Here is a 41,538-nt window from a genome sequence, read left to right on the forward strand (position 1 = left end):
AGCTGAAATGAAATTTACCCAGCACAAATACAACCAACTACCGGCTACCTGAAAACTACTTGCACAAAAAATAGCCGGGCAATACCCGGCCATGAATTCTTTCACGCTAAAACTATTCAGAACAATCCGCTAATTACCCCATCGTCATCCACATCAATTCGCTCTGCAGCCGGCACTTTTGGCAAACCTGGCATTTTCATCATATTACCGCACAGCACTACAACAAACCCTGCTCCAGCAGACAACGTCAACCCACGCACAATGATGCGGAAACCTTGTGGCGCGCCCAACAACTTAGCATTATCACTGAATGAATATTGCGTTTTTGCCATACAAACGGGCAACTTGTCCCACCCCAATCTTTCCAAATTAGCGATATCGGCCAGCGCCTCCGCACTGAAATCCACGTCGTCTGCACCATAAATCTTCTGTGCAACCATGCGGATTTTCTCCGGGATACTTTGCTCTACTTCATAAGAGAAGCTGAATTGTGCAGATGATTGTTCGACAGCAGCAGCTACTTTACGCGCCAAACCCTCACCACCAGCACCACCCTTATTCCACACTTCAGTAAATGATATTTCCGCACCACGCTGCCGACAGGCTTCTGCCACCAAATTCAATTCAGCCTGAGTATCAGCACTGAATCGGTTGAGCGCCACCACCACCGGCAAGCCAAATACATTTTTCAGATTATCAATATGGCGCAACAGATTGGGTAACCCTTTTTCCAATGCAGCCAGATTTTCACCGGACAACTCATCTTTTAATAAGCCTCCGTTATATTTCAATGCCCGCACGGTAGCCACTACCACTGCAACATCCGGCCGCAAACCGGACAATCGGCACTTGATGTCGCAAAATTTCTCGGCGCCCAAATCTGCACCAAAACCAGCTTCGGTAACGGCATAATCGGCCAAATGACAAGCCAAGCGCGTAGCGATAACTGAATTACATCCATGGGCAATATTAGCGAACGGGCCGCCATGCACAAAAGCAGGTGTTCCTTCAATGGTTTGAACAAGATTTGGCTTAATGGCATCTTTTAACAGCACTGTCATTGCGCCTTGTGCTTTCAAATCGCGTGCATACACCGGACTACCGTCTTTGGTATACGCCACCAATATATTACCCAACCTCTGTTTGAGGTCAGCAATATCTTTAGCCAAACAGAATACCGCCATCACTTCGGAGGCAACAGTTATATCAAAACCATCATCACGCATCACACCATCGGCGGTTTTACCTAACCCACCGATAATATTGCGCAAATGGCGATCATTCATATCCACTGCACGCCGCCACAGAATCCGTTTTGGATCAATATTGAGCGCATTACCATGATGGATATGATTGTCGATAAGGGCAGCCAAAAGGTTGTTTGCTACACCAATAGCATGGAAATCGCCAGTAAAGTGTAGGTTGATGTCTTCCATTGGCAGCACTTGGGCATAGCCGCCACCGGCTGCCCCACCCTTGATGCCGAACACCGGGCCGAGTGAGGGCTCACGCAAGGCGATAACAGCATTTTTACCAATACGGTTGAGCGCATCAGCCAAGCCAATGGTGACTGTCGTTTTCCCTTCCCCGGCAGGCGTAGGGCTGATAGCAGTTACCAAAATAAGCTTACCTCGTTTTTCAGGTAGCCTGTATGCATCAGCCGGATTAATCTTGGCTTTATATTTGCCGTAATGCTCCAGTTGTTCCGGTTTCAAGCCGAGCTTGGCGGCGATTTCATCGATGTGTCGGATGTTGGCGGCTTGGGCAATTTGCACGTCAGACAATTGGGGCATAACAGTCTCCAAATATAAAGAGTCAGAAAAGAAGAGTGTAGCACTCGGGATTGTACCCTAAATCTGTTACTAGAAAGCGAACATCCATCATTAGATACAACATATCGTCACATAACTAAAATTGACACAAGGTAGTGGAGTGACAATTTAAACACAAAGAGCGGGCACACCACCCGCTCTTCATTGCTACCATCAAACTTAACCCATAATCTTCAAAGCCGGGAATAAGCTTCGCAAACCAGCCAATACAATCTCCACCGCAATGGCTGCCAGCAGCAAGCCGGACACGCGGTTGATGATCTTGATGCCAACATTGCCAAGAATTTTGCTTAGTCTGGCCGAGCCGGCCAAAATCAAATAGCAGGTTACCCCCACCATAAAGCAGGCAATCAACAGCTCCAATGCGCCCTGCCACGTCCCCACATGGCTGCTGTAAATAATCACGATAGAAAAGCCACCGGGGCCAACAATAATCGGCGTAGCCATTGGCACCACGGCAAAAGCGAATTGCTTCTCCGGCGGTAGGCTTGAATGCTCCTTATTCAAATTGGGTTTCACCGGATTGTCCTCCCCCCCCATCATGCTCATCGCAATCACAAACACCAAAATACCACCGGCAATTTGGAAGGCCGGAATACCAATGCCCAAAACTTTCAACAACGGGGTGCCAATCACTCCGGCTACCACCATGCAAATAAACGCACTAATCGACACCAGGCGTGCAGTTTTGCGCTGTTCCTTCAGCGTGAAGCCTGCCGTCTTATCCACAAAATAACCAAGCGCAATCAATGGATTATTTAAAACAATCAAACCAGTAAACAAATATAAGATATGAGTAATCATCACTTCTCTCGTTAAACATCAAATCAATCAGACAACAGCGCCACGGCTTCATCTACGCTCGGCATGGCTGCGAAACGGCCGCGCATAATATCGAAATTATGGTGTTCATACAGATCTTTAGCCGACCAGCGGCCATTATCCAGCGTACTGTTGGCACCTTCTGGCAAAATCACTTCAAAGCCCAAATCGCTGGCAGCCCGTACCGTAGCTTCCACGCAATATTCAGTCATCATGCCAACCACCACTAAACGCTCAACTCCGTTGCCACGCAGGTAATCCAGCAAATCCGTACCGCGAAAAGCGCTGTTATACCATTTATCCACTACTTTCTCACCGGCCTGCGGTGCAACGGCGGCAGCAATCTGCCAACCGTGCGAGTTCGGTGCAAAGGGCGAATCCGCCTCATTGTGCCGAACATAGATGACTTCGCGCCCGTGCGTGCGGGCTGCAAGCAACATTCGACCGATGGCATCCAACATTTCTGCCCCGCGATAAGCACCCCTATCCAGTAATGCCTGCTGGGTATCGATAACCAATAAAACCGTTTTCTTCATTATGCTCTTTCTGTGGCCAAGGCTACCTGAAAACGCTTGCTTCCATGAAGCTGGAATACTTATTTCCAAACAACCAAAAAGAATAACCCCGGCATCGGCCGGAGAACTGCCGACATTCTATACGGGTGGCAAAAGCTTTACCATGGCTAGATGCCGTATCAGGTCAAATATATTGCAAATTCAACACATATATCATCATTTTTCTCGGCAAGCATCCCATCCATAACAAAGGCTACCTGAAATTTCAGGTAGCCTTTTTCAGGTAGCCTCCAACTTTACATCTTACTCTGCTGGTTACTGATGCCCATCAGCATAGCCACAATAATCATGATAGAAAGCGTGGCCGTACCGCCGTAGCTTACCAACGGCAGCGGCACGCCCACCACCGGCAGAATGCCGCTCACCATGCCCATATTCACAAACACATAGCAAAACAGCGTCATGGTCAGCGCGCCGGCCAAGGTTCGGCTGTAGAGCGTGGGGGCTTTGGCGGCAATATAAAGGCCACGCCCCAGCATAATGGTGTACACCGCCAGCAGTAAGAGATTGCCAATAAGGCCGAACTCCTCGCCATATACAGCGAAGATGAAGTCAGTAGTAGATTCCGGGATGTAATCAAGATGCGTTTGTGTGCCGTTAAGCCAGCCCTTGCCCCACACGCCGCCGGAGCCAATGGCGGTCATCGACTGCAAGATATGGTAGCCCGCGCCCAGCGGGTCTTTAGTCGGGTCGAGCAGGGTCAGCACACGGGTACGCTGGTAGTCGTGCATACCGTATTGCCACAGCAGCGGCAGTGAAGCAAAAAAGCCGACCACGGCCACCGCAATCACCCGCCACGGCAACCCAGCAAAAAATATCACAAACAGTCCAGACGCCATAATCAACACTGCTGTACCTAGATCAGGTTGTTTCAAAATCAAGAAGCCCGGCGCGGCTATCAGCACCAATGCAGCCAAATAATGCCGCCAGCCCAGATCCGTTTCGTGCTGTTGCAGATACCACGCCACCGTCATTGGCAGCGCAATTTTCATCAATTCAGAGGGTTGCAAGCGAATAATGCCCAAATTCAGCCAGCGTTGCGAGCCGTTCACAATCACCCCGAAAAAGTGCACCCCCACCAGCATCAGCAGACTCACCCCATACAGCACAATAGCAAAGTTGCTCAGCACCTGCGGCCGCGTACGGGCAATACACCACAGCAGCACAAAGCCTACTATCGTGTGCAGAGTTTTATTTTCCAGCTGACCAATATTCTGACCGTCGGCCGAATACAGCAAAAACAGGCTCATCACATAGATGGCCAGCATGCTGTAGAACAGCCACATATCCATCGGATCCCAGATTTTCCGCCAGTAGCGGCGGATAGCGTGTTCAGACGGGTGTTGCATATTATCGAACCTCGGATGCGGCAGCCGGCTGGCTACCTGAAACCGCCCGATAGGCAGACAGGGTGCGTGCTGCTTGAGCATGAATCAGCGGATACTCAGCCTGGCTCATCGCGCCATCTCCCGGCACAGAGGGTTTAGGCAACGGCAGGTTTTTGCCATTTTCGCCCTGCAGCTGCAACAGGTAGAAATCAGCCAACTGGCGCGCCACCGGTGCGGCATTCGCGCCCCAGCCGCCGTTTTCTAACAGCACCGCAATAGCTATTTTTGGATTCTGTGCCGGCGCAAAGGCGATGAACCAGGCATGGTCCCGATGGCGTTCGGCCAGCGCAGCGGCGTTATACGATGCGCCCTGCCGAATCTGCACCACCTGCGCCGTACCGGTTTTACCACCCATACTGTATTTCAGCCCCACACCCACGCGCCAGGCTGTGCCGCCCGGACGCAACACGCGCTCCATGCTCTGTTTCACGAAAGTGAAATATTCTGGCTTGAATGGCAGAGTAGCGCTGGGTTGGATACCAACCAAGATGCGGGTTTGCTTTTGATGGTCGATAAGCTCGCGCACTAAGTGCGGTCGGTACATCACACCGTTGTTGGCCAGCGTGGCGGTGGCATGTGCCATCTGCAGCGGTGTGTAGGCGTTATAGCCTTGGCCGATGCTGATGGTTACCATATCCGCAGCCTTCCATTGCCGAGCCGCCTCGCTGCGCGAATTAGCAAAACGGCGTGCCTTCCATTCCGGGCTGGGCAGAATACCTTTGTATTCATTAGGCAAATCAATACCGGTAGGCTGACCAAAACCAAAGTGCGCCAAATAGGGATAAGCCTTTTCTATGCCCATTTCGTAGCCTAGGCGATAGAAGAAGGTGTCGGATGACACTTGGATGGCCTTACCCAAATTGGCCGAACCGTGCCCGCTGCGCACTGAATCACGGAACTGGTGGCGGCTACCGGGAATGCTCCATGCGCCGGGCGCAGGCAGCACAGTGTTGGGGGTAATCTGCCCGCTTTGCAGCGCGGCCATACCCATAAATGGTTTGAAAGTAGAACCGGGCGGATACAGCCCTTGGGTAACGCGGTTGATAAGCGGACGCTGCCAGTCGTCGTTCAGGCTTTTCCACGTATCGCTGTCGATGCCATCAATAAACAGGTTGGCATCGTAAGTCGGCTTCGACACCAATGCCAACACCCCGCCGGTTTGCGGGTCGATAGCCACCACCGCACCACGCCGGTTGCCCAACAATTCGCTGGCCTTCTGCTGCATACGGATATCAAGCGACAGACGCAGGGTTTGCCCACTTATTGCCGGTGCGGTTTTTAGAGTGCGCACAATATTGCCTTGCGCGTCTTTTTCCACCTCCTGATAGCCGGGCATGCCGTGCAGCTGCTGCTCGTAATAGTTTTCCAAGCCCATTTTGCCGATATGGGTGGTACCGCGATAAAGCTCATAGCGGTCTTCGCTTTCCAGTTGGTCGCGGTCTTTGTCGCTGATGCGGCCAATATAACCGATGATATGAGTGGTAAGCTCGCCGTAGGGATATTCGCGGAAAGTGCGTGCGTTCACTTCCACACCTTTGAAACGGAATAGCACCGCAGCCAGCCGAGCGGCTTCTTCGGTGCTCAGTTTTAATTTCAGGGGGATACGTTCGTAGGAGCGGGATTCGGCACGGAAACGCTGGAAGCGCTTCATATCGGCCTCACTGATTTCCACATATGGGCGCAAAGCAGGTATCAAATCCTCAATTTTCATTTCCAACTCGTTGGGGATCACTTCCAACGAATAGGCCGGATAGTTGTGCGCCAGCACCACGCCGTTCACATCAGTAATTTCGCCGCGAATCGGCGGAGTGGGAATGAGGGAAACCCGGTTGGCAACGGCTTTGTCTACAAATTCCTCGTGCCGGGCTACCTGAAGCCGCACGAACTGCCATACCAACACGCCAAAGAACATTAAAACCATAGCAAACGCCACTACCAAGCGCAGCAGATAATCCTTCCGCTGGCTACGGGGTGGTGCTTTGACGGGCGTATAATGACGTCTCGACTTCATTTGCGGGAACGGCGGTAATGGGCGATGGCGAGCATCACATTGTTCAACTGCGGCCACAACAGGCCGGTAACGATTGAAGGCAGCCACAGTCTCCATAGGGGAAACGGCTGCTGTTGAAACAGACTAACCAAGAAAACCACCAATTGGCTAACCAACATGGCGCCGGCCACCGCTACAGCCTGCCAGCCAAAAGAATTGAGCACAATCTGCCGCCGGTTACGTTCAATCAGAAACGCAGCCACGCTATAAGCCAAACCATGCTGCCCCAATAGCGAGTTGGTACCGATATCCACCAACAGGCCAAGACAAAACGCCACGCCGATGCCGACAAGCTGCGGCCTATGCAGCAACCAATACGCCAGCATAATCAGCGTGAAATCAGGCAAGGGGTACACCCATGGTGAAGCAACCGGGATGAAATCGATGAGCAGCACCAGTAAAAAACTGAATGCTACCCAGCGTTTGGGTGTTGACTCTTTAAGCGGGTAGATTGGAGACATGCTTACTCCTGCGCCTCCTGTTCGATTGGCGGCTCGGAAGCAGTTTCAGGTAACCTAGCTGGCGACTGCGACTTTTGCGGAATCACCAGCACATAACTGCTGCTACTCAGATTGGCCGCCGGTGTTAGCACCGTACGGTAATACGGCGTGCCGGAGTTGCGGTCGGCATGCGTTACTTTGGCAATTGGGATGCCAGCCGGGTAGATACTGTCGATGCCGGAAGTAACCAGCAAATCGCCCTCTTTCAACTCGGCTGACACGGGGAAATAACGCAAATCCAGCGTCTCCCCACGTCCATACACCAAGGTGCGTACGCCACTTTCGGCCACCATCGCCGGAATCACCGACTGACGGTTGTTAATCAGCGTAACCTCTGCCGTGGCTGGCTGCACGCCGGTTACCTGCCCGATTAAGCCTTTTTCATCACTTACCGGATCCCCGACCTGAATCCCGCTACTGCTGCCTTTGGTAATCAGCAGGCGATCGGCACGTGGAATGCGGCCGTTAGACACAATCTCCGCCAGCACCGTCTTGGGCGCGAGCAGTGGCTGCAAATGGTTCAGTGTTTTCAGCTCGCTCAATTCTCGTGCCGCTGGTGCTTGCAGCTGCAGTTGCATATTCAGGCGAGCGTTTTCTTCTTTCAGATGAGTGTTTTCAGCAAGTAGTTGCCGTTTGTCACGCATAAATACCATGCTGCCGCTTGCCCATTCGGCCGGCTGGCGTGCCACCCATTGCAAGGGATAGAGCCCGGTGGCCACATAAGATTTAGCCTGCTGCAATGCCGCATAACGGTTGTCCAACACCATCAGTGCCATTGAGGCTATCCCCAGCAGCACCAGCTTGCCGGCAGAGCTGATAATCGGGCTGACAAAATTGATTTCTTGCGACATAAGGGAATACAGGCTACCTGAAAACTGAAGACACCGCGCAGGCAGGTCTGATACAAAATAAACCGATCGGCATCCCGCGCCAGTTTTGCAGCGCACGGGATGCCGGAATAAAGATTACGGATTGGGCACAAACACAGAGTTCATCTTGCCGATTAAATCCAGTGCCTTACCAGAACCGCGCACCACGCAGGTGAGCGGGTCTTCAGCAATGCTCACCGGCAGGCCGGTTTCCTCGGCCAGCAAACGATCCAAACCATTAAGCAGCGCACCACCGCCGGTGAGCACCAAGCCGCGGTCGGCAATATCCGCACCCAATTCCGGCGGGGTTTGCTCCAATGCATTTTTCACTGCCTGCACGATTTGATTCAACGGCTCGGCCAAGGCCTCCAGCACCTCATTGGAGCTGATAGTGAAAGCACGCGGAATACCTTCGGCCAGATTGCGACCTTTGGCTTCAATTTCACGCACAGCATTGCCCGGGAAGGCTGTACCGATGGCTTTTTTAATTTCTTCAGCCGTAGCCTCACCAATCAACATACCGTAGTTGCGGCGCACATAATTGATGATGGCTTCATCAAACGCATCACCAGCCACGCGAACGGAATGGGAATACACCACACCCGACAAAGAAATAATACCCACTTCGGTGGTACCACCGCCGATATCCACTACCATGGAGCCGGTCGGTTCTTCAATCGGCAGACCTGCACCGATAGCCGCGGCCATCGGCTCTTCAATCAAATTCACCGAAGCCGCGCCAGCCTGCTGTGCCGAATCGTGAATCGCCTTGCGCTCCACTTGGGTTGAGCCGCAGGGCACACAAATCACGATGCGCGGTGCAGAGGCAAAGCGGCTGTTATTCGCCTTACGGATGAAGTGTTTGAGCATTTTTTCGGTAACATTAAAGTCGGCAATCACCCCGTCTTTCATTGGGCGCACCGCCTGAATGCCGCCGGGCGTACGCCCCAGCATACGCTTGGCTTCCGCACCCACCGCTACAGTAGCATTTTTATTATTTATGTCACTGGGCAGTGCCACCACCGAAGGTTCGTCCAAAACGATACCGCGGCCTTTGATGTAAATTAGAGTGTTGGCCGTACCTAAATCGATGGCCAGATCATTAGAGAAATATCGGGTAAGAAAGCGGAACATTGCTTTAAATCCTAGCGTTTGAATACTGATGAATACTTTAAAGAAACCAAGCCTATGGAGAGACCAGCACTACTTTGCGCAACCTTATTCTTATGCCGTGCCGAGAGGCAAGCTTTTAGGCTATAATTCTAACTTTGCAAGCCAGTCTCAAAAGAAACGCGTAATGATACCTGAGATTGGGCTGTTTGCTAAACATAATTTAAGGAATTTTTATGTCGCTTACACTTTCCGACGTTGAAAAAATCGCCCGCCTCTCGCGTTTGAGCCTAACCGAAGCCGAGAAAGCCTCCACCCTCGACGAGCTCAACGGCATTTTCGCCATGGTAGAGCAGATGCAGAGCGTAAATACCGACGGCATCGAACCAATGACCCACCCGCACGAACTCGCCCTGCGCCTGCGTGCCGACCAAGTAACAGAAACCGACCACGCCGCTGAATACCAAGCCGTTGCTCCTGAAGTGCACAACCGCCTATATATCGTGCCGCAAGTGATTGAGGAATAATTTTCAGGTAGCCACAAGCCCTTTAAGGCTACCTGAAAACACAAACTGGATATCCTACGCGACCATGGCAAACACCAATTCATGATAAGCCTACTCCGCCTCCGCTCTAAGCTTACCAAACCGAGCAAATGTGCCATCCGCAAACCCAATTCTGCGGGTATTTTGAGCAACACACTGCGAAAATGATACCAGCCGTGTGCGGCCACATTAGCGCAGCCAAATAAACCTGCCCGCAAAATTTTCAGGTAGCCTCAAAACAGCAAAGGCTACCTGAAAACTAAAGGAACCCCATGTCCACCGAGCAACAACACCTGCACACCGCCGCCGTTAGCCACATCCGCCAATGTTTCAACCGTATCAATCAACAGGTCGAACAGGCAGGTAAAGAAGTTGCCGCGTATTATTTCTATCTGGTAGACGACTTTTTTGCCGCAGGCAACGCCGCGATTACCCATCAGGATTTAGAAGCCTTTGCTGCCAAGCACAGGAAAAAATACAAAAACTGCACCATCCTGCAGGCGATTTGGGATGGCAGATGTACACTTTATGAAGGCCAAACCGAAATCCAGAATGCTTCAGATAACTGGCTGGCAAACCAAAGCGAGCTCTACCAAGTTGCATACCGCAGCATAGAAAATCTAGATGATGACGACACCTATCAGCAAAAACGCACCGAATACGAAACAACCCTGATAGCCGCACTACAACAATGCGACCAAGAAGGCCTGTTTGGCAATCGTGCTGAAAAAGACATATTGCTGTTTGCGTTTTATATTGATGATTATGATGAAAATGACGAACAATCGCTGCTGTACCGTTCCGCCACGCAGCTCAACCAACCGGATACTTACCAAAAATTGATAGGCTGATATTTTCAGACGGCCTCAAAAGCAGCCTGCACTATTAACCCTTTAAAACTCCAATTATTTTCAACCGAAAGACCCGAAAATGACCCAATACACCCTCAAACAAGCCAGCCAGCTGCTGCAATCCAAACAAATCTCCGCCGTCGAACTGGCAACCGAATACCTCGCCGCCATTGCTGCGCAGAACCCGGCTATCAACGGCTACATTACCCTCGACCAAGACAAAACCCTCGAAGAAGCCCGTGCCGCCGACGCGCGTATCGCGCAAGGTACCGCCGCCGCGCTTACCGGCGTACCCATCGCCTACAAAGATATTTTCTGTCAAACAGGTTGGCGCAGTGCGTGCGGTTCCAAAATGCTGGACAACTTTGTCTCCCCCTACACTGCCACCGTCGTTCAAAATCTGCTTGACGAAGGCATGGTAACGCTCGGCCGTACCAATATGGACGAGTTTGCCATGGGTTCGACTAACGAAACCTCGTTCTACGGTGCAACCAAAAACCCATGGAATCTTGAGCACGTACCCGGCGGTTCATCCGGCGGCTCCGCAGCCGTCGTTGCCGCACGCCTTGCTCCTGTCGCGCTCGGTTCAGATACCGGCGGCTCTATCCGCCAGCCTGCGTCCCACTGCGGTATCACAGGCATCAAACCCACCTACGGCACGGTTTCCCGCTTCGGCATGGTTGCCTACGCTTCCAGTTTCGACCAAGCCGGTCCGATGGCGCAAACCGCTGAAGACTGCGCGATTTTGCTTAATGCAATGGCGAGCTTTGACGAGCGCGATTCCACCAGTTTGGAACGCAGAAAAGAAGACTACACCCGCGATTTGGACAAACCGCTTAAAGGCATAAAAATCGGCCTGCCTAAAGAATATTTCGGCGAAGGCGCGGATGCTGATGTGCAGGCTGCTTTGCAAAACGTCATTGACCTTTTAAAAGCACAAGGCGCTGAAACCATTGAAGTTTCTCTGCCTCAAACCGCCCTGTCTATCCCCGCTTATTACGTCCTCGCTTCCGCCGAGGCCAGCACCAACCTTTCCCGCTACGACGGCGTGCGCTACGGCCACCGCGCCGCCCAATTTGGCGACCTGGAAGAAATGTACAGCAACACCCGCGCCGAAGGCTTCGGCAGCGAAGTCAAACGCCGCATCATGATCGGTACTTATGTGTTGTCGCACGGCTACTACGATGCCTATTACCTGAAAGCCCAAAAACTGCGCCGCCTCGTTGCCAACGATTTTCAGACGGCCTTCGCGCAATGTGATTTCATCCTCGCCCCAACTGCGCCCACCGCCGCCCCGAAACTCGGCAGCGACATCCACGATCCCGTGCAGATGTACCTTTCCGACATCTACACCATCGCCGTGAATCTGGCCGGTTTGCCCGCCCTGACCCTGCCCGCAGGTTTCAGCAGCAGCGGACTGCCCATCGGCGTGCAATTTATCGGCAACCACTTCTCCGAAGCCAAAATTCTTGGCGCAGCGCATCAAGTACAGTTGGCGAGTGATTGGCACACGAAAGCGCCGGCGTGAAAGTTTTCAGGTAGCCTTTGATGTCGTCTGAAAGGCTACCTGAAAATAGTAGAATTCGTAGCATTATTGTTTTGAATCATCTTTTTCAGATAGCCTGAAGTAATGCACCAACCCAAAATCCCAGAAAACTACGCCAAACTACTCAAAAAATATGAAGGCTTGGTTGGCAAGTTTAAAACTAGGAATAGCTTATAAATTAGGTATTTGTAACCCATACCGCTTCCCTACTCATGAGGCTACCTGAAAATTTAAAACGGAAAACAAAGATTAAAGAGGAAAACATTTATGCCACAGTTTATCCCCGAACTGAGCGAGCACATCCGCAAAGCCATGACTGCAGGCGAGCGTAAAACCGCCGATTTCCTGCGCGAATATTTGGCCGAAGACTGCATCGTTTGGTACAACGTGCCGATGGGTAAGAAACGGCTGTATGCCGATTTCCTCGTACTGTTTCCAAACAGGGGGCTGCTGTGCTTGGAAGTAAAGGACTGGGCGGGCAACAGCTTTAGGCGCATGACCCAGACCGAATGCGAAATGGTGTTCGAGCACACCGCGAAAACAGTCAAGCACCCGCTGGAGCAGGCGCGCGGCTATATGTTCCAAATCATCGACTTGTTATCAAAAGAAACCCGCTTGCAGCACACCGAGGGTGAATACAAAGGCAGGCTGCGCATCCCCTACGCGCACGGCGTAGTTTTTACCCGTTTCAACCGCAGCGACATCGCCAAAATTACCGACATTGCCAAATTCGACCATCTGATGCCGCACACGCAAACGCTGTATAAAGACGATTTGAAAAGCGGGCAGGACAACGCGCACATCGCCGACAGGCTGGCCGCCATGTTCCCCTACCGCATCGAATGCAGCCTGAGCCGCAGCGAAACCGACCTCATCCGTTGGCATTTGTTTCCCGAAGTCCGCATCAACCCGCCCGAGCAGCAGGAACTCTTCTCTGCCGACCAAGCTGACGGCAAAACGGAACAGCAGCCTGAGCACCCAGCTGCCGACTCTGTGCCGCACCCCATCGCCGCACCCGACATCATCAAAATCATGGACATCCAACAGGAGCAGCTTGCCCGCAGCATCGGCGGCGGCCACCGCGTCATCCACGGCGTGGCAGGCAGCGGCAAGACCCTGATTTTGCTGATGCGCTGCCAATATCTGGCCGAACAGTCCGACAAACCCGTTTTAGTGCTGTGCTACAACCGCGTATTGGCCGATAAATTACGTACCGCCGTGGCCGACAAAGGCTTGGCGGAAAAAGTGGAAGTGTGCAGTTTCCACCAATGGTGCGGCAAACTGCAAAAAGCATACGGGCTGGACACGCCCGAGCGCTACCGCCACTTGCCCGGTTACGAACACGCCCCGCTGACCGTGCTGCAAGCCATGCACGACGGCACACTGCCCGGCGGCCGCTACGACGCAGTGCTCATTGACGAAGGCCACGATTTCGAAGCCGACTGGCTGCGCCTGAGCGTGCATATGCTCGACGCTGACAACGGCCATTTGCTGCTGCTCTACGACGATGCCCAGGCCATCTACAAAAAAAGCGGCACAGGCTTGGGCTTCACCCTATCCAGCGTCGGCATCAAAGCCCAAGGCCGCACTACCATCCTGCGCCTGAACTACCGCAATACCAAAGAAATCATCGGATTCGCCTACCTGTTTGCCCAAAACAAAATGCAGCCGTACGAAAGCGGCGAAGACGGCGTACCGCTGGTCGAGCCCGAGGCTGCAGGTGTAAACGGCATTTCGCCCTACATCAAAGAATGCCCCGACTGGCAGGGCGAGCTCGACTACCTTGCCCGCTGCCTCGACAAATGGCTCAAAGACCGCATTCCGTCGCAAGATATCGCCGTCATTTGCTACAACAAAGAACAATGCAACGACGTAGCCAAACTGTTGAAACAAAAAGGCATCCGCCACTCCCTGCATTACGGCGGCAGCAAAAAGGCCTACAATCCGCACGACAACGCCGTTGCCGTCTTTACTATGCACAGCAGCAAAGGTCTCGAATTCCAACGCGTGATGTTGATGGGCATCTGTACCTTGAAGCATAAAGATGCAAACCAAGAGGCCGACAACACGCGCCTGCTCTACGTTGCCATGACCCGCGCCCAAAACTACCTGATGATTACCCTTTCCGGCAGCGGCCTCTACCAAAGCCGCCTGCTCGACAGTTATCGGCAGTTCAAGCAGTTAAACGGCAACAATGCAGATTAAGGCTACCTGAAAGCAGTTTAAGGTTACTAACCAGCATGAATGCACAACCCATGAAACTTTTCAGGTAGCCTCTAAGGCCGTCTGAAAACCTATTTAACCACCTAACACTGCCTGCAAGGCTACCTGAAACCATGACCACCACCGACTTCATCCAAATCATCGGCACCGCCGCCTTCGCCGTGTCCGGCTACCTCGTCGGCTACAGCAAGCGGCTCGACGTGCTCGGCGTGATCATCACCGCCTTGCTCACCGCCGTGGGCGGCGGCATGATGCGCGATGCGCTGGTAGGACATGTGCCGCAGGTGTTCCGGCATACTGATGCGCTGATTGTGGTATTCGCCACCCTCACTATCGCCTGGCTGCTGCGCGTGCAACGCTACCGCCGCACCCACCTTGCCGCCGCTTTCCTGATTGCCGACGCCATCGGCCTGGCCGCCTTCAGCATCACCGGTGCGCAAATCGGTATCGGCCTGCAGCTCAACCTGTTCGGCGTGATCGTGCTCGCCTTTGTAACCGCTGTGGGCGGCGGCATTGCCCGCGATATTTTGGTAAACGACGTGCCCATCGTATTGCGTGCCGACCTCTACGGCAGCGTTGCCATCTTCATCGGCGGGCTGATGTATTTCCTCGCGCGAATCGGCTGGATAAACGCCTTTACCCTGCATCTGCTGTTTGCCGCCGGCCTATTCCTGCGGCTAGCCGCCTACCGCTTCCACTGGCAGCTTCCCGGCTTCCAGCCGCGCAGAAAATAGCGGCAAAAGGCCGTCTGAAAGATAGAATCTGGGTTTTCAGGTAGCCTCTGCCCAACCGGAAACCCTTACGAACCGATTAACCCTTCTTCAACAGAAAGACCCCTTATGACCTGGGAAACCGTAATCGGACTGGAAATCCACGTCCAACTCAACACAAAATCCAAAATCTTCAGCGGCGCATCGACTGCATTCGGTGCGGAACCCAATGCGCACGCCAGCGTGGTGGAATGCGCGTTGCCGGGCGTACTGCCGGTAATGAACCGCGAAGTTGTTGAAAAAGCCATCAAATTAGGCTTGGCTTTGGATGCGAAAATCAATCAGAAAAACGTGTTCGACCGCAAAAACTACTTCTATCCTGATTTACCAAAAGGCTATCAAATCAGCCAGTTAGATTTGCCGATTGTCGAACACGGCAAATTGGAAATCGTAGTTGGCGACGATGTGAAAACCATCAACGTAACCCGCGCGCACATGGAAGAAGATGCGGGCAAATCCGTGCACGAGGGCTTGAACGGTGCAACCGGTATCGACCTGAACCGTGCCGGCACGCCGCTGTTGGAAGTGGTATCCGAACCCGAAATGCGCTCCGCCGCCGAAGCCGTTGCCTACGCCAAAGCCTTACACAGCTTGGTAACCTGGCTGGACATCTGCGACGGCAATATGGCGGAAGGTTCGTTCCGCGTCGATGCCAACGTATCCGTGCGTCCGAAAGGTCAAGCGGAATTTGGTACGCGCCGCGAGATTAAAAACCTTAATTCCTTCCGTTTCTTGGAACAGGCGATTAATTACGAAGTGGAAGCGCAAATCGAGATTTTGGAAGACGGCGGCAAAGTACAGCAGGCAACCATGCTGTTCGACCCTGAAAAAGGCGAAACCCGCGTGATGCGTCTGAAAGAAGACGCGCACGACTACCGCTACTTCCCTGATCCCGATTTGCTACCCGTCATCATTTCAGACGACCGGTTGCAAAAAGCCAAAGCAGAAATGCCCGAGCTGCCGAAAGAAATGGCGGTACGTTTCGTGGCGGACTACGGCGTGAGCGACTACGACGCGCGCTTGCTCACCGCCAGCCGCGTGCAGGCTGCCTATTTTGAAGAAGCTGCCAAAGCCAGCGGACAAGGTAAGCTGACTGCCAACTGGATGAACGGCGAACTCGCCGCCACGCTGAACAAAGAAGGCATGGAACTTGCCGACAGCCCGATTACCGCTCCGCGCCTCGCTGCGTTGGTAGGTAAAATTGCTGACGGCACTTTAAGCAGCAAGTTGGCGAAAAAAGCCTTTGAAGCCATGTGGGCAGAGCCAGAAGCCACCATCGCCGAAATCATCGAAAAACACGGCTTGCAGCAAATGACCGATACCGGCGCGATTGAAGCCATGGTGGACGAAGTGCTGGCAAACAATGCCAAAGCCGTGGAGCAGTTCAAATCTGGCAACGAAAAAGCCCTGAATGCGATTGTGGGACAAGTGATGAAGGCTAGTAAAGGCAAAGCGAATCCTGCGCAGGTGCAGGAGTTGATTAAAGCAAAGTTGGCTTAAAGCAAGGATAAGGCTACCTGAAAACGATAAAAGGTTTTTCAGGTAGCCTTAATAATGCCGCTTGAGTATCTGTCTAAACTGCAAACTAAGGTGCAGGCTGCTTTGGTCTGCTAGAAAGCAAGCTGCGCTGTTTGCTCAATCAACCCACGCTTCTGTAGGAATAAGCAAGGGTTTCTTCTTGGGAGAATTTTATGAAAATTGCCAAAATCATGGTTTTGTGGCTGGCTTTGGCCGGCAGCGCATTCGCGGCCGGTTTGGACGCATCCGATGCCGGCGAATATGTGCTGCTGGATAAAGACCAGCGCCCCACGCAGATGCAGATGCGCTATTACCAGCGCGGCGCGCAATGGATGATGGACGGGAAAAACGGCAACAGCCCATGGTCGCCGGTGTGCCAAGGCACGGGCGAATGCCGACTGCAAACTTCTTCCGCGCAAAAAATTCACGAATGGAAAACCTTGCTGCCGTCTGAGCTCCGAGCGATGCCGATGGCGTGTATCCACAATCAGGCCTTTGCGTTTTGCCGCATGAGCAAGCCCGATAATCCGAATATGCGCCTGTATTGGTGGTTTGCTTGGCAAAACGGGCGAACCTATGCGCTAGGCTTAAACCGCCTTCGCTGATGCGGGCGCAAATAAAGTTTGTCGCTCAAGTATGTATGCCCAACAGCATAAATGCAGGGCAAAACAGATTGGCACTGCCGATTCTGCACAAACTTTGCAGATGCAGCCTTAAACCATCCTGAAAGGCTACCTGAAAATGCCCAGCCGTTTTCAGGTAGCCTCCTCTTCTGGAAACAAGATGACCAACCTATCAACAGATGAGGCATTGGGCGCCGCTGCCATCGCCGCACACCAATTTTCTTTCAAGAATAAAGCCTATCTGCTGCCACCCCAGCGTTGCGGCTGCTTCTCCTGCCTCGCCATCTTCCGCTCCACCGAGCTGGAGGAAGGCGACTTTGTGCCGGAAAACGACGGGCAATACACGGCATGCTGCCCTTATTGCGGCATCGACAGCGTCATCGGTGAAAATTGCGGATACGCAATCACCCCGGAATTATTGGCAGCCATGCGGGACTATTGGTTTTAAAGGATGTGCATGCCGCAGAATGTTCAGATAGCCTGTTTAGCTCTTATATCATATTGAATCAAAAGAAGGATACTGCTGCGCTAGTTCTCCTTACCCCACTCTGACTTTAATCCACCATACATACACAACCACCTTATGAACCCAGAAGTCCGCTTAGAAAACGGCAAGGTATATCGGCTTGCCCCTGCTTGGAAACGAATCGCGGCCGCCGCCCTAAACTTCGGCCTAGCCTATGCCCTGCTGCAAGCTTTGCTATATTACTTCCCCGGCAACAACGATTTCCATTTGGTGCTGCTGCCGATGCTGGCTTATATGCTGCTGCAAACCATATTGATGTCGCTGAAAGGGCAGTCGCTCGGCAAATGGCTATTCCGCATCCGTGTGTTAGACAAAAACGGCAGCAATCCTGGCTTTCTCGGCACGGTATTGGCTCGGGAAGCGGCTTTTGTGTTGCTGCTGATTTTCTTCCATTGGCCGGCCGGTTTGGCGTATCTCATTTGCCTGGGCATGCTGCTGATTCCCAAATTCGAACGGCGCACCCTGCAAGACCGGTTTATGGGCTCGGTGGTGGTATCGCTATAACAAAGGCTACCTGAAAGCCCATGCTGCCACTTTTCAGGTAGCCTCCCCCATCCACAATCCGCTAGAATACGTCCCTAGCCGCCGTCTCTTGCGGCGCAAGCCAAGGAAACACCATGAAAAAATATCTGATGCTGCCCTTTTTGCTGTTGCTGGCCGCCTGCGGCTTCCGCCTGGCCGGCAGCGACCCCGCGCTCAACCCGCCCCTGCCCTATCAAACCTGGGCCGTACAAGGGCGCGAATTGCAGCAAAATATCGAAACCGAACTGCTGCGCCGCCACGCCAAGCTCGACAGCGCCTTTGCCGATGCCATCATCAAAGTAACCAATATCCAAACCAATAAAAATATCCAAACCCTTAACCTCTCCGGCACGGTAACCGAATACCAGCTGGAGCTCAAAGTGTCCGCCCAAGCCTGGCGCGGCGAAAAAGCCATGGGCGAGCCGATGATGATTACCGTATACCGCACGCTGGACTACAGCGACAGCGAAATCCTCGGTAAACAAGAAGAAGAAGCCCAGCTCTTGGCCGATATGCGAGTGGATGCCGCCCGCCAGCTCGTGCGCCGCCTGGGCTACCTGAAAGCCGAATAATGGCCGCCATCAGCACCGAACGCCTGCTGCCGCAGCTCAAACAGCCCCTGCAAGCGCTGTATGTGCTGCATGGCGAAGAAGCCCTGCTGCGGATAGAAGCCTTAGATGCCATCCGTGCCGCTGCTAAAGAGCAAGGCTACCTGAACCGCGAAACCCACACCCCCGACACCGCCGCCGACTGGCAAGACCTCCTCGCCTCCGCCAACAGCATAGGCCTGTTTGCCGAACTCAAACTGCTTGAAATCCACCTGCCCGGCGGCAAGCCCGGTAAAGCCGGCGGCGAAGCCCTCGAACAACTGGCCGCCAACCTCCCGCCCGACACGGTAACCGTCATCCTCCTACCCAAGCTCGAGCGCGCCCAAACCCAAGCCAAATGGTTTGCCGCCCTCAGCCGCAGCGGCACTGTGGTCGAAGCCAAAGCCATTGATGCCCAAGCCCTGCCCGGCTGGATACGCGGCCGCCTCGCGCAGCATCAATTATCTATCGACAACGAAGCGCTGGCCCTGTTTGCCGAGCGCGTGGAAGGCAACCTCTTGGCCGCCAAGCAGGAAATCGACAAACTCGCCCTGCTCTACCCCGCCGGCCACGAATTGAGCATTGCCGAAACCGAAGCCGCCGTGGCCGACGTAGCCCGCTTCGACGTATTCCAGCTTGCCGCCGCCTGGATGAGCGGCGAACCCGCCCGCGTGGTGCGCCTACTCGAAGGCCTCGAAGCCGACGGCGAAGAGCCTGTGATGCTGCTGTGGATGCTGGCCGACGACATCCGTACCCTCATCCGCCTCACCGCCGCCCTCAAACAAGGGCAAACCGTAGCCCAAGTGCGCAACAGCCTGCGCCTGTGGGGCAGCAAACAGCAACTTGCCCCCCTGGCCGTGCGCCGCATCGCCACCCCGCGCCTCATATCCGCCCTGCAAGAATGCGCCCGCATCGACCGCATCATCAAAGGCGCAGAAACCGGCGAAGCCTGGCCCGCCATCCGGCAGCTGCTGGTGAGTCTGGCCGGCTAATGGTGTTAATGCCATACGGGAATACTGGCAGCTAACCTGCCCAATATAACGATCGAGTGTGCACCCCTCCCCGATAAACATTTATTACCACCCAAATCACCACAGGCTACCTGAAAACCTTCCTACCTTGCTGCAGAAACTTTTCAGGTAGCCTGATTTCATCATGCCGAGCATCAATGCCCAATCCATTGCTATCGGCACAATACTTTTCAGGTAGCCCCTACCAATTCACTCCCACCTGCCGCTCGCCCAGGAGCGACACCAGTTCTTCCAAGAGTTCGGTGGTCAGGCAGGGCTGCCAGCGGCTATCGGGGATGAGCTCGCCGCTGGCTTGGCCGTTGGCGTAGTGCAGGCGCAGGGGGACGCGTTTGCCGTCGCCGCCGCGTTGCAACAGTTCAGCCAGGCGGGAGATGTCATGGTGGGGGGCGAGGTGCAGGGTGAGGGCGCGGGCGTAGTGGCTGCGGGCTTCCTGCAGGGTATAAACGCGGTTGGCGATGATGCGCAGGCCGTCTTCGCCGCCGTAGTCGTCGCGGCTGATGCGGCATTCGGCAATCAACACTTGGTCGGCGCGCAGGGTGTCGCGGCCAAGCTGCTCGAGCGTTTCGCCGCTAATCATCACTTCGGCTTTGCCGCCGGTGTCTTCCAGCGTGATGAAGGCAATTTTGCCGCGTTTGCCCACCATGCTGCGGATGGAGGTGGCGAAGCCGGCCACGCGCACGTTGTCGTTGGGCTTGAGCTGGGAGAGGCGGGTGGGGGCGAATTGGCGCACTTCTTTTTCGGCCGGGCCGAAGGGGTGGCCGGAAAAATAGAAGCCGATGGCCTGTTTTTCTTCGGCCAGAAGCTCGGCTTCGCACCAGGCGGGCACGTCGATCATTTCCAAGGGGGCAATCGCATCTTCCACCATATCGAACAGGCCGCCTTGGTTGGCATTTTCTTCCTGCTGCTCGGCGTTGCTCATGGCCAGGTCGATGTTGGCAAGCAGGCGGGCGCGATTGGGCTCGATGCTGTCAAACGCGCCGCCGCGCACCAGGGCTTCGATGGTACGGCGGTTGATGTGCTGGCGGCTCACGCGCTCGCAGAAATCGAACAGGCTCTTAAACGTGCCGCCTTCTTCTCGCGCGGCCACAATGGCTTCCACCGCGGCTTCGCCGGTGCCTTTAATCGCGCCCAGGGCATAACGGATGCGGCGTTGGGCGTCGGGCTGGAAGTGGTAGCCGGAATGGTTGACATCGGGCGGCAGGAAGCGGATGCCGTTGTCGCGCGCGTCGTCGTAGAACAGCTTGAGCTGGTCGGTGTTGTCCAACTCGCTCGACATGGTGGCGGCCATGAATTCGGCCGGGTAGTGGGCTTTGAGCCAGGCGGTTTGGTAGGCCACCAGGGCGTAGGCGGCGGCATGGGACTTGTTGAAGCCGTAGCCGGCGAATTTTTCCATGTAGTCGAAGATTTCATCGGCTTTTTCGCGGGCAAGTCCCTGCTTGGCCGCGCCTTCGGCAAAGATTTCGCGGTGTTTCGCCATTTCTTCGGGCTTCTTCTTGCCCATGGCGCGGCGCAATAAGTCTGCCCCGCCGAGCGAATAGCCGCCGATCACCTGCGCGGCCTGCATCACCTGCTCCTGATACACCATGATGCCGTAGGTGGGTTGCAACACGGGTTCGAGCAGCGGGTGCATATATTCAAAGCGCGCGCCTTTCATGCGGGCGATGAAATCCGGAATCAGATCCATCGGGCCGGGGCGGTAGAGCGACACAAAGGCGATGATTTCTTCCAGCTTGGTGGTGTTGGCCTGCGCCAGCATCTTTTTCATGCCGGTGGATTCAAACTGGAACACCGCCGTGGTGTTGGCCTTGCGGAATACCTCATAGGCTTGCTGGTCGGTGAGGTCGATGTGGTTCACATCGATGCGCTCGCCGGTGGTTTGCGCAATAAATTCCTGCGCCATCTCGATAATGGTGAGGTTGCGCAGGCCGAGGAAGTCGAACTTCACCAGCCCGATGTCTTCCACGTCGCCTTTGTCATACATGGAAACGGGCGAGGCGGATTCGTCGGCCTGATACACCGGGCAGAAATCGGAAATCTTGCCCGGCGCAATCAACACGCCGCCGGCGTGCATACCGAGGCCGCGCGTGAGGTCTTCCAGCTTTTTGGCCAGCTCCATCAGCTCTTCGGCCTCTTCCTCTTCCAGCACCTTGGCGATTTCCGGCTCGGCCTCCATCGCCTTTTCCAAGTTCAGCGGTTTGTTGGCTTCCAGCGGAATCAGCTTGGAGAGCCGGTCGCACACGCCAAAGGGTAGCTCCAGCACGCGCCCCACGTCGCGGATCACGGCTTTAGACGACAAGGTGCCGAAGGTAACAATCTGGCTCACCGCCTCGAAGCCGTATTTTTGGCGCACATATTCAATCACACGGCCGCGGTTGTTTTGGCAGAAGTCGATATCGAAGTCGGGCATCGACACGCGCTCGGGATTGAGGAAACGCTCAAATAGCAGCGCATAGCGCAGCGGGTCTAAATCGGTAATTTTTAAGGAATAAGCCACCAGCGAGCCCGCACCCGAGCCGCGCCCCGGTCCCACCGGGCAGCCGTTGTTTTTCGCCCAGTTGATGAAGTCGGCCACAATCAGGAAGTAGCCCGGGAAGCCCATCTGCACGATGGTGCCCAGCTCGAAATCCAGCCGCGCCTGGTATTCCGGCAGCTTTTGTTCGCGTTCCGCCTCATCCGGATAAAGCGCGGCCAGCCGTTCGCGCAGGCCTTGGTTGGATAAGTGGGCGAGATAGTCGTCCAAGCTCATGCCGTCGGGCGTGGGAAACTGCGGCAGGAAGTTTTTGCCCAGCGTGAGCGTGAGGTTGCAGCGCTTGGCGATTTCCACCGTGTTTTGCAATGCCTCGGGCAAATCGGCAAAACGGGCGGCCACCTCTTCCGGCGAAGCAAAATACTGGCCGGCCACAAAATCGCGCGGGCGGCGTTTATCGGCCAGCACCCAGCCGCCGGCAATGCACACGCGCGCATCGTGCGCCTTGAAATCGTCGGGGTTTAAAAACTGCGCCGGATGGGTGGCCACCACGGGCAAGCCCAGCTCTGCCGCCAATTTGAGGCTACCTGAAACCGAAGTTTCCCATTCCGGTTTTTCAGGTAGCCTTTGCAGTTCCAAATAAAAAGCATCGGGAAACCATTGCGCGTATTTCTGCGCGGCGGCGCAGGCGGCGCTGTCATGGCCGTTCATCAGCTGGCGGCCCACTTCGCCCAAATGCGCGCCGGACAGGCAGATCAGCCCTTCGTTGCCGCCTTCGGCCAGCCATTGCGGCTCCAGCTCGGCGTGGGCAACATTGCGATCCGTGCCCACATAAGCGCGGGTGAGCAGCTCGCACAGGCGGCGGTAGCCCGCTTCGTTGCGCACCAAGAGCATGGCGCGGAAAGGCTGCTCGGGGTTTTCCGGATTCGCCACCCACACATCCGCCCCCACCACCGGCTTGATGCCCGCGCCGCGGCAGGCTTTATAGAATTTCACCAGGCCGAACGTGTTCATCAAATCGCTGATGCCCAGCGCGGGTAGGCCGAAAGCGGAGGCCTTCTTCACCAGCTCTTTGATGCGCAAAGTGCCGTCGGTGATGGAAAATTCGGTGTGTTGGCGCAGGGGGATATAAACAGGGGCGGTCATATTTCGGGCTTGCGGAGGGGTTGGGCTACGCGCTTTCAGGTAGCCTGATTGGAAACAGGAAGGGCGCACATTGTACCGCAAACGGCTGCTGAACGCGGGCGAGTGATGAAGTAGCGGCAAGATTTTCAGGTAGCCTCTCAATCCACCAACAGGCTACCTGAAACCCTCATTCCTCAAACGGCTTGCGCTGCCAAAACCTCCTGCCCAAGCACTGCGGCTGCATTGCCCCGCTCTGCCCCAGCACGAAATCCAGCTGCCCGCTGCGGGCGGTGGTGTAGAGCCGGATGCGGTGGGCGGAGAGGCGGTGCCGCACAATGGCGGCGGGGTGGCCGTAGGGGTTGGCAAAACCGTTGGCCGCCACCGCTGCTTCAGGCGCCACGGCATTCAGATAGGCCGAATCAGATGAAGAGCGGCTGCCGTGGTGCCCCAGCACCAATAATTGGCTGTGCAGCGAATCGCTATATGTGCCCACCAGCCAGCGCTCGCCCGCGATGCCCAAATCGCCGCCCGCCAGCACGGCCTGCCCGTTGGCCAACACGCGCAACACGCAGCTTTGTTCGTTGTCATCGGCTTCGGGGTTTCGCGGCGGGGTGAGGAATTCAAAATACACGCCGTCCCATTCCCACGTGGTGCCGCCGGCGCACCATTCGGCTGCGCCGGCATAGGCTTCCGGCTGGCCGGCATACAGTTTGTGCGGCGCAAAGGCTGCCTGAACGGCGGGGAAGCCACCGTCGTGGTCGGTATCGTGATGCGAGAGCACCAGCACATCGGGCGGCGGCAGCCCCTGCGCCAGCAGGTTGGGCACCAGCTGCGTCTGTGCCGCCCCTGCCGTGCCGGTGTCGAACAGCAGCCAATGGTTTTGCGTGCGCACCTGCAAGGCAAGCCCCTGCCCTACGTCCACAATCCGCACCGCCGCCGTGCCGTGCTCCGGCGCGGGCGTGCGATACAGGCAGGATGCCGCCAACACCAGCGCCGCCCAAGGCCGCAATCCCAGGCCGCGCGGTAATAGCCACACTGCCAGCGCGGCCAACACGGCCAGCCAAAACAGCGGCGGCAAATGCGCCAGTGCGCCGGTGGGCACGATGCCGCCCGCCCACACCACCGCGCCCATGGTGTATTCGCTGATGGCAGCCGCCATTTTCAGGTAGCCTTCAAACGGCAGCAGCACCGCCAGCAAAGCCAGCGGCACCAACACCCAGGAAAACCACGGAATCAGCAGCGCATTGGCCAAAGGCGCGGCCAGCGGCACGGTGCCGAATACCTGCCCGGCCTGCCAAAACCCCAACAGCGTGGCCGCATATTGGACACGCAGCGCGATGCGCCATTTGCCGGAATGCTTGGCCGTACGCAGCCAGCCGCCTTCTGGTGCATCGTCATCCGGCATGGCCTCCAGCCGCCCTTGTGCCACCCAAATCAGCGCCGCCACCGCGCCGAAGGAAAACCAAAAGCCCACACCCAAAGCCGAGAGCGGGTCGAACAGCAGCACCACGGCCAAAGCCTGCCACCAAGCCCGCCACGGCGCAGGGCTGCCGCGCCGATACCATTGCCAGGCAAACACCGCCAGCATCAGCAAACTGCGCTGAATCGGCACGCCGAAGCCGGCCAATGCCGAATAAAACAAAGCCGCTGCCAAGCCCGCCGCCAAATACCAGCGTCGCGGCTCGGCCATCGGCAGGCGCAGCAGAAAAAGCCGCGCCAAATACGCTGCCGCCAGCGCCACCATACCGATGTGCAGCCCCGACACGCTAATCAGATGATTGATGCCCAACACCCGAAACGCCTGCCAATGCTCATCCGCCAGCCCGCCGTATCCGCCGCCACCGAGGCTACCTGAAAATCCAGCCGCACCCGTTGAAACTCCGGTTCCGCCGGCCACTGCTGCGATAGCGCCAACTGCACCCGCCACACGCCGTAAAGCAGCCCGCACAGCAGCCACCACGCCCCACGGGCGCGCCGGAAGCAGCCAATCAGGGCGAGCAGCAGCGCCGAAGCTGAGGCAACGGCAACAAAATGTGCTGCCGGCAACAAAAAAGCCAGCAGCACACCCGCCACCCAACAGCACAACCCGCCCAAACGCATAGCTACCTCATTGTTTATTATTTTTAATCAACTATAGATTGCCTTATAGCAAACCGCTGCCGAATTGGCAAAGAAGGATAAAGGCTACCTGAAACAACTTTCAGGTAGCCTCTAGCGCAAATACACCCCGCTCTGCGCATCCACAATCCGGCTCGGCCGCTTCGATCCGCCGCAGCGGCCGTTAACCACATACACATCCCTTCCAAAGCAGCGCCGCACCTCGCGCTGATGCCGCAAAGCCCGCCGTCCGCTGCGGTTGCACGAAGTGGACACCAGCGGCGTGCCCAACAGCGCACACAAGCGGCGGGCCCCATCATGTGCCGGCACGCGCACCGCCAGTTTTTCCCGACCGTGCCCGCGTAACAGCGCCGGCACGCTATCGGCTGCCGCAAATAAAAACGTAACCGCCGCCGGCCAAGTGCTTTGCGCCAGCCGGCGTTGGTTTTCAGGTAGCCTTTGCAGCAACGGCTCAAGCTGTTTCAAATCATTGCCGATAACAATCAATCCTTTATGCTGTGGCCGCTTTTTCAGCTGCATCAGCCGACGCAAGGCACGGCGGTGCGTGGGCAGGCAACCCAAACCGTAGCTGGATTCCGTAGGATAGGCCACCAAGCCGCCACGGTGCAGGTGCGCGCGCAACCCTCGGGCGGCAGCAGCGGAAAGGATTCGTGGGAACATGATTCTTGCGGGATGCTTATGCGGGATGAAAAGCGGTATTGTAATCTGAAACCGGCAGGCTGTTTACCGTGTTGCTATCCTGTTTGGGTTTCGCAGCAGCTCGTCTTCCTGCGAAGATCTCGTTTTAGCTCCGCAGAAACGCGCCCTCCTCCGGAAATCTCGTTTTCACTGCATCAACTTTCAGGTAGCCTGCCGTCTGCACTCTCCCGCACCCGCTTGCCCCTGACCAATTTACTTTACTTGCCCGCTAATAGTTCTTTCAGCATAGGCCGAAAGAACTATTGTCCGCCAAGAAGCCGTTGCTAGAATTTCGCGCGCTTCAGGTAGCCTATTGCTTGGGCTGCTGCTTACACCACCTAAAGGAGAAAACAAATGCGCCGTTTCAGCCAAACCGCCCTCATGCTCGCCCTGGCTTGTGCCGCCCTGTCGGCCTCAGCTAAAGAAATTACCGTTTCCGCCGCCGCCAGCCTGAAAGAAGCGTTCCAGGAAATCAACACTGCCTATAGCCGTGCCCACCCCGACACGCAAATCCGTTTGAACACCGCCGCTTCCGGCGTGCTGCTGCAACAGCTGGTGCAGGGTGCGCCGGTGGATGTGTTGGCCACTGCCGACCAAGAAACCATGGATAAGGCTGCCGAAACCAAGGTAATCGCTCCCGCCAGCCGCCGCACTTTCGCCATGAACGACTTGGTGCTGATTCAGCCGCAAAACGCCGCCGTGCGCGTGAACACCCTGCAAGATTTGAGCAAACCGCAGGTGCAGCGTGTGGCCGTGGGCAACCCCGCCAGCGTGCCGGCCGGCCGCTACACTAAAGCCGCACTGGAAAAAGCCGGCCTGTGGCAAGCGGTGGAAGGCAAAATGATTTCCACCCAAAACGTGCGCCAGGCGCTGGATTATGTGTCGCGCGGCGAAGTGGATGCTGGCTTTGTATACCGCACCGATGCCATGCTGATCCGCGACCGAGTGCGCATCGTACGCACCGTACCGCTGGAAAAACCGGTGTCCTACGCGATTGCCGTGACCGCTTCCAGCAAAGATGCCGCCGAAGCCGCTCGCTACTTAGACTTCATCCGCTCGCGCGAAGGCAACCGCATTTTGCAGAAATACGGCTTCAACCCGGCTAGACGCTAAACCGAAATTGTAGGAAAAGAGGCTACCTGAAAAGTAGAATAACGCTTTCAGGTAGCCTTTGGCATAGCAGCAGGCAGGTATAAAATCTGCTCCTGCCAAGTTTCAGGTAGCCTCTGATGGTTGCAAAACCTGCGCTGCCAGCTAAAAATTGGCAGGCTGCCTAAACCCAATTTGCAATGGCTCACAAACCATATTGTGCAGTCTCAAGCCATCTCTCCATTCCACCACCAATTATTACGCTATTTCAAAGGAATCTGTGTGTTTCAAGACGTATTGCCCGCACTGCTGCTCTCGCTGAAAGTCTCTTTTTGGGCGAGCGGGCTGAACCTCGTGCTGGGCGTGGCCGTGGGCTGGCTGCTGGCGCGCTGCCGCTTTCCCGGGCGCAACCTGCTAGATGTGGTGCTCACGCTGCCAATGGTGATGCCGCCCACCGTGATGGGCTACTACCTGTTGGTGCTGTTCGGGCGCAACGGCGTGCTCGGGCAGCTATTGCAGGAATATTTCGGCATCAGCCTGATTTTCACCTGGCAGGGCGCGGTGTTGGCAGCAACGGCGGTTACCTTCCCGCTGGTGTGCAAGCCGGCGCGGGCGGCGTTTGAAGAAGTCAACCCGCAGCTGGAGCAGGCAGCGCGGGTGCTCGGCTTGGGCGAATGGGCGGTGTTTTTGCGGGTTACGCTGCCTTTGGCCTGGCGCGGTATTTTGGCCGGCCTGCTTCTGGCCTTTGCCCGCGCGTTAGGTGAATTCGGCGCCACGCTGATGATTGCCGGCAGCATCCCCAACCAAACGCAAACCCTCTCCATCGCGGTATATGAAGCCGTGCAGGCCGGCGACGACGCGCTGGCCACCAAGTTGGTAATCCTGATTTCGGCGGTGTGTGTGGCCGTGTTGTGGAGCGTGAACCATCTGGCCAAAGCAAAGGATAAAGCATGAGCGGCACACCGGTTTTCGATTTCGCCTTCCATACGCGCCTTGTCGGCGGCGGGCAGACTTTTGAACTGAATTGCCGCTGTCAAAGCCAAGCTAAACGGCTGGCCATCGTGGGCGAATCCGGCTCGGGCAAAAGCCTCACTTTGCAGCTGCTGGCCGGGCTATTGCACCCGCAGGCCGGGCATGTGCGCATTGGCGGCACATGCTACGGCGACACCGACAAGCGGCTGTGGCTGCCGCCGCAACAGCGGCAGGCCGGGCTGCTGTTTCAGGATTACGCCCTGTTCCCGCACCTTACGGTGGCGCAAAATATCGCCTTCGGCCTGCGCCACGGCTGGCGCACCCCGCCGCAAAAGCAAGCTGTGCGGCTGGCCGAATTTTGGCTGGACAAAATGCAGCTCACTGCCCTGGCCGCACACTATCCGTACCAAATCTCCGGCGGCCAGCGCCAGCGCACCGCCCTCGCCCGTGCCTGCATCGCCAGCCCGCGCTGGCTGCTCCTGGACGAACCCTTCTCCGCCCTCGACATCGGCCTGCGCAACCGCATGCGGCAATGGCTGCTGGATTTGCAGCAGGAGCTAGATATCCCCATGCTGCTCATCACCCACGATCCGGAAGATAGCGAAATCCTCGCGCAGGAAGTGGCGCATATGTCGGCCGGCCGGCTGGCATACGGCGTGTCCGGCTAAACGCTGTGCTAATGGTTATAAAAAGGCTACCTGAAAACCGAAAAATGGTTTCAGGTAGCCTTTTCGCCATTTATTCATTCCACAAAAGGCCGTAGCCCCAAACTATCAATAATTTGATCAGACAGATTTTGCACCTCGCGACCGCCTTCGCTGATCTGCGGTTCTTTCTGCCGGAGGGCGCGTTCGGTTTGGCGGGTACCGGCAAAAGCAGGCTGATGCAGGCAGGGTTCGATGCTAAAACGTTGCATTTCAGCCTGATTGGTGGGGAAGGCACAGTGGCGGCCGGCAATATTGCGGCTGCCTGTGGCTAGGGTTTCATAAATGCCTTGAGTGGCAGAATCCACCATATCTGCTCCCATTTGGCTGATGCTTTTCAAATTAACGGGCTCGTCTTTGGCGAAAACCGGGCTGCTGATGAGCAGGCAGAGGATGAGCATGCTGTATTTCATGTTTGTTTTCTGGTGTGTGTTGCAAAAAAAACAGCCTGATGTGATTTACATTTCAGGCTGCTTTCGCTCTCGCGCGGGGATTAGCGGTGCTGCTTTTGATAATCCTCGTTCCACGCCTGAACGGCAGTGTTGGCATCGCGCGCGGCAGAGTGCAGGGTGTTGCAGGCAGACAAAGTACCCAGCAAAACAGCGCATAAAACGATTCTTTTCATCTGGATTTTTCCTTTTAATTGATTGATATGTGTGCTTGATGATTAAGCTTGTTTGGCGGCTTGCATATTTTGGATAAACCGGTCAAACAGATAACCGACATCTTGCGGGCCGGGGCTGGCTTCGGGGTGGCCTTGGAAGCAGAACACGGGTTTGTCGGTCAGCTCGATGCCTTGCAAGGTGTTGTCGAACAAGGATTTGTGGGTAATCCTTGCGTTGGCGGGCAGGGTGTCGGCATCGACGGCGAAGCCGTGGTTTTGGCTGGTGATGACGACTTTGCCGCTATCCAAATCTTGCACGGGGTGGTTTGCGCCGTGGTGGCTGAAGTGCATTTTCAGGGTTTTTGCGCCGATGGCTAGGCTGATGAGCTGGTGTCCCAAGCAGATGCCGAAGATGGGTTTGCCGCTTGCCATCAGTTTTTGCACGGCTTCGATGGCGTAGGTACAAGGCTCGGGGTCGCCGGGGCCGTTGGAGAGGAATACGCCGTCGGGGTTGAGTGCCAACACGTCTTCCGCGCTGGTTTGGGCGGGGACGACGGTCAGGCGGCAGCCGCGTGCGGCGAGCATACACAAGATGTTGGTTTTTACGCCGAAATCGTAGGCAACAACGTGGAACGGTTGTTCGGCAGGAGTAACGAAACCTTTGCCCAACGCCCATTCGCCTTCGGTCCATTCGTAGGCTTCTGTGCAGGAAACTTCTTTTGCCAAATCTTTGCCGACCATGCTGCCGAACGCGGCGATGAGTTCTTGCGCTTTTTCAACCGTAGCGTCCGCGCCGGTCAGAATTGCGCCGCCTTGTGCGCCTTTTTCACGCAGCAGCGTGGTCAGGCGGCGGGTGTCGATGTCGGCGATGGCGACGGTTTTGTTGCGTACCAAATAGTCGTGCAGGCTTTCGGAGGCGCGGAAGTTGCTGTGCAGCAGCGGCAGGTCGCGGATAATCAGGCCTGCGGCATAAACGCTGCGGCTTTCTTCATCTTCGGCGTTGGTGCCGGTATTGCCGATGTGGGGGTAGGTGAGGGTAACGATTTGTTTGCAGTAGGACGGGTCGGTCAGGATTTCCTGATAGCCGGTCATGGAAGTATTGAACACGACTTCGCCGGAAGTCGAGCCTTCGTAACCGATTGATGTGCCGTGAAATACGCTGCCGTCAGCGAGAACGAGAAGGGCGGGAGTGGTCATGATTGGTGTCCGGATGCGGGGGATAAAAAAACACGTTTCGCGGCTTTCTAAGCGGGGCAAAACGTGCTTCGGCGCGGGCGGTGCTGCCTGCCGGAAGCACGTTATTTTAATGGACAACGGGAGGTCGGGGCAAGTTTGAACCGGGCGGTTTCAGGTAGCCTGAACGTTGGCGCAGGCGGCTTATATCCGGCCGCTGCCCTACCGAAGGCTACCTGAAAATTGAGGAAGGCAGACAAAACAAAAGGCTGGCACATCCACACCAACCCATCACTTTGAGGCTACCTGAAAACATAACCTAAACGAAATTCAAACGAGGGCTTTGCCGGGAAACCGGTTGCTGCAGAACCCAAACAAGGCCGCCGTATTTTTCAGGTAGCCTTTGAGTATGATTGCAAAGGCTACCTGAAAGCCTGCGCTTATTCCGGCAGGCGGCTGATGCGGATTTGTTCGATGCGCTGGCCGGCTTTGGCGGCCACGGTGAAACGCCAGCCGTGGTAGTCGAGAATATCGCCCACTTCGGGCAGGGTTTTCAGCTCTTCAATCATCAGGCCGGCCACGGTGTGGTAGTCGGCATCTTCTTCGGGCGGCGGCAGACCGAGCTGGGGGGCAAGTTCGGCGTATTCGTGGCTGCCGTCCACCAGCAGGCTGTCGCTGCTGTCGGTGCTGTGTTCGCCAGGCTGGGCGTTGGGCTCTTTGCGCTCGTAGGCTTCGGGGAATTCGCCGGCAATGGCGGAAAGCAAGTCTTTGGTGGTAACCATACCCTGCACTGCGCCGAATTCGTCCACCACGAGGGCGTAGTCGGCGCCGCTTTGGCGGAACTGCTCGATGGCAGAAAGAGTGTTGGTGCTGTCGGGTAGGATGAGCGGCTGGCACAGGGCGGCTTGGATATCCGGCTCTTGCCCGGCTAGAAGCTGGTTGAGCAGGTCTTTTTTGTTGATGTAGCCCAAAGGCTCGTCGGCACCGGCCTTGCCCACCACGAGGAGGCGGGAATATGGGGTGTTTTGCAGCTGGGCGTATTGCTGCTCGCGGCTTTGGGAAATATCGAGCCGTTCAATGTCGCGGCGGGGCACCATGATGCCGGGCAGGGGGCGCTCGGCCAGGGTAAGCACGCTGCGGATCATGGATTTTTCGTTTTCTTCAAAGTGGCCGGCATCGTGGCTTTCTTCGCCGGCTTTGGCCAGCATGGTTTCGCGGATGCCCATCATACCGAGCACATTCTCGGCGGTACGGCGGCGCCAAGAGCGGCTGCCGTAGGCATTTTTGTCGGTGTTGCGCTGGGAGATTTGGTTGAACACTTCAATCAGCACCGAGAAGCCGATGGCGGCATACAGGTAGCCTTTGGGGATGACTACGTGGAAGGCTTCGGCAATCAGGCTGAAGCCGATCATCAAGAGGAAGCCGAGGCAGAGCATCACCACGGTGGGATGGCGGTTGACAAATTCGGTGAGTGGTTTGCTCGCCCAAATCATCATGGCCATCGCCACAATCACCGCTGCCATAGCGATTTGGATGTGCTGCACCACGGCTACGGCGGTCACCACGGCATCGATGGAAAACACAGCATCGAGCACGAGAATCTGCAACACCACGCCCCAAAACGGCGCATGTTGTTTGCGATGGTCGGTATCGGAAACGGCATAGTGGTTGGCGCCTTCCAGCCGTTCGTGCAGCTCGGTGGTGGCCTTATACAGCAGGAACAGGCCGCCCACAAACATGATGATGTCTTTACCGGCCACTTCCAGCCGCCCCAGGGCAAACAGCGGGGTGGTAAGCTGCATGATACGGCCCATAAAGGCGAGCATGAGCAGCCGGATGAGCACGGCCAAAGTCAGGCCGGTGATGCGGGCGCGGTCGCGCTGGGCAGGGCGCACTTTGCCGGCCAAAATGGCCACGAACACCAAGTTGTCGATGCCGAGCACAACTTCGAGAATAATCAGCGTAGCGAAGCCCAGCCAGGTTACCGGGTCGGCCAGCCAAGAGAAATCCATGAATTCGAATCCTTGATTGCAAGTAATAACAACAATCAAAGGCTACCTGAAAACGCTATGAGCAGCTTTCAGGTAGCCTTTAAATACATGCCGTGCACACACTTATCCGCCGAGGCAGGCTCGGGCTCTAGAGAGGCGGGGGAATCAGTGTGCATATCGGCTTGGGAAGAATAATGAGGCGGTAAGTTTAGCAGATTGCAGCGGCTTGCTGAAGAATTATGGCTTCAGTCACGCACAAAACGGTATGGCTGCTACACCACCGGCCGCTGGCGGTAAAACAGCAGCCCAGGCAGCGCCAACCCGAAGGCCAGTGCGCCGATAACGAAGCCGGATTTCACAAAATAATCCACCGCCTGCCCCAAAAGCTGCTCGGAGAAGCCCTTATGGTTCATTTGCACCAGCGCAATCATCGCTTTATAAACATACACGCCCGGAATCATCGGAATGATAGCGGCCACGGTAAACACTTTCGGGTGCGCCCGGTAGCGTTGCGACAAATACACGCCGATAAAGCCCACCAGCGAAGCCGCACACAGCGTGGCCAGGCCTTGCGACAGGCCGAACTGCATCATGAGCGTGCGCGAACCATGTCCCAACGCGCCCAGATAAGCGCAGTATTTCAACGCATTGCGCGGCACATTAAACAAAATCGCAAAGCCCACGGCGGGGATGGCGGCAAAAAACATATCATCTAGCAAATTCAGCAGCATGGTTTAATCCCAAGCGGAAACATTCAACAGGCTCAAGGCCAACACGATGCCCAAACAGGTGCTGAAGGTGAGCAGCGTGGCCACTGCCCAACGGCTCATGCCCATGTTCACATGGCCTTTGAGCATATCGGCCAGCGAGTTAATCAGCGGTACCCCCGGCACCAAGAGCAACACGCTGGCTGCCGTAGCGATTTCCGGGTGTGCGCCCCAGCCGAACTTCAGCGCCGTGCCCGACACCATCGAAGCCACAAACGCGGTTACCGCAAACACCACCGCCGGATTGTAGTGCCGTGCCGACAGCGACTGGCGCACCCACATGCCGCAGGCCGAAGCGATAAACGTGATGAAGCAAATCAGCGGGTCGCCGCCCGAAAGGTGGGCAAAGCTCGCGCAAGAGAGCCCCACCATAAACACCACAAAATAGCGGTTGTATTTTTCCGGCTTCACAGCATCCAACCGCTCGCGCACTTCCTGCACGCTATACAGCCCGTCTTCCGCATCCAGCACGATATGCTGCACCGCCGTGATCACCGACATATTGATCCCCTTGTCGAAATTCTTGCGCGTGGTGGTGATGCACTGGTTGCCGCGGCGCGTGGTGATTACAATCGCATTCGGCGTGAGCGCACACTCCACGCTGTCCATACCCAGCGCACGACCCAGCCGCACGGCGATTTGGTCGATCAGCGTGCTTTCCGCGCCATATTGCAACAGCAACAGCGCGGCATGGATACACAGGCGGGTAATTTCCTGCTGCTGTGCGTAATCATCGGAAACGAAGGGTGGGGAGATGGGGGCGGGAGTCGTCATCTGAATAAACCGGTTGGCGAAAACGGAAGGAGACGGCTTGCGGAAAACGGCTGGAAATGCTGCGGGCAGCAAGCCATTTGCTTGGATTGATGATGAATGCAAATTATACCGCAAGCCCCGTTGGGCAGCCACTGATCGCCGAAGGCCACATCTCCTGCTGCCTCGGATTAGCTTGCTAAAAACCACCTCGATTAAACATGCAATATAGCCGGCAAAAAGGCTACCTGAAATCCTTCACTTCGCAGAAACGCTGCGGTGTTGTGTTTTCAGGTAGCCTTTCATTGTGCCGGATTCAGCCTACTCACTATCTGCTGCGGCTAGGTGTTCTCCATAGCTGCAAGATAGCCTGTTTCTGCTCGGGTGGAATAGCTGTATCCTGCACCAACACCGTCTCCCTTCCCTGCAAATCTCGGATGGTGATGCGGTATTGTTGGTGCGTGGTGCCTGCTTGATAGAGCCACGGCGCCTGTTGCGGTGTCAGTTTGCGGGCGGCGGTTTGGCCGATCCAATCGAAAGTGCCGTCGCCGTTGTTGTAGAGGTAGGAGCGTGTGCCGTCGGCATGCCGCTGCCAGGCTTTGGTAGCGGTTGTGGGGTGGCGGCTATCATCAAACACCACCCCGAGTTCGCCGCCGCGGGTACGCTCGATTTTTACCGAAGCCACGCGCGGCGCATTCTTCAGGCGGATGCCGAAACCATAGCGGTAACTTGAATTGGCGGCGCTCCTGCCCACTTCGGCCTGCACCCCGCCCGCCGCTTCCATTTTGTAATCTGCCGTCTGCTGCCCACGCGGCATACCGCCCACAGTCGAACACGCGCCCAGCAGAGCTGCGGCGACAAAAGGCAATAAATATTTGGCTGCTTTCATTTAAACCTCCTCCTGTCGATAAGTATGGCCATTCTATCAGCAAGCACCGATTTCCACGATATAATCCCCTCCCCAACCACCCTGCCCCCACACCGCCATGAACGACCACCAACTGCTGCGCTACAGCCGCCACATCCTGCTCGACGAAATCGGCACCGAAGGCCAGCAAAAGCTGCTGGATGCCTGCGTGTTGGTGCTCGGCTGCGGCGGGCTGGGCAGCGCCGCCCTGCCCTATCTGGCCGCTGCCGGCGTGGGGCGGCTGATTATTGCCGACCACGACCGCATCGACGAAACCAACCTCCAGCGCCAAACCGCCTACCGCGAAGCCGACATCGGCCGCCTCAAAACCGAAGCCATGGCAGGCTACCTGAAACAGCTCAACCCCGCCTGCCAAATCGAAACCCACGGCAAACTGGATGAAGCCGCCCTGCTGCGCCTGCTGCCCCAATGCCAGGCCACGCTCGATTGCAGCGACAACTTCTCCGCCCGCCAAGCCCTCAACGCCGCCGCCTGCGCCACCCGCACCCCGCTGGTTTCCGGCGCCGCCACCCGCTTCGACGGCCAAATCGCCACCTACCGCCCCGACCTGCCCGGCCAGCCCTGCTATGCCTGCCTGTTCGACCGCGAACAAGACAACGACGGCGCCTGCGCCCTGTTCGGCGTATTCGCCCCGCTGGTGGGCATCATCGGCACCACCCAAGCCGCTGAAGCCCTGAAAATCCTGCTCGGCCTGCCTGCCGAAAACGGCGTTTTGCGCTGCTACAACGCACTCAGCGGCCAATGGCAGCATTTCGCCATCCCCAAAAACCCCGCCTGCAAAGTGTGCGGCGGGCATAAAAAGGCTGAAGAGGCTACCTGAAAACATCCGTAGCGGGTTAGCCGCGAGCATCGTATACAAATAACCGGAAACGTTACATTGCGGCTTTCAACCCAACCCAAGCTAGACACCAAAAAGGCTACCTGAAACATTTTTCAGGTAGCCTTTACCGATTACAGATTACTGATAACTCACTGTAGGCCGAATACCGGAATCCAACACCAGCCAGCCATTGGCAACAGCAAACGCCGCCGATCTTCCATATTTCAGTTTCAGGTAGCCTCATTCTCATCCAAAGGCTACCTGAAACCGCCAACCGCATCACTCCTCTTCCTTATCCAAGCCCAATTCGCGGGCATACACGGCGGCGCGTACGCGGTTGTCGATGTTGAGTTTGCGGAAGATATTCTGCATATGCGCCTTCACCGTGTTTTCGGATAAAAACATCCGCCGGGCAATCATTTTGTTGCTGATGCCGCCAGCCACATAGCGCAACACATCACGCTCGCGCTGGGTGAGGGAATCGAGGATGGCAGAATATTCTGGCGGAATGCTCTGGCCGGCGTTGTTCATTTCGGGCGACACAGTTTGCTGCCCGGCCACGGCTTGGCGGATGGCTTCCACCAGGAAATCGGTGTCGGCATTTTTCAAAATATAGCCGCGCGCGCCCAGCTCGAGGCATTTTTTCAAGTTGTCGGCATCTTCGGAAATGGTGAGCATCAACACCGGCAGCCCGGGCTGGAAATCCAGCATTTGAGCCAGGGCTTCGGGGCCGTTCATCACCGGCATTTCCACGTCGAGCAGCACCAAATCGGGGCGGTGGAAGCGGGCAAGCTTCACGCCCTCGAGGCCGTCGGTGGCTTCGGCAACGATTTCAAAACCGTATTCCTGCGCGAGCAGAAAACTGAGCCCGCGCCTGAACAGGGGGTGGTCGTCTACCAGGAGGATGCGGATGTTGGATTCAGTCATGGGGCTACCTGAAAATAGTGGGTATAGTGGATTACTAGCTGAAATTGCCGGGAATATGCAGGCGCACTTCGGTGCCGCTGCCGGGCCGGGAGCGGATGCTGATTTCCGCCCCGATTTTTTCCGCGCGCTCGTGCATCACGCTCAGGCCGATATGTTGGCCGGGCTCGGCTTCGGCGCGGCTTTCCGGGTCGAAGCCCTGCCCGTCGTCGCGCACGATTATGGTGAAGCCGTCGCCGTTTTCCAGCAGCACTTCGGCCTGCTGCGCGTCGGCGTGTTTGCGGATGTTGGACAGGGCTTCCTGCAAAATAAACAGCGCCTGCGTTTGCTGCTCGCTGTTGAGCAGGCAGTCGCCGCCGCTAATGTGCAGCACCACGGGAATGCCAGCTTGCTTGCGGCTGCGCTCGATTACGCTGCGCACGGTTTCGGCGAAGTTGCCGTATTGCGGTTTGGCGCGGAAATGGTCGAGCAGTTCGCGCACGTCTTCGTAGCAATATTGGATGCCGTCGCGAATCATCTCGATATTGTCGCGCACGGATTTGTCATCCGGCAGCAGTTTGTTTTTACTGAGCATCTGAAAGCGCATATTGATGAACGACAGCGACTGCGCCAGGCTGTCGTGCAGGCTGCGGGCAATGCGGCTGCGCTCTTCGAGTACGGCGTTTTGCTGTTTGAGCAGGGTCATGGCGGCGTTTTCGCGAGCGATGCCCAGCTGGGTGCACAATAAGCGCATCAGACCGGTGTTTTGCGCGGAAAGCAGCGGTACGGTCGGCTTAGACAGCGCCAGCCAGCCTTGGAACCCGCCCAAGGCATAAATGGGCACCAGCGCCACCAAAGCGCCCTCTTCGCCCTGCATCCACACCATATTGCCGGCTTCGCTTTCCTGTTCGGCAGTATGGGTGTGCGGCAGGCGTTCGGCCAAACCCTCCAGCAGGCCGATGTCGCAGGCGGTGGTAAAGCCTTTTTCCGCCAGCCAGAAAATGCCGCCGCCCCCGCTGTGGGAAAGGCGCAGCATCCGCTCCAGAAAGGCTTGTTCCACTTCGCTGCCGAAGCTTTGCTTGTGCAGGTAGGAGGTAACGTAATACAGCATTTCCCACTCGCTTTTCTGGCGCGAGAGGGCGGCGGTTTTTTCGGCTACTTTGTCTTCCAGGTGGGCATACATTTCCTGCAGGTTGTCGGCCATGCGGTTGAAGCCGTCGGCCACGGCTTCGAATTCGTCGCCGGAATTCGAACCGGCGATGCGCGTGCCCAAGCGGCCGTGGGTGATTTGGTTCATGGCTTGGTACAGCGTGCCGAGCGGGCGCAACACCACTTGCCGCAACAGGCGGAAACTGACGGCGGCGGAAAGCAGGATCAGCAGCATCAGCCCGATACGCCCGCTTCGCAGCCAGCCGATGCTGCGGGTGTTTTGCTCTTCCAGCAGCCGGGCATAGGTGTCGATGCCGGTGTGCAGGCGTTCGGCCTGCTCCAGTAGGGCGGCAGTATCCGGTTTCGCGGCAGTTTGCAAGAAGGCTTCGGTATCGCGGCGCACCTGTTCGAGCTGGTGTGAGGCCGGCTCGTCCCACCAGGTGCAGCACACGGCATGCTGGCGGCTGTTCAGCCCTTTGAGCGTGTCTGCCACCTGCTGCACGGGCAGCGGCGCGCCGGGATTTTGAACGGCAGCCATGGTAAGGCGGTGAACTTGGTCGTTCAGCCGTCCTGTCTGGCGGATAGCGCCCGCCCGCTCTTCCAGCCGCCAGGTGGCCACCACCGTCATCGACACAAACAGCAGCAAACCGCCCGCCCATAGCAAAATCGCTGTGAGCAGCCGTGCCGACAGGCTGCGCCGCAATGCATTCTGCGGCGGCAGGCTACCTGAAAACAGCGGCGTTTCGCTGGAAACGATATGTTTGGGCATAGCGGGCAATCGGATGAATCAATATTGAGCGGTATTATAGTCGCTTTCCGAAAGAGGCTACCTGAAAACAGCGCGCCAAAACCGTTTCGCTATATTTCGCTATATAATGCCGCTTTCCTTTTTCCGCACCGTCATGAACTACGCCGCCCAGCTGGCCGCCCTCGCGGCCGCCCAAACCGAAACCATCGCCCGCCACCGTTTAGACAACGGCGAAACCGTGTGGCTGCGCAAAGCCGCCCCGCGCCAAGCCGCCTGGCGTTACAGCCTGCTCAACGGCCTAGCCAAAGTGTGCCGCTTGGGCGTGCTCACCCCGGTGCCCAATCCCGGCGGCGAGGCCGGCATCGCCATTGAAGCCGACCGCCTGCGCGAGCTGGCCGAAGCCGGTATTACCGCGCCCAAGTTATTGGCCGTGCAGGACAATGCCCTATTGATGAGCCATGTGGGCGAGCAAACCCTGCTCATCGCCATCGAAAAGCAAACCGAAGCCGGCAGCCTCGAAGGCTGGCTGCAAGGTCTGCATGCCATCGAAGTCGTACACCGGCAAAACCAATTCCTCAGCCAAGCCTTCGCCCGCAATATGGTGCTGACCGAAACCGGCGGCATCGGCTTTATCGACTTCGAAGACAACCCCGCCACCGTGCTCAGCCTGCAGCAGTGCCAAGGCCGCGACTGGCTGTGCTACCTGCAATCCACCGCCGACATCCTCCTGCGCGGCGGACTGCTCGATCAGGCAGCCGAACATTGCAAAGCCTGCCTGCAAAGGCAAAATCCCGCTATAATCCGCACCTTGCGCCGCAGCGTGCGCCCCATTTTGTGGATGCGCAGTATCCAATCCGAACGCTGGGGCTGCGACACCCTGCGCCTGGCCGCCCTGGCCGATTTGTTTTATCGCATGGGCGAAATCTAAAGCAGATTTTCAGGTAGCCTTTAATCGGCAATAAGAAGGCTACCTGAAAGCCGCACTATTTTTCAGGTAGCCTTAAAGCTTACGTTTCACACCCCAACCATCATGCAAACATCCCGCCTCCCCCTTATCGCCGCCGCCCTGTTGGTTTCCGCCCACAGCGCCGCCCAAACCCAAGCCCCCGCCGGCGCCCTGGCCTGCACCCAAATCAGCGACCCTGCCGCCCGCCTCGCCTGCTACGACCGCAGCATGGGCACACAACTGCCGCCCACCCAACCCTTATCTACCCCCGCCAACAGCAAGGCTGCCATCGATATCCAACAAAGCATCGAGCAAAGCCAGGCCGAGAGCACGCCCAAAGTGGTGCTCACCGAAGCCCCTGCCGCCCCCACCCAGCCGCAAGCCTTCAGCCCGCTCAGCCTCGCCTACGATTTAGACGTCAACCACGAATCCGGCATCCTCAGCGTGCGTGCGCATCGCCCCATCTACCTTCTGCCCGGCTGGTACAACAGCTCACCCAACCGCAACCCCTCCTCTCCCGAGCACACTTCCGCCATCCCCGAGCAGCAGCGCCAAAACCATGTGGAAACCAAAATGCAGGTTTCCTTCAAAACCAAGCTGCTGCAAGACCTGTTCGGCACCAATGCCGACCTTTGGTTCGGCTACACCCAAGTTTCACACTGGCAAGTATATAAAGGCTCCATGTCCTCTCCCTTCCGCAACACCGACTACGAGCCCGAAATCTTCCTCACCCAGCCGGTGAAAGCCGACCTGCCCGGCGGCGGTAGCCTGCGGATGCTCGGCATCGGCGCCGCACACCAATCCAACGGCCAAAGCGACCCCCTCTCCCGCTCTTGGAACCGCATCTATGCCATGGCCGGCATGGAATGGGGCAAACTTACCGTGGTACCGCGCCTGTGGTGGCGTATCCCCGAAAAAAACAGCGACGACGACAACTCCGACATCAACCGCTACATGGGCTACGGCGATCTGCAAATGTACTACCGCTTCAACGACCGCCAAAGCCTCGGTGCCCTCGCCCGCTACAACCCCGCCAGCGGCAAAGGCGGGCTGCAGCTAAACTACACCTTCCCCATCGCCGGCCGGCTCAAAGGCTATGTACAGGCCTTCCACGGCTACGGCGAAAGCCTGCTCGACTACAACCACAAACACAACAGCATCGGCTTGGGCGTACTGCTAAACGATTGGGACGGTTTCTGAACTGCACACTAGTTTTTCAGGTAGCCTTTTTATTCAAACAGGCTACCTGAAAATTTAATGAATGATTTAGCGCATAAACCGCCATAAAATACCGACACCCCCTCTCAAATCCGTACCTAGTCTGAATTCCGAGCAAATCAGTATATTTAATTTTCGCTGTAGTTTCATGCCGCTAGCATTTTACATTCACACTTGCTTACAATCAGGAAAAAGCAGGTTAAATCATAGTATTAGCCTTGCCTTCCCTATTAGGCGGCCCTATAATTCGTTCCGTTGAGTGGTCATGGATGACTGCTTAACAAGTTTCTCCTCTATTTCTCCTTTGTAGATTTGGCGCATATTAGATATGCGCCGCTTTTTTTGCCCGCGTTTGCCGCATAAATATTCCCACTGCTTGGCACATTCAAATCTGAATCAGCCAAACAAATCATTATAGTGGATTAAATTTAAACCAGTACAAGGCGGCGAGCCGCAGACAGTACACATAGTACGGCAAGGCGAGCCAACGCTGTACTGGT

38 protein-coding genes are annotated in these 41,538 nt (G+C 56.4%); 17 read left to right on the top strand and 21 right to left on the bottom strand.

The annotated features are described in order from the left end of the window. Positions 1–116 precede the first annotated feature (116 nt). From HMPREF2541_RS00485 to HMPREF2541_RS00520, 8 genes are all read right to left on the bottom strand, one after another. Positions 117–1,793, bottom strand: a complete 1,677-nt coding sequence (locus HMPREF2541_RS00485) for a formate--tetrahydrofolate ligase (protein ID WP_070541237.1) — start codon at positions 1,791–1,793, stop codon at positions 117–119. A 198-nt stretch (positions 1,794–1,991) separates the two neighbouring features. Continuing rightward, positions 1,992–2,636 (bottom strand): MarC family protein, encoded by a 645-nt coding sequence (locus HMPREF2541_RS00490; protein ID WP_003824393.1) that lies wholly within the window; start codon positions 2,634–2,636, stop codon positions 1,992–1,994. 23 nt (positions 2,637–2,659) lie between these two features. Beyond that, entirely contained in the window at positions 2,660–3,190 is a 531-nt protein-coding gene (locus tag HMPREF2541_RS00495) for a cysteine hydrolase family protein (protein WP_070541239.1), read from the bottom strand. 275 nt (positions 3,191–3,465) lie between these two features. Further along, entirely contained in the window at positions 3,466–4,578 is a 1,113-nt protein-coding gene (gene rodA, locus HMPREF2541_RS00500) for a rod shape-determining protein RodA (RefSeq protein ID WP_003824389.1), read from the bottom strand. A 1-nt stretch (position 4,579) separates the two neighbouring features. Next, the gene (gene mrdA / locus HMPREF2541_RS00505) at positions 4,580–6,628 is read right to left on the bottom strand and encodes a penicillin-binding protein 2 (RefSeq protein ID WP_070541241.1); all 2,049 of its coding nucleotides are present in this window, start codon (positions 6,626–6,628) and stop codon (positions 4,580–4,582) included. Further along, a complete protein-coding gene (gene mreD / locus HMPREF2541_RS00510) occupies positions 6,625–7,128 on the bottom strand; it encodes a rod shape-determining protein MreD (protein ID WP_049257848.1) in 504 nt (167 codons plus the stop codon). Before mreD ends, mrdA begins: the two co-directional genes overlap by 4 nt. A 2-nt stretch (positions 7,129–7,130) precedes the next feature. Then, positions 7,131–8,018 carry a rod shape-determining protein MreC gene (gene mreC, locus HMPREF2541_RS00515; protein WP_070541243.1) on the bottom strand — a complete coding sequence of 296 codons (888 nt, stop codon included), beginning with the start codon at positions 8,016–8,018 and terminating at the stop codon, positions 7,131–7,133. A 114-nt stretch (positions 8,019–8,132) separates the two neighbouring features. Next, positions 8,133–9,170: a rod shape-determining protein gene (locus HMPREF2541_RS00520; RefSeq protein ID WP_003824380.1), complete on the bottom strand. Its 1,038-nt coding sequence runs from the start codon at positions 9,168–9,170 to the stop codon at positions 8,133–8,135. Between the two features lie 212 nt (positions 9,171–9,382). On the opposite strand from HMPREF2541_RS00520, the gene gatC reads away from it, so the two are divergent. The 11 genes from gatC to holA all read left to right on the top strand — a co-directional run bounded on the left by gatC (position 9,383) and on the right by holA (position 19,849). Further along, complete coding sequence (gene gatC / locus HMPREF2541_RS00525) at positions 9,383–9,673, top strand: Asp-tRNA(Asn)/Glu-tRNA(Gln) amidotransferase subunit GatC (protein WP_003824379.1); 291 nt, start codon at positions 9,383–9,385, stop codon at positions 9,671–9,673. 290 nt (positions 9,674–9,963) lie between these two features. Continuing rightward, positions 9,964–10,542: a DUF4303 domain-containing protein gene (locus tag HMPREF2541_RS00530; RefSeq protein ID WP_070541245.1), complete on the top strand. Its 579-nt coding sequence runs from the start codon at positions 9,964–9,966 to the stop codon at positions 10,540–10,542. 79 nt (positions 10,543–10,621) lie between these two features. Continuing rightward, the gene (gene gatA / locus HMPREF2541_RS00535; protein WP_070541247.1) at positions 10,622–12,070 is read left to right on the top strand and encodes an Asp-tRNA(Asn)/Glu-tRNA(Gln) amidotransferase subunit GatA; all 1,449 of its coding nucleotides are present in this window, start codon (positions 10,622–10,624) and stop codon (positions 12,068–12,070) included. Positions 12,071–12,355: 285 nt separating this feature from the next. Continuing rightward, positions 12,356–14,293, top strand: coding sequence for a 3'-5' exonuclease (locus HMPREF2541_RS00540; protein ID WP_049257844.1), 1,938 nt, complete (start codon positions 12,356–12,358; stop codon positions 14,291–14,293). A 131-nt stretch (positions 14,294–14,424) separates the two neighbouring features. Beyond that, positions 14,425–15,045 carry a trimeric intracellular cation channel family protein gene (locus HMPREF2541_RS00545; protein ID WP_003824373.1) on the top strand — a complete coding sequence of 207 codons (621 nt, stop codon included), beginning with the start codon at positions 14,425–14,427 and terminating at the stop codon, positions 15,043–15,045. Between the two features lie 105 nt (positions 15,046–15,150). After that, complete coding sequence (gatB, locus tag HMPREF2541_RS00550; RefSeq protein WP_049257843.1) at positions 15,151–16,581, top strand: Asp-tRNA(Asn)/Glu-tRNA(Gln) amidotransferase subunit GatB; 1,431 nt, start codon at positions 15,151–15,153, stop codon at positions 16,579–16,581. Between the two features lie 191 nt (positions 16,582–16,772). Then, positions 16,773–17,204: a hypothetical protein gene (locus tag HMPREF2541_RS00555; RefSeq protein WP_003824371.1), complete on the top strand. Its 432-nt coding sequence runs from the start codon at positions 16,773–16,775 to the stop codon at positions 17,202–17,204. Positions 17,205–17,382: 178 nt separating this feature from the next. Next, a complete protein-coding gene (locus tag HMPREF2541_RS00560; protein ID WP_070541249.1) occupies positions 17,383–17,670 on the top strand; it encodes a hypothetical protein in 288 nt (95 codons plus the stop codon). A 135-nt stretch (positions 17,671–17,805) separates the two neighbouring features. Next, positions 17,806–18,252, top strand: a complete 447-nt coding sequence (locus HMPREF2541_RS00565; protein WP_070541251.1) for an RDD family protein — start codon at positions 17,806–17,808, stop codon at positions 18,250–18,252. 113 nt (positions 18,253–18,365) lie between these two features. After that, on the top strand, positions 18,366–18,842 hold the full coding sequence (gene lptE, locus HMPREF2541_RS00570) for an LPS-assembly lipoprotein LptE (protein WP_070541253.1): 477 nt from the start codon (positions 18,366–18,368) through the stop codon (positions 18,840–18,842). Next, entirely contained in the window at positions 18,842–19,849 is a 1,008-nt protein-coding gene (holA, locus tag HMPREF2541_RS00575; protein ID WP_070541255.1) for a DNA polymerase III subunit delta, read from the top strand. Before lptE ends, holA begins: the two co-directional genes overlap by 1 nt. A 220-nt stretch (positions 19,850–20,069) precedes the next feature. On the opposite strand, the gene dnaE is transcribed toward holA, so the two are convergent. The 4 genes from dnaE to HMPREF2541_RS00590 all read right to left on the bottom strand — a co-directional run bounded on the left by dnaE (position 20,070) and on the right by HMPREF2541_RS00590 (position 26,261). Further along, positions 20,070–23,501: a DNA polymerase III subunit alpha gene (gene dnaE / locus HMPREF2541_RS00580; protein WP_070541257.1), complete on the bottom strand. Its 3,432-nt coding sequence runs from the start codon at positions 23,499–23,501 to the stop codon at positions 20,070–20,072. A 166-nt stretch (positions 23,502–23,667) separates the two neighbouring features. Further along, on the bottom strand, positions 23,668–25,272 hold the full coding sequence (locus HMPREF2541_RS00585; protein WP_246824956.1) for a DNA internalization-related competence protein ComEC/Rec2: 1,605 nt from the start codon (positions 25,270–25,272) through the stop codon (positions 23,668–23,670). Beyond that, positions 25,251–25,580, bottom strand: coding sequence for a hypothetical protein (locus HMPREF2541_RS12445; protein WP_231109803.1), 330 nt, complete (start codon positions 25,578–25,580; stop codon positions 25,251–25,253). Before HMPREF2541_RS12445 ends, HMPREF2541_RS00585 begins: the two co-directional genes overlap by 22 nt. Before the next feature lie 111 nt (positions 25,581–25,691). Beyond that, on the bottom strand, positions 25,692–26,261 hold the full coding sequence (locus HMPREF2541_RS00590) for an L-threonylcarbamoyladenylate synthase (protein ID WP_064103199.1): 570 nt from the start codon (positions 26,259–26,261) through the stop codon (positions 25,692–25,694). Between the two features lie 369 nt (positions 26,262–26,630). Between HMPREF2541_RS00590 and modA the strand changes: the two genes are divergently transcribed. The 3 genes from modA to HMPREF2541_RS00605 all read left to right on the top strand — a co-directional run bounded on the left by modA (position 26,631) and on the right by HMPREF2541_RS00605 (position 29,005). Beyond that, positions 26,631–27,389 (top strand): molybdate ABC transporter substrate-binding protein, encoded by a 759-nt coding sequence (gene modA, locus HMPREF2541_RS00595; protein ID WP_070541259.1) that lies wholly within the window; start codon positions 26,631–26,633, stop codon positions 27,387–27,389. Between the two features lie 258 nt (positions 27,390–27,647). Further along, the gene (modB, locus tag HMPREF2541_RS00600; protein ID WP_003824355.1) at positions 27,648–28,319 is read left to right on the top strand and encodes a molybdate ABC transporter permease subunit; all 672 of its coding nucleotides are present in this window, start codon (positions 27,648–27,650) and stop codon (positions 28,317–28,319) included. Then, entirely contained in the window at positions 28,316–29,005 is a 690-nt protein-coding gene (locus HMPREF2541_RS00605) for an ATP-binding cassette domain-containing protein (RefSeq protein WP_003824354.1), read from the top strand. The genes modB and HMPREF2541_RS00605 overlap by 4 nt, the downstream gene beginning before the upstream one ends. Before the next feature lie 74 nt (positions 29,006–29,079). On the opposite strand, the gene HMPREF2541_RS00610 is transcribed toward HMPREF2541_RS00605, so the two are convergent. The 7 genes from HMPREF2541_RS00610 to HMPREF2541_RS00635 form a co-directional block, all read right to left on the bottom strand. Further along, positions 29,080–29,454 (bottom strand): hypothetical protein, encoded by a 375-nt coding sequence (locus HMPREF2541_RS00610; RefSeq protein WP_064103201.1) that lies wholly within the window; start codon positions 29,452–29,454, stop codon positions 29,080–29,082. An 80-nt stretch (positions 29,455–29,534) separates the two neighbouring features. Beyond that, positions 29,535–29,666, bottom strand: coding sequence for a hypothetical protein (locus HMPREF2541_RS12520; RefSeq protein ID WP_003824352.1), 132 nt, complete (start codon positions 29,664–29,666; stop codon positions 29,535–29,537). Positions 29,667–29,708: 42 nt separating this feature from the next. After that, a complete protein-coding gene (gene carA / locus HMPREF2541_RS00615) occupies positions 29,709–30,842 on the bottom strand; it encodes a glutamine-hydrolyzing carbamoyl-phosphate synthase small subunit (protein ID WP_070541261.1) in 1,134 nt (377 codons plus the stop codon). A gap of 416 nt (positions 30,843–31,258) precedes the next feature. Beyond that, positions 31,259–32,830 (bottom strand): TerC family protein, encoded by a 1,572-nt coding sequence (locus HMPREF2541_RS00620; RefSeq protein ID WP_003824348.1) that lies wholly within the window; start codon positions 32,828–32,830, stop codon positions 31,259–31,261. A 251-nt stretch (positions 32,831–33,081) separates the two neighbouring features. Next, complete coding sequence (locus tag HMPREF2541_RS00625; protein ID WP_003824346.1) at positions 33,082–33,540, bottom strand: threonine/serine exporter family protein; 459 nt, start codon at positions 33,538–33,540, stop codon at positions 33,082–33,084. Between the two features lie 3 nt (positions 33,541–33,543). Then, positions 33,544–34,350 (bottom strand): threonine/serine exporter family protein, encoded by an 807-nt coding sequence (locus HMPREF2541_RS00630; RefSeq protein WP_023887121.1) that lies wholly within the window; start codon positions 34,348–34,350, stop codon positions 33,544–33,546. Between the two features lie 304 nt (positions 34,351–34,654). Continuing rightward, positions 34,655–35,215 carry a hypothetical protein gene (locus tag HMPREF2541_RS00635; RefSeq protein WP_049257832.1) on the bottom strand — a complete coding sequence of 187 codons (561 nt, stop codon included), beginning with the start codon at positions 35,213–35,215 and terminating at the stop codon, positions 34,655–34,657. 97 nt (positions 35,216–35,312) lie between these two features. Between HMPREF2541_RS00635 and HMPREF2541_RS00640 the strand changes: the two genes are divergently transcribed. Continuing rightward, the gene (locus tag HMPREF2541_RS00640; RefSeq protein WP_003824343.1) at positions 35,313–36,074 is read left to right on the top strand and encodes a HesA/MoeB/ThiF family protein; all 762 of its coding nucleotides are present in this window, start codon (positions 35,313–35,315) and stop codon (positions 36,072–36,074) included. 279 nt (positions 36,075–36,353) lie between these two features. Here HMPREF2541_RS00640 and HMPREF2541_RS00645 read toward each other — a convergent pair whose 3' ends face one another. Together HMPREF2541_RS00645 and HMPREF2541_RS00650 are read right to left on the bottom strand one after the other, a co-directional pair. Then, the gene (locus tag HMPREF2541_RS00645) at positions 36,354–37,001 is read right to left on the bottom strand and encodes a response regulator (protein WP_070541263.1); all 648 of its coding nucleotides are present in this window, start codon (positions 36,999–37,001) and stop codon (positions 36,354–36,356) included. A 34-nt stretch (positions 37,002–37,035) separates the two neighbouring features. After that, positions 37,036–38,895, bottom strand: coding sequence for a histidine kinase (locus HMPREF2541_RS00650; RefSeq protein ID WP_070541265.1), 1,860 nt, complete (start codon positions 38,893–38,895; stop codon positions 37,036–37,038). A gap of 106 nt (positions 38,896–39,001) precedes the next feature. On the opposite strand from HMPREF2541_RS00650, the gene HMPREF2541_RS00655 reads away from it, so the two are divergent. Together HMPREF2541_RS00655 and HMPREF2541_RS00660 are read left to right on the top strand one after the other, a co-directional pair. Further along, positions 39,002–39,802: a BUD32 family EKC/KEOPS complex subunit gene (locus tag HMPREF2541_RS00655; protein ID WP_003824338.1), complete on the top strand. Its 801-nt coding sequence runs from the start codon at positions 39,002–39,004 to the stop codon at positions 39,800–39,802. Between the two features lie 102 nt (positions 39,803–39,904). Then, positions 39,905–41,020, top strand: a complete 1,116-nt coding sequence (locus HMPREF2541_RS00660; RefSeq protein ID WP_064086948.1) for a phospholipase A — start codon at positions 39,905–39,907, stop codon at positions 41,018–41,020. Positions 41,021–41,538 lie beyond the last annotated feature (518 nt).

The sequence above is a fragment of the Eikenella sp. HMSC061C02 genome, assembly GCF_001809035.1.
Taxonomy (GTDB): Bacteria; Pseudomonadota; Gammaproteobacteria; order Burkholderiales; family Neisseriaceae; genus Eikenella; species Eikenella corrodens.

What these genes read in the sequence shown, in the direction of transcription:
- HMPREF2541_RS00650 (WP_070541265.1), bottom strand. Translation starts at nt 38,895, where the DNA reads ATGCCCAAACATATCGTTTCCAGCGAAACGCCGCTGTTTTCAGGTAGC.
- HMPREF2541_RS00555 (WP_003824371.1), top strand. Translation starts at nt 16,773, where the DNA reads ATGAAAATTGCCAAAATCATGGTTTTGTGGCTGGCTTTGGCCGGCAGC.
- HMPREF2541_RS00495 (WP_070541239.1), bottom strand. Translation starts at nt 3,190, where the DNA reads ATGAAGAAAACGGTTTTATTGGTTATCGATACCCAGCAGGCATTACTG.
- HMPREF2541_RS00530 (WP_070541245.1), top strand. Translation starts at nt 9,964, where the DNA reads ATGTCCACCGAGCAACAACACCTGCACACCGCCGCCGTTAGCCACATC.
- HMPREF2541_RS00545 (WP_003824373.1), top strand. Translation starts at nt 14,425, where the DNA reads ATGACCACCACCGACTTCATCCAAATCATCGGCACCGCCGCCTTCGCC.
- modA (WP_070541259.1), top strand. Translation starts at nt 26,631, where the DNA reads ATGCGCCGTTTCAGCCAAACCGCCCTCATGCTCGCCCTGGCTTGTGCC.
- carA (WP_070541261.1), bottom strand. Translation starts at nt 30,842, where the DNA reads ATGACCACTCCCGCCCTTCTCGTTCTCGCTGACGGCAGCGTATTTCAC.
- holA (WP_070541255.1), top strand. Translation starts at nt 18,842, where the DNA reads ATGGCCGCCATCAGCACCGAACGCCTGCTGCCGCAGCTCAAACAGCCC.
- gatB (WP_049257843.1), top strand. Translation starts at nt 15,151, where the DNA reads ATGACCTGGGAAACCGTAATCGGACTGGAAATCCACGTCCAACTCAAC.
- HMPREF2541_RS00620 (WP_003824348.1), bottom strand. Translation starts at nt 32,830, where the DNA reads ATGGATTTCTCTTGGCTGGCCGACCCGGTAACCTGGCTGGGCTTCGCT.
- HMPREF2541_RS00490 (WP_003824393.1), bottom strand. Translation starts at nt 2,636, where the DNA reads ATGATTACTCATATCTTATATTTGTTTACTGGTTTGATTGTTTTAAAT.
- rodA (WP_003824389.1), bottom strand. Translation starts at nt 4,578, where the DNA reads ATGCAACACCCGTCTGAACACGCTATCCGCCGCTACTGGCGGAAAATC.
- dnaE (WP_070541257.1), bottom strand. Translation starts at nt 23,501, where the DNA reads ATGACCGCCCCTGTTTATATCCCCCTGCGCCAACACACCGAATTTTCC.
- HMPREF2541_RS00540 (WP_049257844.1), top strand. Translation starts at nt 12,356, where the DNA reads ATGCCACAGTTTATCCCCGAACTGAGCGAGCACATCCGCAAAGCCATG.
- HMPREF2541_RS12520 (WP_003824352.1), bottom strand. Translation starts at nt 29,666, where the DNA reads ATGAAAAGAATCGTTTTATGCGCTGTTTTGCTGGGTACTTTGTCTGCC.
- HMPREF2541_RS00630 (WP_023887121.1), bottom strand. Translation starts at nt 34,350, where the DNA reads ATGACGACTCCCGCCCCCATCTCCCCACCCTTCGTTTCCGATGATTAC.
- gatA (WP_070541247.1), top strand. Translation starts at nt 10,622, where the DNA reads ATGACCCAATACACCCTCAAACAAGCCAGCCAGCTGCTGCAATCCAAA.
- HMPREF2541_RS00635 (WP_049257832.1), bottom strand. Translation starts at nt 35,215, where the DNA reads ATGAAAGCAGCCAAATATTTATTGCCTTTTGTCGCCGCAGCTCTGCTG.
- HMPREF2541_RS00625 (WP_003824346.1), bottom strand. Translation starts at nt 33,540, where the DNA reads ATGCTGCTGAATTTGCTAGATGATATGTTTTTTGCCGCCATCCCCGCC.
- HMPREF2541_RS00560 (WP_070541249.1), top strand. Translation starts at nt 17,383, where the DNA reads ATGACCAACCTATCAACAGATGAGGCATTGGGCGCCGCTGCCATCGCC.
- mreD (WP_049257848.1), bottom strand. Translation starts at nt 7,128, where the DNA reads ATGTCTCCAATCTACCCGCTTAAAGAGTCAACACCCAAACGCTGGGTA.
- HMPREF2541_RS00605 (WP_003824354.1), top strand. Translation starts at nt 28,316, where the DNA reads ATGAGCGGCACACCGGTTTTCGATTTCGCCTTCCATACGCGCCTTGTC.
- mrdA (WP_070541241.1), bottom strand. Translation starts at nt 6,628, where the DNA reads ATGAAGTCGAGACGTCATTATACGCCCGTCAAAGCACCACCCCGTAGC.
- mreC (WP_070541243.1), bottom strand. Translation starts at nt 8,018, where the DNA reads ATGTCGCAAGAAATCAATTTTGTCAGCCCGATTATCAGCTCTGCCGGC.
- lptE (WP_070541253.1), top strand. Translation starts at nt 18,366, where the DNA reads ATGAAAAAATATCTGATGCTGCCCTTTTTGCTGTTGCTGGCCGCCTGC.
- HMPREF2541_RS00520 (WP_003824380.1), bottom strand. Translation starts at nt 9,170, where the DNA reads ATGTTCCGCTTTCTTACCCGATATTTCTCTAATGATCTGGCCATCGAT.
- HMPREF2541_RS00610 (WP_064103201.1), bottom strand. Translation starts at nt 29,454, where the DNA reads ATGAAATACAGCATGCTCATCCTCTGCCTGCTCATCAGCAGCCCGGTT.
- HMPREF2541_RS00640 (WP_003824343.1), top strand. Translation starts at nt 35,313, where the DNA reads ATGAACGACCACCAACTGCTGCGCTACAGCCGCCACATCCTGCTCGAC.
- HMPREF2541_RS00485 (WP_070541237.1), bottom strand. Translation starts at nt 1,793, where the DNA reads ATGCCCCAATTGTCTGACGTGCAAATTGCCCAAGCCGCCAACATCCGA.
- gatC (WP_003824379.1), top strand. Translation starts at nt 9,383, where the DNA reads ATGTCGCTTACACTTTCCGACGTTGAAAAAATCGCCCGCCTCTCGCGT.
- HMPREF2541_RS00655 (WP_003824338.1), top strand. Translation starts at nt 39,002, where the DNA reads ATGCCGCTTTCCTTTTTCCGCACCGTCATGAACTACGCCGCCCAGCTG.
- HMPREF2541_RS00660 (WP_064086948.1), top strand. Translation starts at nt 39,905, where the DNA reads ATGCAAACATCCCGCCTCCCCCTTATCGCCGCCGCCCTGTTGGTTTCC.
- HMPREF2541_RS12445 (WP_231109803.1), bottom strand. Translation starts at nt 25,580, where the DNA reads ATGCGTTTGGGCGGGTTGTGCTGTTGGGTGGCGGGTGTGCTGCTGGCT.
- HMPREF2541_RS00565 (WP_070541251.1), top strand. Translation starts at nt 17,806, where the DNA reads ATGAACCCAGAAGTCCGCTTAGAAAACGGCAAGGTATATCGGCTTGCC.
- HMPREF2541_RS00645 (WP_070541263.1), bottom strand. Translation starts at nt 37,001, where the DNA reads ATGACTGAATCCAACATCCGCATCCTCCTGGTAGACGACCACCCCCTG.